The organism is Micromonospora sp. NPDC047620 (assembly GCF_043205005.1).
Lineage (GTDB): Bacteria > Actinomycetota > Actinomycetes > Mycobacteriales > Micromonosporaceae > Micromonospora.
Genome location: NZ_JBIDDG010000009.1, coordinates 169418 through 227088, shown reverse-complemented (window position 1 = coordinate 227088; position 57671 = coordinate 169418). Strand labels below are relative to the sequence as shown.

General features: G+C 72.8%; 48 protein-coding genes and 1 pseudogene (1 of these 49 cut by a window edge). 27 read left to right on the top strand and 22 right to left on the bottom strand.

Going from position 1 to position 57671, the window contains the following annotated elements; all coding sequences use genetic code 11:
- The 3 genes from ACGF5C_RS13655 to ACGF5C_RS13645 form a co-directional block, all read left to right on the top strand.
- Nucleotides 1-319 carry the 3' portion of a hypothetical protein gene (locus ACGF5C_RS13655; RefSeq protein WP_393300940.1) on the top strand. It extends 461 nt beyond the left edge of the window, so the window shows 319 of its 780 coding nt (coding positions 462-780); its start codon lies off the left edge, out of view; the stop codon is at nt 317-319.
- A gap of 635 nt (nt 320-954) precedes the next feature.
- The gene (locus ACGF5C_RS13650) at nt 955-1383 is read left to right on the top strand and encodes a hypothetical protein (protein WP_393301084.1); all 429 of its coding nucleotides are present in this window, start codon (nt 955-957) and stop codon (nt 1381-1383) included.
- 151 nt (nt 1384-1534) lie between these two features.
- On the top strand, nt 1535-2776 hold the full coding sequence (locus ACGF5C_RS13645) for an ATP-binding protein (RefSeq protein ID WP_393300937.1): 1242 nt from the start codon (nt 1535-1537) through the stop codon (nt 2774-2776).
- Nucleotides 2777-2796: 20 nt separating this feature from the next.
- Here ACGF5C_RS13645 and ACGF5C_RS13640 read toward each other — a convergent pair whose 3' ends face one another.
- Nucleotides 2797-3342: a GNAT family N-acetyltransferase gene (locus ACGF5C_RS13640; protein WP_393300934.1), complete on the bottom strand. Its 546-nt coding sequence runs from the start codon at nt 3340-3342 to the stop codon at nt 2797-2799.
- Nucleotides 3343-3558: 216 nt separating this feature from the next.
- Between ACGF5C_RS13640 and ACGF5C_RS13635 the strand changes: the two genes are divergently transcribed.
- A complete protein-coding gene (locus ACGF5C_RS13635; protein WP_393300931.1) occupies nt 3559-4104 on the top strand; it encodes a DoxX family protein in 546 nt (181 codons plus the stop codon).
- Between the two features lie 215 nt (nt 4105-4319).
- Entirely contained in the window at nt 4320-5762 is a 1443-nt protein-coding gene (locus ACGF5C_RS13630) for a glycosyltransferase 87 family protein (protein WP_393300929.1), read from the top strand.
- An 18-nt stretch (nt 5763-5780) separates the two neighbouring features.
- On the opposite strand, the gene ACGF5C_RS13625 is transcribed toward ACGF5C_RS13630, so the two are convergent.
- From ACGF5C_RS13625 to moaC, 4 genes are all read right to left on the bottom strand, one after another.
- On the bottom strand, nt 5781-6278 hold the full coding sequence (locus ACGF5C_RS13625; RefSeq protein ID WP_393300926.1) for a molybdenum cofactor biosynthesis protein MoaE: 498 nt from the start codon (nt 6276-6278) through the stop codon (nt 5781-5783).
- On the bottom strand, nt 6275-7534 hold the full coding sequence (locus tag ACGF5C_RS13620) for a molybdopterin molybdotransferase MoeA (protein ID WP_393300923.1): 1260 nt from the start codon (nt 7532-7534) through the stop codon (nt 6275-6277). Before ACGF5C_RS13620 ends, ACGF5C_RS13625 begins: the two co-directional genes overlap by 4 nt.
- 99 nt (nt 7535-7633) lie before the next feature.
- Nucleotides 7634-8104, bottom strand: a complete 471-nt coding sequence (locus ACGF5C_RS13615; protein ID WP_393259485.1) for a molybdenum cofactor biosynthesis protein B — start codon at nt 8102-8104, stop codon at nt 7634-7636.
- On the bottom strand, nt 8101-8592 hold the full coding sequence (gene moaC, locus ACGF5C_RS13610) for a cyclic pyranopterin monophosphate synthase MoaC (protein WP_393300920.1): 492 nt from the start codon (nt 8590-8592) through the stop codon (nt 8101-8103). Before moaC ends, ACGF5C_RS13615 begins: the two co-directional genes overlap by 4 nt.
- 896 nt (nt 8593-9488) lie before the next feature.
- On the opposite strand from moaC, the gene ACGF5C_RS13605 reads away from it, so the two are divergent.
- The 5 genes from ACGF5C_RS13605 to ACGF5C_RS13585 all read left to right on the top strand — a co-directional run bounded on the left by ACGF5C_RS13605 (nt 9489) and on the right by ACGF5C_RS13585 (nt 15267).
- Nucleotides 9489-12008: a putative bifunctional diguanylate cyclase/phosphodiesterase gene (locus ACGF5C_RS13605; RefSeq protein ID WP_393300917.1), complete on the top strand. Its 2520-nt coding sequence runs from the start codon at nt 9489-9491 to the stop codon at nt 12006-12008.
- Between the two features lie 70 nt (nt 12009-12078).
- On the top strand, nt 12079-13380 hold the full coding sequence (locus ACGF5C_RS13600; RefSeq protein WP_393300914.1) for a glycosyltransferase family 87 protein: 1302 nt from the start codon (nt 12079-12081) through the stop codon (nt 13378-13380).
- A gap of 9 nt (nt 13381-13389) precedes the next feature.
- Nucleotides 13390-14025 (top strand): phosphoribosyltransferase, encoded by a 636-nt coding sequence (locus ACGF5C_RS13595; protein WP_393300911.1) that lies wholly within the window; start codon nt 13390-13392, stop codon nt 14023-14025.
- A gap of 22 nt (nt 14026-14047) precedes the next feature.
- Complete coding sequence (locus tag ACGF5C_RS13590; RefSeq protein ID WP_393300908.1) at nt 14048-14476, top strand: zf-TFIIB domain-containing protein; 429 nt, start codon at nt 14048-14050, stop codon at nt 14474-14476.
- A 107-nt stretch (nt 14477-14583) separates the two neighbouring features.
- Nucleotides 14584-15267 carry a maleylpyruvate isomerase N-terminal domain-containing protein gene (locus tag ACGF5C_RS13585; RefSeq protein WP_393300905.1) on the top strand — a complete coding sequence of 228 codons (684 nt, stop codon included), beginning with the start codon at nt 14584-14586 and terminating at the stop codon, nt 15265-15267.
- 15 nt (nt 15268-15282) lie between these two features.
- Here the strand turns inward: ACGF5C_RS13585 and ACGF5C_RS13580 are convergent, their stop codons facing one another.
- Nucleotides 15283-19083, bottom strand: a complete 3801-nt coding sequence (locus ACGF5C_RS13580; protein WP_393301081.1) for a replicative DNA helicase — start codon at nt 19081-19083, stop codon at nt 15283-15285.
- Nucleotides 19084-19610: 527 nt separating this feature from the next.
- On the opposite strand from ACGF5C_RS13580, the gene ACGF5C_RS13575 reads away from it, so the two are divergent.
- Nucleotides 19611-20996, top strand: coding sequence for a hypothetical protein (locus ACGF5C_RS13575; RefSeq protein WP_393300902.1), 1386 nt, complete (start codon nt 19611-19613; stop codon nt 20994-20996).
- A gap of 90 nt (nt 20997-21086) precedes the next feature.
- On the opposite strand, the gene rplI is transcribed toward ACGF5C_RS13575, so the two are convergent.
- The 4 genes from rplI to rpsF all read right to left on the bottom strand — a co-directional run bounded on the left by rplI (nt 21087) and on the right by rpsF (nt 22736).
- A complete protein-coding gene (rplI, locus tag ACGF5C_RS13570; protein ID WP_393300899.1) occupies nt 21087-21533 on the bottom strand; it encodes a 50S ribosomal protein L9 in 447 nt (148 codons plus the stop codon).
- 14 nt (nt 21534-21547) lie between these two features.
- On the bottom strand, nt 21548-21787 hold the full coding sequence (gene rpsR, locus ACGF5C_RS13565; RefSeq protein WP_007073789.1) for a 30S ribosomal protein S18: 240 nt from the start codon (nt 21785-21787) through the stop codon (nt 21548-21550).
- A gap of 41 nt (nt 21788-21828) precedes the next feature.
- On the bottom strand, nt 21829-22365 hold the full coding sequence (locus tag ACGF5C_RS13560) for a single-stranded DNA-binding protein (protein ID WP_172896610.1): 537 nt from the start codon (nt 22363-22365) through the stop codon (nt 21829-21831).
- 80 nt (nt 22366-22445) lie between these two features.
- The gene (gene rpsF, locus ACGF5C_RS13555; protein ID WP_076468436.1) at nt 22446-22736 is read right to left on the bottom strand and encodes a 30S ribosomal protein S6; all 291 of its coding nucleotides are present in this window, start codon (nt 22734-22736) and stop codon (nt 22446-22448) included.
- A 634-nt stretch (nt 22737-23370) separates the two neighbouring features.
- On the opposite strand from rpsF, the gene ACGF5C_RS13550 reads away from it, so the two are divergent.
- Both ACGF5C_RS13550 and ACGF5C_RS13545 read left to right on the top strand, forming a co-directional pair.
- Nucleotides 23371-24162, top strand: coding sequence for a deoxyribonuclease IV (locus tag ACGF5C_RS13550; protein WP_393300896.1), 792 nt, complete (start codon nt 23371-23373; stop codon nt 24160-24162).
- Nucleotides 24159-26564 carry a hypothetical protein gene (locus ACGF5C_RS13545; protein WP_393300893.1) on the top strand — a complete coding sequence of 802 codons (2406 nt, stop codon included), beginning with the start codon at nt 24159-24161 and terminating at the stop codon, nt 26562-26564. Before ACGF5C_RS13550 ends, ACGF5C_RS13545 begins: the two co-directional genes overlap by 4 nt.
- 52 nt (nt 26565-26616) lie before the next feature.
- Here the strand turns inward: ACGF5C_RS13545 and ACGF5C_RS13540 are convergent, their stop codons facing one another.
- From ACGF5C_RS13540 to ACGF5C_RS13530, 3 genes are all read right to left on the bottom strand, one after another.
- Complete coding sequence (locus ACGF5C_RS13540) at nt 26617-28122, bottom strand: glycosyltransferase family 87 protein (protein ID WP_393300891.1); 1506 nt, start codon at nt 28120-28122, stop codon at nt 26617-26619.
- 118 nt (nt 28123-28240) lie between these two features.
- The gene (locus ACGF5C_RS13535; RefSeq protein ID WP_393300888.1) at nt 28241-31072 is read right to left on the bottom strand and encodes a transglycosylase domain-containing protein; all 2832 of its coding nucleotides are present in this window, start codon (nt 31070-31072) and stop codon (nt 28241-28243) included.
- Nucleotides 31073-31271: 199 nt separating this feature from the next.
- Nucleotides 31272-31739: a DUF5318 domain-containing protein gene (locus ACGF5C_RS13530; protein ID WP_357450292.1), complete on the bottom strand. Its 468-nt coding sequence runs from the start codon at nt 31737-31739 to the stop codon at nt 31272-31274.
- Between the two features lie 175 nt (nt 31740-31914).
- Here ACGF5C_RS13530 and ACGF5C_RS13525 point away from each other — a divergent pair, with 175 nt between their 5' ends.
- The 3 genes from ACGF5C_RS13525 to ACGF5C_RS13515 all read left to right on the top strand — a co-directional run bounded on the left by ACGF5C_RS13525 (nt 31915) and on the right by ACGF5C_RS13515 (nt 34488).
- A complete protein-coding gene (locus tag ACGF5C_RS13525; RefSeq protein ID WP_350677787.1) occupies nt 31915-32553 on the top strand; it encodes a PadR family transcriptional regulator in 639 nt (212 codons plus the stop codon).
- A 23-nt stretch (nt 32554-32576) separates the two neighbouring features.
- Nucleotides 32577-33656 carry an inositol-3-phosphate synthase gene (locus ACGF5C_RS13520; RefSeq protein WP_350677805.1) on the top strand — a complete coding sequence of 360 codons (1080 nt, stop codon included), beginning with the start codon at nt 32577-32579 and terminating at the stop codon, nt 33654-33656.
- A gap of 214 nt (nt 33657-33870) precedes the next feature.
- Nucleotides 33871-34488 (top strand): hypothetical protein, encoded by a 618-nt coding sequence (locus tag ACGF5C_RS13515; RefSeq protein ID WP_393300884.1) that lies wholly within the window; start codon nt 33871-33873, stop codon nt 34486-34488.
- A 99-nt stretch (nt 34489-34587) separates the two neighbouring features.
- Here the strand turns inward: ACGF5C_RS13515 and ACGF5C_RS13510 are convergent, their stop codons facing one another.
- Complete coding sequence (locus ACGF5C_RS13510) at nt 34588-35067, bottom strand: methylated-DNA--[protein]-cysteine S-methyltransferase (protein ID WP_393300881.1); 480 nt, start codon at nt 35065-35067, stop codon at nt 34588-34590.
- A gap of 91 nt (nt 35068-35158) precedes the next feature.
- On the bottom strand, nt 35159-35563 hold the full coding sequence (locus ACGF5C_RS13505) for a hypothetical protein (RefSeq protein ID WP_393300878.1): 405 nt from the start codon (nt 35561-35563) through the stop codon (nt 35159-35161).
- A gap of 66 nt (nt 35564-35629) precedes the next feature.
- On the opposite strand from ACGF5C_RS13505, the gene ACGF5C_RS13500 reads away from it, so the two are divergent.
- Together ACGF5C_RS13500 and ACGF5C_RS13495 are read left to right on the top strand one after the other, a co-directional pair.
- Nucleotides 35630-36193, top strand: coding sequence for a hypothetical protein (locus ACGF5C_RS13500; RefSeq protein WP_393300875.1), 564 nt, complete (start codon nt 35630-35632; stop codon nt 36191-36193).
- A 29-nt stretch (nt 36194-36222) separates the two neighbouring features.
- Nucleotides 36223-37740 carry a flotillin family protein gene (locus tag ACGF5C_RS13495; RefSeq protein WP_393300872.1) on the top strand — a complete coding sequence of 506 codons (1518 nt, stop codon included), beginning with the start codon at nt 36223-36225 and terminating at the stop codon, nt 37738-37740.
- Nucleotides 37741-37821: 81 nt separating this feature from the next.
- On the opposite strand, the gene ACGF5C_RS13490 is transcribed toward ACGF5C_RS13495, so the two are convergent.
- On the bottom strand, nt 37822-39282 hold the full coding sequence (locus tag ACGF5C_RS13490; protein ID WP_393300869.1) for a CCA tRNA nucleotidyltransferase: 1461 nt from the start codon (nt 39280-39282) through the stop codon (nt 37822-37824).
- 135 nt (nt 39283-39417) lie between these two features.
- Here ACGF5C_RS13490 and murJ point away from each other — a divergent pair, with 135 nt between their 5' ends.
- The 7 genes from murJ to ACGF5C_RS13455 all read left to right on the top strand — a co-directional run bounded on the left by murJ (nt 39418) and on the right by ACGF5C_RS13455 (nt 47966).
- On the top strand, nt 39418-41166 hold the full coding sequence (gene murJ, locus ACGF5C_RS13485; protein ID WP_393300866.1) for a murein biosynthesis integral membrane protein MurJ: 1749 nt from the start codon (nt 39418-39420) through the stop codon (nt 41164-41166).
- Between the two features lie 457 nt (nt 41167-41623).
- Nucleotides 41624-43222, top strand: coding sequence for a protein kinase family protein (locus ACGF5C_RS13480; protein ID WP_393300863.1), 1599 nt, complete (start codon nt 41624-41626; stop codon nt 43220-43222).
- Nucleotides 43223-43301: 79 nt separating this feature from the next.
- Nucleotides 43302-44087 carry an RNA polymerase sigma factor SigM gene (sigM, locus tag ACGF5C_RS13475; protein ID WP_393300861.1) on the top strand — a complete coding sequence of 262 codons (786 nt, stop codon included), beginning with the start codon at nt 43302-43304 and terminating at the stop codon, nt 44085-44087.
- The gene (locus ACGF5C_RS13470) at nt 44084-45163 is read left to right on the top strand and encodes a hypothetical protein (protein ID WP_393300859.1); all 1080 of its coding nucleotides are present in this window, start codon (nt 44084-44086) and stop codon (nt 45161-45163) included. Before sigM ends, ACGF5C_RS13470 begins: the two co-directional genes overlap by 4 nt.
- Nucleotides 45164-45344: 181 nt before the next feature.
- Complete coding sequence (gene trxB, locus ACGF5C_RS13465; RefSeq protein WP_393260640.1) at nt 45345-46298, top strand: thioredoxin-disulfide reductase; 954 nt, start codon at nt 45345-45347, stop codon at nt 46296-46298.
- Nucleotides 46299-46327: 29 nt separating this feature from the next.
- Nucleotides 46328-46651, top strand: a complete 324-nt coding sequence (gene trxA, locus ACGF5C_RS13460) for a thioredoxin (protein WP_151452747.1) — start codon at nt 46328-46330, stop codon at nt 46649-46651.
- Between the two features lie 151 nt (nt 46652-46802).
- A complete protein-coding gene (locus ACGF5C_RS13455) occupies nt 46803-47966 on the top strand; it encodes an N-acetylmuramoyl-L-alanine amidase (RefSeq protein ID WP_393300856.1) in 1164 nt (387 codons plus the stop codon).
- Between the two features lie 71 nt (nt 47967-48037).
- Here ACGF5C_RS13455 and ACGF5C_RS13450 read toward each other — a convergent pair whose 3' ends face one another.
- Nucleotides 48038-48703 carry a GNAT family N-acetyltransferase gene (locus tag ACGF5C_RS13450; protein WP_357450258.1) on the bottom strand — a complete coding sequence of 222 codons (666 nt, stop codon included), beginning with the start codon at nt 48701-48703 and terminating at the stop codon, nt 48038-48040.
- A 292-nt stretch (nt 48704-48995) separates the two neighbouring features.
- On the opposite strand from ACGF5C_RS13450, the gene ACGF5C_RS13445 reads away from it, so the two are divergent.
- Both ACGF5C_RS13445 and ACGF5C_RS13440 read left to right on the top strand, forming a co-directional pair.
- Nucleotides 48996-50309 carry a PLP-dependent aminotransferase family protein gene (locus ACGF5C_RS13445; protein WP_393300853.1) on the top strand — a complete coding sequence of 438 codons (1314 nt, stop codon included), beginning with the start codon at nt 48996-48998 and terminating at the stop codon, nt 50307-50309.
- A gap of 7 nt (nt 50310-50316) precedes the next feature.
- Nucleotides 50317-51315, top strand: a complete 999-nt coding sequence (locus tag ACGF5C_RS13440) for a D-alanine--D-alanine ligase (RefSeq protein ID WP_393300850.1) — start codon at nt 50317-50319, stop codon at nt 51313-51315.
- Between the two features lie 70 nt (nt 51316-51385).
- Here ACGF5C_RS13440 and ACGF5C_RS13435 read toward each other — a convergent pair.
- The 5 genes and pseudogenes from ACGF5C_RS13435 to ACGF5C_RS13415 all read right to left on the bottom strand — a co-directional run.
- Nucleotides 51386-52117, bottom strand: a pseudogene (locus ACGF5C_RS13435) (hypothetical protein); the annotation flags it as partial.
- A 1437-nt stretch (nt 52118-53554) separates the two neighbouring features.
- Nucleotides 53555-54577: a ParB/RepB/Spo0J family partition protein gene (locus tag ACGF5C_RS13430; RefSeq protein ID WP_393300847.1), complete on the bottom strand. Its 1023-nt coding sequence runs from the start codon at nt 54575-54577 to the stop codon at nt 53555-53557.
- Nucleotides 54578-54604: 27 nt separating this feature from the next.
- Entirely contained in the window at nt 54605-55924 is a 1320-nt protein-coding gene (locus ACGF5C_RS13425) for an AAA family ATPase (protein ID WP_393300844.1), read from the bottom strand.
- A gap of 283 nt (nt 55925-56207) precedes the next feature.
- Nucleotides 56208-57071, bottom strand: coding sequence for a 16S rRNA (guanine(527)-N(7))-methyltransferase RsmG (gene rsmG / locus ACGF5C_RS13420; RefSeq protein ID WP_393300841.1), 864 nt, complete (start codon nt 57069-57071; stop codon nt 56208-56210).
- 4 nt (nt 57072-57075) lie between these two features.
- Nucleotides 57076-57666: a protein jag gene (locus tag ACGF5C_RS13415; protein WP_393300838.1), complete on the bottom strand. Its 591-nt coding sequence runs from the start codon at nt 57664-57666 to the stop codon at nt 57076-57078.
- Nucleotides 57667-57671: the final 5 nt, after the last annotated feature.

Here is a 57671-nt window from a genome sequence, read left to right as displayed (position 1 = left end):
CGCCGGGTCCGGAGTGCCGGAGGAACCGGCGAGCGCCCCGGCGCCCACTGCCCCGGCACCCGAGTCCTCCGCCGACCCCCGCTTCGTCGAGGCGGGGCAGTGCGTACGCAACGACGGTCCGACCGGCGGCAAGCCCAAGCTGCTGATCAGTGACTGCGGCCCGCAGACGTACGAGGTGCTACGTCGGATCGACGGCGCGACCAGCGGCGAGAAGGACGCCGCGGCCAAGTGCGCCAAGGTCGACGGCTACACCAACTGGTATTTCTTCGACAGCGAGCTGGACACCCTCGACTTCGTGCTGTGCCTGAAGCAGCGCTGAACCACCGCACCCCTGGGGAAGAGATGACAACCTACGGATCACCCGGCCAGCCGGACGACCCCTACCAGCGCCCGGCCGACAATCCCGGGGGCCTGCCGCCCATCGACCCGACGCTGCCCCAGTGGGGGCAGCCGCCGTCGGCCGCCGCGGAGCCGCCGCCCGCCCCGCAGTGGGGCCAACCGCAGCCCGGCGGCGAACCGCCCGCCGCCCCGCAGTGGGGCCAGCCGCAGCCCGGCGGCGAACCGCCCGCCGCCCCGCAGTGGGGCCAGCCGCAGCCCGGCGGCGAACCGCCCGCCGCCCCGCAGTGGGGCCAGCCCGGCTCGGCCGCCGAGCCCCCGACCACGCCGATGTGGAGCCAGCCTCCGGCCCCCGGACCGGCCTACCCCCCGCAGCCCCCGACCTCCGGGTCGGGCTACCCGCCGCCGCCCACCTCTGGGGCCGGGTATCCGCCCCCGCCGGGGGGTCAGCCGTCGGCAGAGCAGGGTGGCTATCCGCCGGCCGGGCCGTTCCCGCCGGCCGGCCCGACGCCCGCGCCGGCGCCGGGCGCCCAGTGGGGCGCCCCGCCGCCGACCCCCGGCAGCTACGGGACGCCGCCGCCCGCTCCGCCGGCGAAGAAGGGCGGCGGAAAAATCGCCCTGATCATCGGCCTGGTGGTGGTGCTCCTGCTCTGCCCGTGCCTCGGGATCGCCGGCTGGGCGTTCTGGCAGGCCGGCGAGGACGACGATCCGTCGATCTCGGCCCCGGCGACGACCGCTCCCGCGGATCCGACGGGCGAGCCGACGGACGAGCCCAGCGCGGCGCCGAGTTCGGCGGAGCCGAGCCCGAGCGAGGACGACGACGACGATTTCGCCAAGGGCGACTGCGTGGTCAACGACGGCACGTCCACCGACGCCGAGCTGCGGAAGGTGCCCTGCGGCCCCAACACGTACGAGGTGCTGCTGCGGATCCCGGGCACGAGCGACGGTGACAAGTGCAAGACCCGGGCGCCGAAGTCGACGGCGAACTACGTGCACGACAACTCGGTGGACTTCCTCGACTACGTGCTCTGCCTGAAGAAGCGCTGATTACCAAAACTAGGGCTGTCTAGCATGGACGCTAGACAGCCCTAGTTTTGTCTCGACGCCGGATCCGGCGTCCGCCTCGGCTCCGACACGCCGGTAGCCCCATCTACGGATGTCTAGCCCCGCAGCTAGACGGCCCGATACTGTGCGATGCGTGGATCCGGTCCGCAACCCGTACGCACCGGGCGCCGGCCAGCGTCCGCCCGAGCTGGCCGGACGGGGGCGCGAGCTGGACGTCTTCGACGTCGTGCTGGAGCGCATCGCCCGCGGGCGGCCGGAACGCAGCCTGATGCTCACCGGCCTGCGCGGGGTCGGCAAGACGGTGCTGCTCAACACCCTCCGGTCCCAGGCGATCAACCACCTCTGGGGCAGCGGCAAGATCGAGGCGCGGCCGGACCAGTCACTGCGCCGCCCCGTCGCCGCCGCGCTGCACATGGCCGTCCGCGAACTCGCGCCCCGGCACCGCGCGCCGGACCGGATCGACGCCTTCCTCGGCGTGCTGAAGGCGTTCGCCCAACGGTCCGCGCCGACCGGTCGCGGCGGCGCCGCCCCGAAGCTGCGCGACCGGTGGCAGCCCGGCATCGACGTGCCCGCCGCCAGCGGCCGGGCCGACTCCGGCGACATCGAGATCGACCTCGTCGAGCTGCTCACCGACGCCGCCGCGGTGGCCGCCGACGTCGGCACCGGCATCGCCGTCTTCATCGACGAGATGCAGGACCTCGGCGCGGAGGACGTCTCCGCGCTCTGCGCCGCCTGCCACGAGCTGTCCCAGCTGGGCGCGCCGCTGATCGTGGTCGGCGCCGGGCTGCCGCACCTGCCGGCCGTGCTCAGCGCCGCCAAGTCGTACTCCGAACGGCTCTTCCGCTACCAGCGCATCGACCGGCTCGACCGGATCGCCGCCGACCAGGCGCTCTGCGCGCCCGCCGAACGCGAGGAGGTCGAGTACGAGCAGAAGGCGCTCGACCTGCTCTACGAGAAGTCCGGCGGCTACCCGTACTTCGTCCAGGCGTACGGGAAGGCAACCTGGGACCACGCGCCGCGCTCGCCGATCACCGCCGCCGACGTGCGGGTCGCCGCGCCGGAGGCCGAGGCCGAGCTGGCGGTCGGCTTCTTCGGCTCCCGGTTCGAGCGGGCCACCCCGGCCGAGCGCGAGTACATGCGGGCGATGGCCACCCTGTCCCTGGTGGCGGGCGAGGTCGACGGCGGCGGGCGGGACGACATGGACGCCGCCGTGCCGACGGCGGAGATCGCCCGCGCCCTCGGACGCAAGCCGGCCAGCCTGTCCCCGGCCCGGGACGCGCTGATCAAGAAGGGCCTCATCTACTCCGGCGAGCGCGGCACGGTGGCCTTCACCGTCCCCCACTTCGGCCGCTACCTGCGCACCCAGCCGGCCTGACGGGCGGGGTGGGCGCGGGGTCAGACCTTCGACCAGGGCGGGGGGAAGAGGACCTCGCCGCGCGGCGGCGGCCCTTCGCCGCCGGTGGTCGGCGGGAGCACCAGCGCCTGCCAGGGGTCGCCGAGGCCGGACCAGGGGCTGGTCAGCCCCATCCGGTCGGCCCTGCCGAAGCCGAACCGGTGGTAGTAGGACGGGTCGCCGAGCACCACCACCAGCCGCTCGCCCAGCTCGGTGGCCGCGTCGAGGCCGGCCTGGACCACCGCCGTGCCGAGCCCGATCCGCCGCCGGTGCGGCGCGACCGCCACCGGGCCGAGGGCCAGTGCCGGGGCGGTGGCGTCGTCGGACCTCACCCGGACCCGGGTGAGCAGGGCGTACCCCACGACCTCGCCGCCGTACTCGGCGACCATCGCCAGCTCCGGCAGCCAGGCGGCGCTGCCGCGCAGCTCGTCGACCAGCCCCACCTCGGGCGGCGCGGCCACGTCGGGCCGGGCGAAGGCGGCGGCCAGCACGCGACGGACCGCGCCGGTGTCGGCCGGGTCCTCGGGTCGCAGCCGCAGCGTCGTCACGCGGGGGACGTTACCCCTCGTCGGCGGTCCATCAGCGACGGTCGCTCGAATCGGCGTGGCGCGACCTCGCCGGGTCGGCGTGGCGCGACCTCGCCGGGTCGGCGTGGCGCGACCTCGCCGGGTCGGCGTGGCGACCAGCCCGGGGAGGTCCACGTGGGCCGATCCGGATCGGCGGTTGCGGGGGTAACCGGGCCGGTGACGGGGTATGACTGACCCATGAAACCCGTACGCTCCCTCGCCCGCGCCATGTTGAGCGGCATCTTCGTGGTCAGCGGGTTGCACAACCTCCAGAACCCGGGGCGGCTGGTCCCGGCCGCGAAGCCCCTGACCGACCGGGTGACCCCGCTGCTGGAGAAGGCCGGCCCGCGCATCCCCACCGACACGGAGACGCTGATCCGGGTCAACGCGGTGGTGCAGGTCGGTGCCGGGCTGATGCTCGCCACCGGCAGGTTCGCCCGGCCGGCCGCGCTGGTCCTCGCCGGCACGCTGGTCCCGGTGACCCTCGCCGGGCATCCCTTCTGGAACAACGACGACCCGGGAGCGCGGAGCAACAACCAGATCCACTTCCTGAAGAACATCGGCCTCTTCGGCGGGCTGCTGCTCGCCGCCGCCGACACCGGCGGCAAGCCCGGCCTGCGGTGGCGGACCGGCCACCGGATCGGCCACTCCCGACGTTCGGTGCAGCGAGCCGTCCGTACCGCCCGCAGAGAGGCCCGGATCGCCGTACGATCGGCAGCGACGGCCCGACGACTCCCCGGCTGACCTGCGTCGATACCTCCCCTCCGCCGGCCCACCACCCGCCAACGCCACGAATCACCTGAACCATCCGGTAGGCGTTAACGCGGTGGAAATGTCAAAAACATGTGTGGGATCGGACACGGTCACATAACGCGGGAGGCATTAACGTGAGGCGCCGTTCTAGGCTCCGTACCGGACCTGGACGGGTAGGACGACCTTGGTACGGGGGTGGCCACGCCATGCCGGCGACCGTCGGAAGACGGGTGGGCCGCCTCGCCCCAGTCCGTCGCGTAACGCGTGGGATCGATCGTAGGACAGTCGTACGGACCGGCTTCGTGGCCGCCGTCGCCTATGCCGCATGGCTCGCCATCGGCGCTTTCGGGCGGCCGTACAACTTCTTCGACATGAAGATCTACCACGGCGCGGTGGTGTGGTGGGCGAGCGGTCACGAGCTCTACGAGTTCATCGCACCCGGCACCACCCTGGGTTTCACCTACCCGCCGTTCGGCGGCCTGGTCATGCTGCCGATGGCGCACCTGCCGGTCGAGCTGGCCGGGATGGTCAACGCGCTCGCCAGCATCGCCGCCCTGGCGGTCGTGCTCGCCGGTCTGCTCCGCCCCATCGTCGACCGGCTCGGCTGGCCGCTCCCGTTCACCGTGGCGATCGCGACGCCGCTGGCGGTCGCCATCGAGCCGGCCCGGGAGACCCTCGGCTACGGCCAGGTGAACCTGCTCCTCTTCGCACTGATCATGGCCGACCTGATCGGCCTGCGCTGGCGCTCCCGCCGGGGCACCCACGTCGCCGAGACCGACGGCCCACTGCTGCGCTTCGTCTACAGCGGCGCGTGGGCCGGCGTCGGCATCGGTCTGGCCACCGCGGTCAAGCTGACCCCGGCTCTGTTCATCGCCTACCTGATGATCACCCGACAGTGGCGGGCGGCGGCCACCGCGGTCGGCACGGTGATCGCCGTGACCCTCGGCTCCTTCGCCGTCGTCGACACCGAGTCCCGGGCCTACTTCGGCGGCGTGCTCTGGCAGACCGAGCGGGTCGGCGCCGCCGACATGACGCCCAACCAGTCGCTGGCCGGGCTGCTGGCCCGGCTCTACGACTCGATCGAGACGCCCGGCCTGCTCTGGCTGTCGTTCGCGGTGCTGATGCTGGCGCTCGGCCTGTCCCGCGCCGCCAACGCGCGCGCCGACGGCGACGAGCTGACCGCGTTCACGCTGGTCGGCCTCACCGCCAACGTGATCAGCCCGATCTCCTGGACGCACCACCTGGTCTGGGTGATCCCCGCGATCATCGTGCTGGCCGACGCCGCCGTACGCCGCCGGGACGCCAGCCGCGGGCTGGCCCAGCGGGCCGGCCAGGGCGCGTACGGCGGGCTGCCGGGGGTCAACGGGCTGCGCCCGCCGATCTGGTACCCGACGCTGACCGGGCTCCGGCACGGCGTCGCGGCGATCGGGCTCTACCTGCTCTTCCTGGTCTCCCCGATCTGGCCGTACGAGCACCAGCTCCCCGAGGTGTCGCACTACCAGGACGGCCTCTTCGGCGCCCTGATGGAGAACTCGCTGGCGCTGGCCCTGATCGTGCTCGTCGCCGCGCTGCCGTGGCGCCCCGGCGCCGAACCGGCCTTCTACGGCGACCGGATGGGCCGCCAGGCCACGCTCGGCGCCCGCCGCTGAGGGGGATCGGACCGCCCGTCAGGGGCAGTTCACCCACTCCTCGGTGCCGTCGGCGAACACCTGCCGCTTCCAGATCGGCAGCCGCGCCTTGACCTCGTCGACCAGCCGGGCGCAGGCCGCGAACGCGGCGGCCCGGTGGGCGGTGCTGACCGCCGCGACCAGGGCCACGTCGCCGATGGCGAGCGGGCCGATCCGGTGCGACACCGCGACCGCGTACACGTCCGGTTCGGCGGCGATCTCGGCCGCCACCTCGCGCAGCACCCGCTCGGCGCTCGGGTGGCCCTCGTACTCCAGGCTGGTCACCGCGCGGCCGTGGTCGTGGTCGCGGACCACGCCCTGGAACGACACCACCGCGCCGGCCCGGCGGTCCGCGACCGCCGCCTCGTGCGCGGCCAGGTCGAGCGGCCGGTTCGTGACCTCGCCGAACGTCGTGGGCGGGTGCTCGGTGGCCGAACTGGGCGTCGTGGGCCGGTGGTCCGCGACTCGGCCTGACGCGTCGGTGGTCGGCGCGGTCACCACGCACGCTCCCCGGGCAGCAGCGGCAGTGGCACGACCGGCACCCGGTCACCGGGCTCGCCCGAGGCGCCGGGGCGGATGACGGCGAACCCGTCCGCGCCGGCCAGCCCGCGCAGCATCGCCGAGCCGACGTGCCGGACCGGGTGGGCGGTGCCGGCGGCCCGGTCCAGCCGGACCAGTGCCAGGTGGGTGTACCGCCCCCGGCCGGGCACCGGCTCGGCGAGCGTGGCGTGCGGCAGCACCGGCATCGGGCGGCCCGACAGGCCAGCCAGGAGCGGGGCGACCAGCGAGACCAGGGCGATGATGGCGGACTGCGGGTTGCCGGGTAGCCCGGCGACGAACCGGACCCGCCCGTCGGCGTCGGTCAGCCGGGCCAGCAGCATCGGGAAGCCGGGCCGCACCGCGACCGTGTTGACCACGTAGTCGGCGCCGAGGGCCTCCAGCGTGGGGTGCAGGTGGTCGACCGGGCCGTGCATCGTGCCGCCGGTGGTGCAGACCAGGTCGGCGGTGGCCAGCGCGGCGCGCAGGGCCGCCACGTGCGCGGGCAGGGTGTCCGCCACCGGTCCCACCACGTCCGACGGACGCACCACGCAGCCGTACCGGCGCAGCCACGCCGGCACCGCCGGCCCGAGCGCGTCCCGGACCCGGCCGGCGGCGGGCGGACCGGCGGTCAGCAACTCGTCGCCGAAGACCAGCAGCGCGGCGCGCGGCTGCCGCCGCACCAGCAGGCTGTCGTGCCCGCAGGAGGCGGCCAGCCCGACCAGCGCCGGGTCCACCGGTGTGCCGGCGGGGACCAGTTCCTCCCCGGCGTACGCCTCCTCGCCGGGCTCGCGCCACTCCGGCGCGGGCCGCGGCGTGCCGTCGACCAGGCCCCCCGGCGTACGGCGGGACTCCTCCACCCGCAGCACGGCGGTGGCGCCCGCCGGCACCATCGCGCCAGTGGCGATCTCGACGGTCGTCGCGTCGTCGGTCAGCGGCGCCGGGGTGCTGCCGGCCAGCACCCGCCCGACCGGGCGCCACGGGCCCGCCCCGCGCACCGCCCAGCCGTCGACGCTGGAGGTCGGGAAGGCCGGCAGGTCCGTACGCGCGGTCAACGGCTCGGCGAGGGTGTGCCCGTCGAGCTCGGCGAGCGGCCGGCTCACGGCGGGTAGCGCGGCGGCCAGGCCGACCGCGTACACCCGGGATCGGGCCTCCTCCCAGCCGGCCGGCGGGGGCGCGGCGACTGGATCGGCGGCCGGTGCGGTTTCCGTGCTCACCCGGCCGAGCCTAGCCGGTGCGGGGTGCCGGTCGCCCCGCCACCTGCACCACCTCCGGTGCGTGGTCGAGCGGGCGGCCGGGATCGACGTGGCGGGGTGTCAGTGGTCGCCGCCGCGGAGCTGGTCGACGGCGTGGGCGAGGATCGGCCCGAGCACGGCCAGACCGTCCCGGGCCCCGCCGGTGGAGCCGGGCAGGTTGACCACCAGCATCCGGCCGGCCACGCCGGCGAGCCCGCGGGAGAGCGCGGCGGCGGGCACCTTGTCGCGGCTGTGCGCCCGGATCGCCTCGGCGATGCCGGGGACCTCGTAGTCGAGCAGCGCCCGGGTCACGTCGGGGGTGCGGTCGGTCGGGTTGATCCCGGTGCCGCCGCTGGTCAGCACGACGTCGACCCCGTCGGCGAGGGCGGCCCGCAGCGCCTCGCCCACCGGCTCGCCGTCGGGCACCACCACCGGATCGTCCACCTCGCAACCCAGCTCGCGCAGCCCGGCCACGAGCAGCGGCCCGCTGGTGTCGGCGTACACCCCCGCGGCGGCCCGGTTGGACGCCACGACCACCCGCGCCCGGATCACTGCCGGTCCTCCGGGCGGACCCACTCGCCGGTCTTGCCGCCCTCCTTGCGCAGCACCCGGACGGCGTCGACGCTCGCCGCCGGGTCGACCGCCTTGACCATGTCGACCAGCGCCAGCCCGGCGACGGCCACCGCGGTCAGGGCCTCCATCTCCACCCCGGTGCGGTCCGCCGTCCGCGCCGTGGCGGTGATCTCGACGGTGTCGCGGGTCAGCGTCAGGTCGACCGTGACGCCGTGCAGGGCGATGGGGTGGCAGAGCGGGATCAGGTCCGGGGTCCGCTTCGCACCCATGATGCCGGCGAGCCGGCCGACCGCCAGCGCGTCGCCCTTGGGCAGCCCGTCGCGGCGCAGCAGCTCGACCACCTCCGCAGTGGTGCGGAGCCGGCCGGCGGCGACGGCCAGGCGGCCGGTGACGGCCTTGGCGGAGACGTCGACCATGCGGGCCGCGCCCGCCGGATCGACGTGGGTGAGCTGCGCGGGATCGGTCACGGCCGCGAGCCTATCCGTCGTACGGCGCGATCGTCGGCCACGGCCCTCTGTCGGTGTCCATCCCCGGCCCTGCACCGCCGCGTGGGGACCTGCCGTCCCTGGCCGACCGGCTGCCGGCCGGAGCAGGAACTCATCCGTCTTCGGGCCTACGACCAGCCTCGGCAATAATTATCGGTAAGGCGACTCTCACTGTCAGGCGATCAGTTCGTGGCCGATCGGAACCTCGCCCTTCGGTTCGTTGTACGGGGCGCCGCGCCGGACGTCTCCAATGATTGGGCAGGGTTTCACGAACATATGAACGAAGGCTCGCGGTTGCTGAGGGTGACGCCTGATCAGCCCTCAGATGAATGGTGCAGCGCTTGCCCTGCCGGTGCGGGTTCGGTGGTTCCGGCAGGTCGGTGCAGCGGCTTTGGTCGACAGCCGGCAGTGGCGACCATGACGATCCGCAACCGGATACGGCCCGAACGGGCTGCCCCGGGCCGACGCATGGACAATCGCGCCGCCACTGGGCGCACCGCGCCCGTCGCGCCACAATCATGATCGGCGTTCGAGCCCCCCTTCACGGCCGACGCGCAGAGGCGGACACTGGGCCATTATCTTGCGTTAACCAGAAGCGGATAGAAGTACAGCACTCCGTTCCGACGCGGGCGCGGAAAGTCACGAAAAGTAGCGCGATTCTCATCCATTGCTCATAGTTACATATATCCCTCCAAAATCGCCTTAACCGCACTTACGCTGTTCCCGTCGCAGACAACAGCCGCAGATGAGGTCGGGCAGTTAAGCAGGAGGGATAAAGCCATGTCGGCACACGAGTGGCAGTAAGAAGGATTGTGTTCGGCGAGTGACCGTAGGTAGCCTCGACATCTGCTCATCGGGGGTGGCAAGTCGGGGATGCGGTGACACGACCGAACACAGGCAAGACAGAGGCCGAGCGGCGGCTGACGCTGCACGTCGGCCTCGTCTGCGTTGTGGCCGCGGTCGCGGCGGTCGTTTCCCTGCACGCGCTGACGGAACTCGACCTGTCGGGCGAAGACCTGGCGCTCAGCCTCAGCTTGGTCTTCATGGCCGCACTCGGCGTGACGATCAAGTGGCGCATCCGGATCCGCGCGACGGTTCACGCGATCTCCTGGAGCGAGACGGCGATCATCCTGAGCCTGGCGGTCGCACCGACGTCGCTGGTCGTCCTGACCACCGGGCTCGGGGTGACGATCGCCCTGCTGCTCATCAAGCTCCCACCGCTGAAGGCCGCCTTCGGAGTAGCCAAGAGCATGTTGCTGGCGGCGGGCGCGGGGGCGACACTCCACGCGCTCGGATGGCCGCCACCGCCCACCGAGTTCCCACACGTCGTCGGGCTGATCGGGCTCGCCTACGCAGTCGCCGTGGTCCTCGACGAGCTACTGACTCTCCCGGTCATCGCGCTCGCCACCGGCACCAGGCTCGGGCACCTCTTCCGGGAGGACCTCGGGATGCGCCTGACGAGCGCGGTGGCACGCTTCGTCCTCATCGTGACCACGCTGCTCATCCTGCGCGCCGACCCCCGACTCCTGCTTGCCGTGCCGCCCCTGGTGCTCAGCCTTCACCTGCTCTACTCCAACCGGGTCAAGGCCCGCACGGAGCAGCAGGCGTGGCAGCGGCTCGCCCGCACCACCGACGCGCTCAACGTGGTCGACCTGGACAAGGTCCTCACCACGGCGGTCACCCAGGCCGCCGAGCTGTTCTCCGCCGACGAGGTGGAGGTCGAGCTGCGCGACGGCGGCCGCACCGTGCGCGGCGGAGCGGGCGCCATCACGTACGACGGGCCGGCCGGCGGGCCGACCTCCACCGACGGCACCGTGGTCGCGGCCGCGCTCGAGGGGCACGACCGGACGGCCGACGTGGGCGTGCTGCGGCTGCGCTTCCGCGGCCCCGTGCAGCTCTCCGAGCGGGAGCAGTACACGCTGCGCACCTTCGCCTCGGCGCTCTGCACCGCGGTCCGCAACGCCCAGGCGTACGCCGAGCTGGCCCGGGTCGCCGACGAACACGCGTACGCCGCCACGCACGACGCGCTGACCGGGCTGGCCAACCGCCGCCACCTGCTCGACCAGGGCACCGAGCACCTCAACACCCGGCACGCCGACGGGGTTGCCGCCCTGGTGCTGATCGACCTCAACCACTTCAAGGAAGTCAACGACACCCTCGGGCACGCCGCCGGGGACCAGGTCCTCGTGCAGGTCGCCGAGCGGCTGCGCGCCGCCGCCCAGGAGGGCGACCTGGTGGCCCGGCTGGGCGGCGACGAGTTCGCCGTACTCCTGCGGGGCCTGCCGGCCCCGGCGGTGGCCGCGCACCGCGCGGAGACCCTGCTCGCCGCGCTGCACGAGCCGTTCGACCTGGACGGCATGCGGATCAGCGTCGAGGCGAGCGGCGGGATCGCCGCCGCGCCCGCCACCGGCGGCATGCCGGAGCTGCTGCGCCGCGCGGACGTGGCGATGTACCAGGCGAAGCGGGCCGGGCAGCGCACCTCGACGTACGCCCCGACCCGGGACACCGCCGACCTCGGCCGGCTGACCCTCGGCGGGGAGTTGCCCCGCGCCGTCGCCGACCACGAGTTCACCGTCAACTTCCAGCCCATCGTCGACCTGGGCTCCGGCCGGGTCACCGGCGCGGAGGCGCTGGCCCGCTGGCGGCACCCCGTCCACGGGGTGATCGACCCGCTGCGCTTCCTGGAGGCGGTGGAACGGTCCGGGCTGCTGCCGGCCTTCGCCGAGGCGATCCTCGACGAGGCGCTGCTCGCGGCGAGCGCCTGGCGGGAGGCCGGCTTCGACGTGCCGGTCGCGGTCAACGTGTCGCCGCGCAGCCTGCTCGACGCCCGCTTCCCCGGCTCGGTGCTGGCCCGGCTGCGGGCCCACGACCTGCCCCCCGACCGGCTGGTGCTGGAGTTGACGGAGACGCTCACGCTCAGCCAACTCGACGTGGTCGACCGGGTGCTCAGCCGGCTGCGGGACGAGGGGGTGCGGCTGGCGCTGGACGACTTCGGCACCGGTTACTCCTCCCTCTCCCTGCTCTCCCGGATCCCGGTGCACGAGCTGAAGATCGACCGCAGCTTCGTGACCGCCATGGAGGGCTCCGCCGAGGCCGCCGCCGTCATCCGCTCCACCCTCGACCTGGGCCGCAGCCTCGGCCTCGACGTGGTGGCGGAGGGGGTGGAGAGCGAGCCGCAGCGCCGGGCGCTCTGGGAGCTGGGCTGCACCGCCGGGCAGGGCCACCTCTTCGCCCGGCCGATGCCCGCGGGCACGCTCCTCGCCGCGTTCCGGCGCGGCTCCGGGGGCAGCCCGGGCGCTCTCGCGCCGCCGCTGCACGACGCCGGCGCGGTCATCCGTCTCGCCCCCGGCCGCCGGCAGGGCGGGCGCGGCCGCGCCGACCGCCACCTGCCGGCCTGACTCGGAACGGCCGTCAGCCCGGCGTCGACGCGTGGCGGTGGCGCGGGCCCGGTCTGCCAGACTGGCGCGCGTGACCGCCGCCCCGACCACCCGCCGCGGCTGGCGGGCCCTCGACTCCGCCGCCGGTGGCCTCGCCCTCGACCTCGGCCTGTACGCCGTGTCGGCGGCGTTCGCCGCGACCACCGCCGCCACGTCCACACTGGTCCCGCACCGGGCCTGGGGCGGCGTCGCCGCCGCCGGGTACCTCCTCGCCGCCCTCGCGGCGACCGCCCAACTCCTGCTGCGCCGGCGCGACCCGCGGTCGCCGCTGGCCGGCCTGCCGGCCCGCTGGGCGGTCACCGGTTTCGCCTGGTTCACCACCGCCCTGCTGCCGCTGGCCTGGCAGAGCGTCGAACGGGCCGGCGGGCGCGGCGACCGGGCGCAGGAGGAGGTGCTGGTCGTCGAGGAATCCGGCAGGCGGCTGGTCGACACCGGCACGCCGTACCTCGGGCACGACGCGATCGCCGCCCTGCCGCCCGGCGAGCAGTTGCTCGGCTACACCCCCTACCAGCCGGGGATGGCCCTGTTCGGGCTGCCCAGGGCGGCCGTCGACGCCTGGTGGACCGACGCCCGCGTCTGGTTCGCGGTCGGCACCGCGCTGGCGCTGGCCCTCGCGGTCCGCGCCCTGACGCGCGTCGACCGCCCCGCCGGCCACCACGCGGCCGGCGCCGCCGTGCTCCGGGGCGTACAGGCCGCCACCGTGCTGCCGGTCTGCGCGCTCACCCTCGCCACCGGCGGCGACGACCTGCCCGTCCTCGCGCTCTGCCTGCTCGCGCTGGCCCTCGCCGCCGCCGGACGACCCGGCCGGGCCGGCATCGCCGTCGGCCTGGCCGGGGCGCTGAAGCTCTTCGCCTGGCCGGTCGCCCTCGTGCTGATCATCTGGGGGATGACCCGGCGGGCCGGCCTGCGGGTCGCGGCGGGAGCGGTCGGCCTGCCCGTCGCCGCGCTGCTCCCCGCCCTGCTCGTCGACCGCGACGCGCTGGTCGAGAACGTGCTCCGCTTCCCGCTCGGCCACGGCCTGGTGACCAGCCCGGCACAGTCGCCGTTCCCCGGCCACCTGATCGCGACCGCGCTGCCCGCCGGCCGCACGGTCGCCGCCGCCCTGCTGCTCGCGGCCGGGCTGGCGATCGCCGTCCGGCTCGCCCGCCGCCCGCCCCACACCGCCGTCGCCGTCGCGCTGACCTGCGGGTACGGGCTGCTGGCCGCGATCCTGCTGATGCCGTCAACCCGCTTCGGCTACCTGCTCTATCCGCTCGCCCTCCTGGTCTGGGCCGCCGCGCTGCGGCACCCCGGTTCGCCGAACTGGCGGGCGAAGGGCGGCGACACGGCGTAGACCTGAGGCATGACCACCACCTACCGCGACCGAGAAGAGGCGGGCCGGATGCTCGCCGACCGGCTCACCGCCCTGATCGGCGAACCGGACGTCATCGTGCTCGGGCTGGTGCGCGGCGGCGTGCCGGTGGCCCGGGTGGTCGCCGAGCGTCTCGGCGCGCCGCTGGACGTGCTGGTTGTCCGGAAGCTCGGCATGCCGTGGGCGCCCGAGGTCGCCTTCGGCGCGCTCGGCCCCGGCGGCGTGCAGGTGCTCAACGACGTCGTGGCCAGCCGGCTCGGCGCCGACGACATCGCCGAGGTGCGCCGGCGCGAGCAGGCCGAGCTGGAGCGGCGGGAACAGCTGTACCGCGCCGGCCGCCCGCCGCTCGACCTGTCCGGGCGCACCGCCGTCATCGTCGACGACGGCCTGGCCACCGGGGCCACCGCCCGCGCCGCCGTCCAGGTCGCCCGCCATCTCGGCGCCCGCCGCGTCGTGGTCGCCGTCCCGGTCGGCTCGCAGGAGGCGTACGAGATGCTGGCCGCCGAGGCCGACCAGGTCGTCTGCGCGCAGCACCCGCCGGAGTTCATGGCGGTGAGCGCCTACTACGAGGACTTCCACGAGGTCGCCGATTCGGAAGTCACGGAAGCGCTGACAGCAACCGCGTGACCGGACCGGGTACGGTCGGAGAATGAGCCTGACCTGTCCCAAGTGCCACGGAGAAATGCGCCAGTACGAGCGCAGCGGCGTCGTCATCGACCAGTGCGGCGAGTGCCGGGGGATCTTCCTCGACCGAGGCGAGCTGGAGAAGCTGTTCGAGGCGGAGGCCAACTGGAACCGCCAGCAGGGCACCCCGACCCCGCCGCAGCCCGCCCACCAGCAGGGCGGCTACCCCGGCCAGCCCGGCCAGCAGCAGGGCGGTTACGCGCCTCCGCCGCCCCCGCCGCCCGCCCCCGCCCCGCACCAGCCGGGCTACGGCGCCGTCCCGCCGCCCCCGCCCCCGCCGGCCCACGGCTACCCGCCGGCCCCCGCGTACGGGCACGGCCACCAGCACCACGGCTACCACGGGCACTACAAGCGCAAGAAGCACAAGAGCTTCCTGGACGAGATGTTCGGCTGAGCCGCTCGTCGACCGGGCCGGTGCCTCGACCGGCCCGGTCACCCGTGGCCACGCCCGCACCGCCACTCGCCGTGCCAGCCAGCGACCGGCGTGCGACGCTGCATCCCATGACGCACCAGGGGCAGCACCTCGCGCTGGCGCAGGCGTACGACGGGATCATCCGGGTCGTCGCCGACCTCGACGACGTCGACCTGCAACGGCCCACCCGGTGCCGGGGCTGGCTCGTCGCCGACCTGCTCTTCCACGTGGTCTGCGACGCCCAGCGGGCACTGGTCGCGCTCGCCAGCCCCGCCGAGGGCCCGCCCGACGTCGACGACGTGAGCTACTGGCGCGCGTTCCCGGCCGGCGGCCAGGATGACGACGGCGCCCGGCACGCCTGGTGGGCCCGCCGCTCCGCCGCCGCCTTCGACCGACCGAGCGGGATCGTCCGGCTCTGGACCGACACCGCCCCCGCCGCCGTACGCGCCGCGGGCCGCGCCGACCCGGACGGCTGCGTGACCGCCCAGGGGCACGTGCTGCGGGTGCCGGACCTGCTCGCCACGCTGACCACCGAGGCCGTCGTGCACCACCTGGACCTGGTCCTCGACCTGCCCGACGCGCCCCTGCCCGGGGTGCTCGCCACCCGGGTCGCGGTGGCCACGATGGACGGCCTGCTCAGCGACGACGCCGTCCGCCCGGCAGCGTGGAGCGACGCGGAATACCTGCTGAAGGCGACCGGCCGGGTGCCGCTGACCGACCACGACCGGCTCGAACTCGGCGAGGTCGCCGGCTGGTTTCCCCTGCTGGGCTGACCGGCGCGACCGTCCTCAGACGATGGCCATGTCCACGAAGCGCGACAGGTGGAGCTGCGCGGCCACGGTCACCGTGTCGGTCGGACCATTTCTGTGCTTGGCAACAATGAAATCCGCCTCCCCGGCCCGCGGCGACTCCTTGTCGTAGTAGTCGTCGCGGTGCAACAGGATGACCACGTCGGCATCCTGCTCGATCGAGTTGTGGGTGGCGATGCCGTTGGCGATGAAGTTGTGGGTACCGAGGACGGTGGCGTCGAAGACGTCGCGCTCGCCGAGTGACTCGATCGACACGATCTCGTCCCAGAAGATGTCGTTCGTGGCGTGCAGGTCGAGATCGGCGGCGTCGAGGACCGATGCGATCTTCGCAAGCCTGGATCGACTCGGTGCGTGCTTCCACAGGGTGCTGCCACAGAACTGGGTGTCGATCGCCGCAGCGAACTCGCGGTGGGTCATGCCGTTCTCCGCCAGGATCTCCCGAACCCGGCCCCACAATTCGCGTGGAACCGTGTCGACGTTGGTGTTGCTTTCGATCGCTGTGAGAGATGCCAGCAGGTCGGCGCAGTTGCTCGCCCTGTCGCCGTGCACGCCGATCTCCCGGAGGAACCGCAACTGGTCATCCCGCCCGGAGACGTCGAGGGTGTACTGCGGCCGGTAACGACTGACAGACACGGCCCTGAGACGGGCCGTGATGCCGTACCTGAGCAGCAGGCGGGAGATGTCCTCGAGCATCCGGCGGCTTGTCGACGAGAAGTAGATGCGGCCGCCGCGACCGGACTTGTTCACGCTCACCGAGCCGTCCGTGGCCCAGAGGTGCCGGAGGAAGAGGGTGATCTGCTCCTTCGGCATGCCGAAGGCCGCCGCCGGGATGAACTTCTCGTGCGACCGCAGACCGAACAGCCCCAGACCGTCCAACCACTCGGCGACCGGGTTACGCCGACCGCGAGCGAGACGGTAGGGAGAGGGAAGCCGCAGGGTGGTGACCCTGGCCGCCTCGTACTCGTCACGGATGGCCGTGATGCCGAAATGCTTGGCGGCCTCCGCCACGGCCTGCAGATTGCCCTCGTCGCGGCTCGCGTACCGAATGGGCTGACGGCGCACGAACGAGCCGTCGCCCAGTAGGTGCGCCAGCATGACGACCTCCGCCTCCGCCCATGGTCGGATCGTGAGTGGAGGCGGCACGTGCCGGGGGGTGGCGAGACGCGTTCCCGGTGCCAACTCCCCGAGCGGCACCCATCCGGCGAAGGTGAGGAAAGGATGGTTCGACGTCGCGTCGATCTCCTTACCCGACGCCAGCTTCATGCGGAACACTTCCCGGTTGCCGCTCGGGAAGACGTGCGTCATCGTCCGCGGGGTGTAGCGCAGGGATTCGTCCAGCGCCCAGACCGGGATGTCCTTGGCTCCGCCGGCGAGCAGCTCACCAAGGGTGACTTCGGAGTTGTTGTCGGCTCGGATCAATCGGGTTTCCGCAGTCAGGCAGCCAGATTCACGCAAATCGGACAGTTGTGGTCGCTTGTCGGTGCGCTGCTCCGGGCCACGGTTCAGCTGACTCACCGCGATCACCGGGCACTCGACCTCCTTGGCGAGCAGCTTCAGGCCACGGGAGAGGTCCGCGACCTCCTGCTGCCGGCTCTCGGTGCGCTTCGGGGAGGTCATCAGTTGGAGGTAGTCGACCACGATCAGCTTGAGGTCGTGCCGCTGCTTGAGCCGACGCGCCTTGGCCCGGATCTCCATGAGGTTCATGCTCGGCGTGTCGTCGACGAAGAGCGGCGCCTCGCTGATCTCGCCCATGCAGCGGGCGAGCTTGGTCCAGTCGTCGTCGGAGAGCTGGCCGCTGCGCAGGACGTGCAGCGGCACGCGCGCCTCGGCCGACAGCAGCCGCATGACGATCTCGACCTTGCTCATTTCCAGGGAGAAGATGGCTGACGCCTGGTTGGCCCTGATCGCGGCGTTGCGCGCGAAGTCCATGCTCGCCGTGCTGTTGTGTGTCGGGATCATCGCCCGACCCGCGAGGTAGAGGTGGTCGGAATTGTCCACCGTGACGCACCGGACGGGCACGCTCGGAACCGGCCGGACGTCGACGATGAAGCGGCTGTCCGTCCGGGAGTTGCTCTCGCTTCGGCGCCGCAACCGGTGCGCCTCCCGCTTGCGCGGCAGGCGGAAGACCTCGTCCCTGGCCGTGAAGTTCAGGTTGAAGGCGACCAAGCCCCCCGCTGCGCGTCCCCTGGTCTTGCGCGCGACCGAGCAGCGGTACCCGAGGCTGACGACCAGCTCGTGCACGTCTTCGGCGAGACGGGGCGAGGTCGTGGTGAACTGCACGTTCCCGCTGGCGGTCACGGTGCCGTGGGTGTCGAGCAGCCCGGCCAGCAGCGATCGCCGCTGCGCCTCCGAGGCCCGCAGGTAGGCCGTGGGGATGTGCTTGTCGCCCAGCACCCCCGCCTCGCGCAGAGGACCGCGGAAGGTTCCGTACCGCCGGTGACGGTAGCCGTCGGACTCGATCCCGGCCAGGATCTCCGGGTCGACGGTGGTGATCCTTCCCGACGCCGGGTGGCCGTCGCCGAGCCAGACCCCGAGCGTGTACGGCGCGAGCGGAAGATCCCGTTCCGGGAGGCGGAGCGCGGCGGCGTTCTCGACCGCGTGATTCAGCCGCCGGTCAGCCGTGTTCGTACACAGTGTCGCCCGGATCTGCTCCGTCGTCACCACGCCCGCCGACTCCGCAGCCGTCAGGCTGTCCGACCACTGCTCGACACGAGCCGACAAGCGGCGGTAGCGGCGGGCCGGATAGGCCCTGGCCGGGCGCACACGCGGGCGCCTGCGAACGGCGACGGGCGAGTCGTCGGCGATGTCGTGGGCCACCCGGTGAGCGGTGTGCGTGAACTCCGGACCGGGCACGCCGGCCAGTTCCGCGATCGTGACGTCGTCGCCGAGGGCTGCGGCTGCCTGCCGCAGGAGTTCGACGGACTCGGGAGACCAGTGGTCGCGCCGGCGGGCAGGGGCGGCGCGGCGACTTGCCCGCGTGGTGGTCTTCCACAGATGTTCGCCGTCGGCGACGATCACCGAACCGTCGGAGAACTCGACCTCGTAGCACGGCCGGTCGTGCCGCACCTCGAACGCGGCGGTGACCTTCGTGGGCAGACCGTCGGCGCCCAGCAGCTCGTCGCCGACCTCGACCTCCCCCATGGTGGTCCAGCCCGTCGGCGTGGGAAGCGGGGTGTCCAACGCGAGCGCCTTGCCCAGACCGGGCCTTCCGGCCACGATGATGAGCTGCCCCGCGTGCAGGCCGTTGAGCAGCCGGTCCAGGTCGGTGAAGCCGGTGGGGACGCCGGTCATCACGCCGCCCTGGGCGCCCACCGCCTCGATCTCGTCGAGCGTCGGCTGGAGCATGTCGGCGAGCACCGCGAAGTCCTCGCTGACGCGGCGCTCGGTGACGTCGTAGACCGCCTGCTGGGCGAGGTCGACGATGTCGTCGACGTCCCGGCTGCCGCCCTGGCCGGTGCCGTAGCCCAGCTGCACGATCTTGGTGCCGGCCTCCACCAGCCGCCGCAGGACCGCCCGCTCGCTGACGATCCGCGCGTAGTAGGCGGCGTTCGCGGCGGTCGGCACGCTGGCGATCAGCGTGTGCAGGTAGGGGGCGCCACCGATCCGGACGAGGTCGCCGGAGTCGGCCAGCGCCGCCGCCACGGTGATCGAGTCGGCCGGCTCGCCCCGACCGTAGATCTCCAGGATGGTGTCGAAGATGGTGGCGTGCACCGGCCGGTAGAAGTCGTTGGTCTTGAGGATCTCGACGACGTCGGCGATGGCGTCCTTGGAGAGCAGCATGCCGCCGAGGACGCACTGCTCGGCAGCGACGTCCTGGGGTGGGGTCTTGTCGAACTGACCGTCGCGCTGGGGCGGCGGGGACGCCTGGCCGCCGCCGGAGCGCTGGTCCGCCCGCATGTCGTCGGTGACCGACACGGGTCCCCCCTCCACTGCGTCGGATCCAAGGCCAGCTCTACCGCCGGGGTACGACAACCTCGACCTGCCGGTCGATCGGGGGTCATCGCACGGCCGGTCGGGGGCCCACCTTACGGAACCCGAGGTCAGCCCCTCAACCATGGCGGTGGACGAGCCTCGGGACAACCTGTGGATGCCGGTGGACGACCATGTGCGCAGGGTGTGCACAGGCTGTGGACAACGGCTGGGGAATTCCCGCAGGCAAGCCTCTGAACTGGGAAAACTCCGTCCCCACCCTGTGGATGAAAGTTTTCGGTCGAACTGCCCGGTCGAACGTCCCGTACCATCTCCAGCGAACGGCTACACCTGGACAGCGGATTGTGCCATCGGTCGGGAAGGGTCACGCTCCGGCCGTGAGTTACCAGGACTGGGGACGCGGAGACGATGGTCCGCGCGAGCGACCCCCGGCCGTTGCCTGGGACGGTCCCCCAGACCCGTCGCCGGCCGACCCCTACGACGGAGACACCGCCCGGCCCCGCGCCCGGAGCCGACGTCGCGGCGTCGCAGCCGGCCAGCAGGAGTTCGTCGATCCCTACCTGCCGCGCTGGGCGCTCGAGTCCGGCGTTCGCCGCGCGGACGGCGGCGGTCGGCACGCCGCCCCAGACGACGAGGACGACCTCGACCGACCGCAGGAGCGGGGCTACTCGGGGCGCCGCCGGGCCGAGGACGACCCGGCCTCCGGGGCGACGCCGCAGGGGCGGCCGAAGCGCTTGCCGCCCAGCCGCCCACCGGTCGTCCGGGCGGGCCCGGGGGAGCCGGCCGACGCGTCCGGGCCGGCGCCGACGTGGGAGGACGGACGCCCCGACCGCCGGGGCCGACGGGTGGCCGAGGACCGGCCGGCGGTGGAACCCTGGGACCGGGAGGCACGCGGGTCGACGCCCTCCTACCCACCGCCGGTGGACCCGTGGGACGCGTCGGGCGTGCGCGCGTGGCGCCCGGCCGGCGAGGTGGACCGCTGGGAGCACTCCGCCGCCGCCGTTCGGTGGGACCGGAGCGACGACACCGGCCAGTGGCACCAACCGGACAGCACCGGGCAGTGGGAGCGATACTCCGACGGCGGTGGGTGGGACCGGACGGTGCCGCCGCGCCCCGGCGGCGGCACCGCGGAGGGGTGGCCCTGGCCCGGGCAGGACGACCGGGACGAGGGGTCCTGGTCGGGCACCCGCCTGGCGGGCGACGATCCGCGGTGGATGGACCCGCCGGCGTCGGCTCCCCCGTCGCCGGTGGCCTCCTACATCGCCCCCCGACCGCGCATGGCGCCGCGACGGCGGGCGTCCGAGCCGGTCGCCCCGTCGCGGGCGTCGACCTCGTCAGCCGTACGCGGTCGGGTCGAGGCAGCCGGGGCGGGGGCCTGGAGCCGCCACGTCGAGGACGACCTGCTCGATGCCGATCCGGGTGGGCCGTGGCGGCCGCTGCTCTACACCGCCGCCTGCTACCTGGTGCCGGCGGTGCTGATCTTCGTCTGGCTGTTGACGCTCGATGGGCAGGCGCCGGCGGGTTGCGTCACCGACATCAGCGGCGGAGGCTGCGACTCGCCGCGGTCGCGGGCGCTGGGCTCCCTGTCATCAGGCCTGCCGCGATTCGGGTTGGCGCTGGCCAGCAGCCTGGTCGTGGCGCTGCTGCTGCGCCGGGTCGACACCACCTGGCGTTCGGCCACGGTGGCGCTGGCTGCGGCGGTGGTCGGCGGCGGCCTCTCGACGGTCATGATCAGCGCGGTCACCGGGCAGCCGATCGGCTGACGCGCCACTACCCGGCCGGGCCGGCTCGTCGAACGCGAACAGGGCCCGCACCGGTCGGTGCGGGCCCTGTCGTGGTGCTGTGGTGAGGCGTCAGCCCTGGACGACGTTGAGGTCGAACTTGGCGGTCACCTCGGGGTGCAGCTTGATCCGCACCGGGTAGGAGCCGGTCGACTTGATGTGACCGGGCAGCTCCAGCCGACGACGGTCGAGGACCGGGCCGCCGGCGACCTTGACGGCCTCGACGATCTCGGCCGGGGTGACCGACCCGAAGAGCCGACCACCGTCACCGGCACGGGCCTTCAGGTTGACCTTGAGGCCCTCGAGCTGGTCCTTGACCTCGTTGGCGTGGCCGAGGTCGCGGATCTCCCGGGCCGAGCGGGCCCGCTTGATGACCGTGACCTGCTTCTCCGCACCCTTGGTCCAGGCGATCGCGAAGCCCTGCGGCAGCAGGTAGTTACGGCCGTAGCCGTTCTTGACCTCGACGATGTCGCCCGGGGCACCGAGGCCGGACACCTCCTGAGTCAGGATGATCTTCATATCGGTGCCTCCTCTCAGCGGGCCGTGGCCGTGTACGGCAGGAGCGCCATCTCGCGGGCGTTCTTGACCGCACGGGCGATCTGCCGCTGCTGCTGCGAGGTCACGCCGGTCACCCGCCGAGCGCGGATCTTGCCGCGGTCGGAGATGAACTTGCGCAGCAGCGCGGTGTCCTTGTAATCGATGTAGGTGATCCCGTCCTTGTCGAGCGGGTTCACCTTCTTCTTCGGCTTGCGAAGTGCAGCGGCCTTGGCCATTGCTCGTGCTCCTGGTTTGCGATCGCGGGCGCTCGGCGCCATTAGAACGGGGGCTCCTCGTCGAAGTTTCCGCCACCCGAACCACCGCGCGAGGGTGCCGGCGCGGCCGAGGCCCAGGGGTCGTCGAAGTTGCCTCCGCCGCCGCCCTGGCCACCTCCACCACCGCCGCCGAAGCCGCCGCCACCGCCGCCGGAGCGGGACATCTTCTGCACCTTCGCCGTGGCGTAGCGCAGCGACGGGCCGATCTCGTCGACCTCGAGCTCGATGACGGTGCGCTTCTCGCCCTCGCGCGTCTCGTACGACCGCTGACGCAGCCGGCCCGAGACGATCACGCGGGCGCCCCGCTGGAGCGACTCGGCGACGTGCTCCGCCGCCTGCCGCCACACGGTGCACGCCAGGAAGAGCGGCTCGCCGTCCTTCCACTCGCCGGAGGCCTTGTCCATGAACCGGGGCGTCGAAGCGACCCGGAACTTGGCGACCGCCGCACCGGAGGGGGTGAACCGCAACTCGGGGTCATCGGTCAGGTTGCCGATGACCGTGATGGTGGTGTCTCCTGCCATGACCATCTCCTCGCGCACTCATCTGTTCTGCCGTACAGGCTCTCAGAGCCCTCTGACAGCACCGATGAGGCTGGTCCGGGTGAACCGGGTTTGAATGCTTAGCGCATCTCCGGCCGGATGACCTTGGTGCGCAGCACGGACTCGTTGAGCCGCAGCTGACGGTCCAGCTCGGCCACCGCCGCAGGCGTCGCCTGCAGGTCGATGACGGCGTAGATGCCCTCGGCCTTCTTGTTGATCTCGTACGCGAGGCGCCGGCGGCCCCACACGTCGGTCTTCTCCACCGAGCCACCCGCGGTCCGGATCACGTTCAGGTACGTGTCGAGCGACGGGGCGACGGTGCGCTCCTCGAGGCTGGGGTCGAGGATCACCATGATCTCGTAATGACGCAAGACGTGCTCACCTCCTGTGGGCTAAGCGGCCACGGTCCTTCCGTGGCAGGAGGTCGTGCGTCGTGGCCCACGCCGGTCCCGGGGGGACCCGGCCGGACGCGGACAACCGGACCAGGATACCCGGTCCGGACGATCATGCCTGGGGTGGTCGGCCCACCGCCCCGGACAGAGGCGACGGGGGCCCGCCTCGACGTCACTGTCGATGCGAGCCCCCGTGCACGAGGCCGCGGGGCGTCCCGTCCGCATTCCTTGGGTGGGACCTGGGGAGGAACGACCACACCGATGAGGTTGGACCGGGGACGCCCCGCGGAGCTTTATCGTGTTGTTACCTGACGTTACAACGGCTCTTAACCCTTGTCGGCGTAAATGGCGGATTTCTCCGAAATTTTTCGGCCGGCCCGGGTACCGGTTCCGGGGCCGGCCCCCGTCGCGCCGGGCCGCGCGACGGGGTGCCCCCGCTTCCCGGGCGGCTCGGCCACCCGGCGAGGCGGCCGCAGGTCGGCCCGCCCGGAAACGCCAACCGTGGATCCCACTCGCATCAACGACCGCCGACGCCGGGAGGTGACGCGGGCACGCTTGCCACTCCCCACCGCCGTCGCCCCGGCTGTCGGCGCGGCGACGTAGGCTCCCCTGCATGCGTATCGGAGCCCACGTCGATTCGACCGACCCGCTGGCGGAGGCGACGGCCCGAGAGGCCGGGGCCGTGCAGTTCTTCCTCTCCGACCCGCAGGGGTGGAAAGCCCCGAAGCCCCGGGAGGACGCGGAGCGGCTGCGGGCGGCGGACGTCGACCTCTACGTCCACGCGCCGTACGTCATCAACGTCGCGACCCTGAACAACCGGATCCGGATTCCCAGCCGGAAGCTGCTGCTCGGGCACGCCCAGGCGGCCGCCGCCGTCGGCGCGAAGGGGCTGATCGTGCACGGCGGGCACGTCAACGCCGGGGACGACCTCGCCGTCGGTTTCGACAACTGGCGCAAGACCTTCGCGTACGCGGCGGACTCCGGCGGCTTCGAGCTGCCGGTCCTGATCGAGAACACCGCCGGTGGCGACAACGCGTGCGCCCGGCGGCTCGACGCGCTGGCCCGGCTCTGGGACGCCGTGGGCGACTACGAGGTGGGCTTCTGCCTGGACACCTGCCACGCGCACGCCGGCGGCGAGGAACTGCTCGGTCTGGTCGACCGGGTCAAGGCGATCACCGGACGGATCGACCTGGTGCACGCCAACAACTCCAAGGGAGCGTTCAACTCCGGGCAGGACCGGCACGACAACCTCGACGGCGGGACAATCGACCCCGAACTGCTGGTGGCGGTGATCCGCGCGGCCGACGCGCCGGTGATCGTCGAGACCCCCGGCGGCGTCGAGGGCCAGGGCGCCGATATCGCCTTCCTGCGTGACCGGCTCGGGGCGGAGAGCCCCGCCGCATGACGACCGACCAGTCCGCCAGCGGCGGCACCCACCCCGCCGCCGACCCGTCGGCGGCTTCCGGCAGCGACGCGCCGGCCAGCCCACCCCCGGGCCCGACCACCTCCACCGACGCGGCGCACGCGAACCCGGCCGGCCCGGCCAGCGGTACGGGTGGCGGCACCACGCCGATGGCCGGTGCTCCCGCCGGGACCGGCTCCACCGACAAGGACCCGGCCACCAGGGACGCCCGCGGCACGAGCGGCAGAGACAACGACCGGCCGGGCACGGGCAGCGGCACCGGCGACGCCAAGGCCGGCGAGGCCACGAACAGCGGAGACGCCAGCACCAGGCTCGGCGACGCCGGAGCCAAGCCCGGTGCCGCCGAAACCAGCGACGACGTCACGACCGACAGCGACGTCAAGGCCGCCGCCGGTCACGCCAGCACCACCGGCGACGGCAGGGCCAAGGACGCCGACGGCAAGGACCGCAAGGCCGGTCCCGCCGAGGCCGGTCCCGCCGAGGCCGGTCCCGCCGAGGCCGGTCCCGCCGAGGACGGTGACGGCAAGGACGGCAAGGACGGCACCGACAAGGCCGGCGATGGCACGGAGAGCGGCAAGGCCGAGGAAAGCAGCAAGGAGGCGGGGAAGCCGGACCGGTGGGCCGCCTTCGCGTCCGCCCCGGAGCCCCGGCCAAGCTGGGTACGGCGTGCCGCCCGGGCGGTCGGTCGCGTGCTGATCCACGAGTGGACGCTCGCGACGCTCGGCTCGCTGGCGCTGGCCGTCCTGATGACCTGGCCGACCCTGCGCTACCCGTTGCACACCCTCCCGCAGGACTACTGGGACCCGAGCCTGCAGGCGTGGCAGATGGCCTGGTCCGGGCACATCCTGCTGACCAACCCGGCGCAGCTGTGGCAGTCGAACACCTTCTTTCCGGAGGACTGGAGCTTCGCCTTCTCCGACACGCTGCTCGGCTACGCCCCGGCGGGCATGATCGGCACCGGCCCCGAGGCCGCCGTGCTGCGCTACAACATCATGTTCGTGCTGGCCCACGCGCTCGCCACGCTCGGGGCGTACGCGCTGGCCCGCCAGCTCGGCGCGGGCCGGATCGGCGGGGCGGTGGCCGGGGTCAGCTACGCCTACGCGCCCTGGCTGCTCGCGCAGGCCGGGCACCTGCACGTGATCTCCAACGGCGGCATCCCGCTGGCGCTGGCCATGCTGGCGCGAGGGCACGGCTACTCGCTCCGCCACGGCTACCGCCCGGAGCGCCGGCACGACGGCTGGGTCTACACCGGCTGGCTGGTGGCCGCCTGGCAGCTCAGCCTGGGCTTCGGCATCGGGCTGCCGTTCGCGTACTTCCTCGGCGGCACGGTGGTCGTCGCCGCCGTGACCTGGTACGTCCGGCGAACCTGGTTCTGGGCCGTGAAGCGCCCGTTCGGGCGCCGGCTGCTGGCCGCGGATCTGGTCGGCGGGCTGCTCTTCGCCGGTGTCGGCGCGCTGCTGGCGGTTCCGTACTTCACGGTGAAGGAGCAGCACCCGCAGGCGGAGCGGACGGTCGCCGACATCGGCATCTTCTCCCCGCCGGCGAGCGGCTTCTTCACCGCGCCTGCCGAGTCGCGTGTCTGGGGCGAGTTGCACGAGGGCGCGCGGGCGGCGCTGCCCTGGCACCCGGAGATGACCCTGCTGCCCGGGTTCGTGCTCTACGCCCTCGCCGCCGGCGGGCTCTTCTTCTCCGTCTGGAAGCTGCGCCACCGGCTGCTGCTGCTCGCCGGGGTGGTGGTGACCATGGTGCTCGCCATGGGCACCCGGTTCTTCGACGGCACGTACACCTACGTTCCGCTCTTCGAGCACCTGCCCGGGTGGAGCGGCCTGCGCACCCCCGGCCGGCTGATGCTCTGGACCACGCTGCTGCTCGGGCTGCTCGCGGCGGGCGCGGTCAGCGCGTTCGCCACGCGGGTGCGGGAGATCTGCGCCGAGCGGATCCCGTCCTGGCCGGGCCCGTGGCTGCGCCTGGCCACCCTGCTGCCGCTGGTGCTGGTGATCGCCGAGGGCCTGAACGTCACGCCGCACCCGGTCGTGCCGCAGCAGCCCGCCGCGATGCGGACCGTGGCCGGCCCGCTGCTGGTGCTGCCGAGCAGCCAGAACCTCGACCAGCCGGTGATGCTCTGGTCCACGACCAGGTTCCAGGACGTGGTCAACGGGGGCAGCGGCTTCACCCCGCACCAGCTCGACGAGGTGCGCCGGGTAACGCTCTCCTTCCCCGACCAGACCAGCGTCGACTACCTGCGCGTCCTCGGCGTCCGCAACGTGCTGCTGATGCGCGACCAGATCGCCGGCACGCCGTGGGAGGTCACGGTCGACGCGCCGGTCGACGGCCTGGGCATCACCCGCGAGGAGATCGGCCAGGTGGTGGTCTACCGCCTCTGACCCGCGTGCCGCCGGCCGCCCGGGTGTCACCTCGGGCGGCCGGCGGGACGGGTCACGCCGGGAGGGGTGCCGGCTCGGCGGGGGCGCTGGGCCGGCCTCGCCAGCGGTCGAGCCAGGGTGCGTCCGGCGCGCCGTCGAGGAGACCGCCGTCCGGGTCGTCGGCGTACGTGGCCCGCACCGGGTCGAGTTCCGGCCGCAGAATCTCCCGCACGACCAGCACGCAGAGCACCACCACGGTGGTCAGGCGCAGCGTGGCCGCCAGCACGAAGACGCCCTCCGGGAAGACCGGCTTGCCGGTCGACGCGCCGAGCAGTTCCCCGTAGAAGGCCGCGAAGTAGCAGACCTCGGCCACCTGCCAGGCCAGGAAGGCGCCCCACTTGGGGCGGGCCAGCACCACCAGCGGCAGCAGCCAGAGCACGAACTGCTGCGACCACACCTTGCTGAAGATCAGGAACGCGGCGACCACCAGGAACGCGAGCTGCGCGAGCCGGGGGCGGCGCGGCGCCAGCAGCCCCAGCGCGGCCACCCCGAGGCAGGCCAGCCCGAAGAGGGCGTACGACAGGGCGTTCAGCGCCGGGATGTTGACGTTCAGCCACTCGAAGGGCCCGAGATCGGCGGGGTTGGCGCTGCCGACCTTCCCGTCCAGGTAGCGCCCGATGTACCAGAGGGTGCCCCAGTCGATCGGCCGGGTCGAGTTCAGCTCGAAGAAGCGGTCCCAGTTCTCCCGGTAGGGGACGGCGACCGGCAGGTTCACGGCGACCAGGGACACCAGGGCCGCGCCGATGGCGGTGAGGGCGGCGCGGAGCCGCCCGGCGCGCAGCGCCAGCAACAGGATCGGCCAGAAGATGAACAGCGGCCACATCTTGGCCGCCCCGGCGAGGCCGAGCAGGACGCCGGCGAGCAGGGGCCGGCTGCGGGCCCAGGCGAACAGGCCGAACGCGGCCAGCCCGATGGCGAGCAGGTCCCAGTTGACCGTGGCGGTGAGCATCAGCGCGGGGGCGAGCGCGAAGAGCGCGGCGTCCCAGGGTCGTCGGCGGCGCAGGGCGAGAATCACCGCCACCGTGGCGACCGCCAGCGCGCCGAGCACCAGCGCGTTCAGGTTGTAGAACCACTGGCCCTGGTTGATCCCCGGGTCGTTCTCGCCGAGGGCGTGCACGGGCAGGCCGAGCGCGCCCATGAAGTAGCCGGTGAGCACCGGGTACTCGACGGGGTGGTCCCGGTAGGGGACCGCGCCCTCGTTGAGCCGCTCGGCGTAGTAGAGCGCCAGCACGTCGGTGTAGCAGAACCGGGTGTACTGCACGTTGTTCTGCCAGGCGCCGTCCTGGCAGGGCGACTTCTGCACCCAGTGCAGCGCCAGGGTCAGGCAGACCAGGGCCAGGACGATCCTCGCCGCCGTCCAGAACCGACTCTCCCGCCCGGCGGGTCGGTCGAGCGCGACCGCGTGGTCGCCCAGCGGGCCGCCGATGACGCCGGAGACGCCCCGGACGAAGCCGTCGGACCGGGACGGGTGGTCGGCGGCACCGGCGTCGTCGATGCCTCGCGTCGGCTGCGTGCTCATGAGGGTGCATCCTGCCGTACAACCGGCCTCCGCGTCCCCTTCAGCACCCGACACGTCGGTACGCGGAAACGCCGCCGGCGGCCGGACAGGTCGTCCGGCCGCCGGCGGCGTTCGTGGCTCAGTCGTCGTCGGGCCGTGGTGTGCTGCTCGGCATCAGCCCGCCACCACCGCCATCCGGCCGCGGATCCGTCGGGGTGGTGGGCCCGGTCGGGCCACCCGGGTTGTTACCACCGCCGTTGTTGCCACCGCCGTTGTTGCCGTCCGGCGGGCAGAACGGGTTCAACGGGTCGGGGCAGCGCGGGTCCGTCGGGGGCGGGGGCGGCGGGGGCGCCTCGCCGTTGCCGGCCTTGTCGTTACCGATGCCGGTGATGCTCGGCAGATCCGACCTGTCCTTGCCCTTCAACGCATCGTCCATGTACCGCTTCCAGAGCTTGGCCGGGAAGCTGCTACCGCCGATATCGGCCTTGTTCTTGTCCACGATCGCCGGCTTTCTGGGGTCCCGGCTGCCAATCCACACCGCGGTGGCGAGGTTGTCGTCATAGCCGACCATCCAGGCGTGGGCGTTACGCGGGGTCCCGTTGTACTCCCAGGTACCGGTCTTGCCGGCCGCGTCCCGCCCCTCGTCCAGGTTGGCGTTGTTCTTCTCCGGGATCTCCTTCAGCACGGCGGTCACCTCGTTGGCGACCTCCGGCTTGATGCGCGGCTGCGGCTTGAGCTTCTCGCCGGTGCCCGGCACCTTCACCCACTTGCCGGTCTCCTTGTCCTGCTTTTCCACCGCGAGGACGAAATGCGCCTTGTTGTACTTACCGTCATTGGCCAGCGTGGCGAGCCCGTTGGCATGGTCGAGCACGGTGATCGGGTACTGGCCATAGCCGACGACTCGGTCGAACTTGCTCGGCGCGAGGTTCTCCGGCTTCTCCTTGACCAAGTCGTACGGCTGGGGTGGATCGACCGTCCACATCGTGCTCACGCCGGCCTTTTGTGCCATGCCGACCACCTTGTCGGCACCGATCTTCTCGGTGAGGTGGAAGAACGGCACGTTGTACGACCGAATGGTCGACTCCTCCAGCGTGCAGGACTTGTTGCAGGTCTCCGTAACGTCGCGGCCGGCGTTCTGCACCTCGTCCTTGAAGCCTTCCGGCTTGAACGGGGTGGCGTCCCAGCGCGACTTGACCGAGATGCCGGCGTCGATGGCGGCCGCCAAGGTGTAGACCTTGAACGACGAGCCTGGCGGATGACCACCGACGATGTCGCCGTTGGCGTTGGTGTTCTTGCCCGCGTAGTCGAAGTCGGCGCCGCTGTCACCACCGTAGTAGGCGAGCACCCGGCCGGACTTAGGATCGATGGAGACCGCTGCCGCCATGAGATTCTTCGGCTGCCCGTAGAGCACCGACCCCTTCCGGTCCGGTTGGGCGGCTTCCTCCAGCGCCTGCTGCATCTTCGCGTTGATGGTGGTCGTGATCCGGTAGCCGCCGTCACGCAACTCGTCGACGCAGCTCGGCTTGCCCGGCGCGCCCGAGTCTGAGCAGATCCCCCACTGCTCCATCTCCTGGCGGACGTAGTTGACGACGTTGCCTCGGGGGCTCTTCACGCCGAACCCGTTGCCGTCCTTCTTCGGCGCCAGCACCTTCGGGTACGCGGTCGGTCGATCCGCGGCGTTCAACCAGCCCTCCTCGACCATGCCCCCGAGCACGTAGTTCCACCGCTTCTGGGCATCGGTGGGGTTGACCGCCGGGTCGTAGCCTTTGTGGGTCTCGCTGGCCACCGGCTGCTTGATCAGCGAGGCAAGCACCGCGCCCTCGGCGACCGAGAGCTTGTTCGCCGACTTGCCGAAGTAGGTCTGGGCGGCCGCCTCGATGCCGTACGCACCGCGCCCGAAGTAGATCACGTTGAGGTAGTGCTGCATGATCTCTGGCTTGGTGTACTTCTCGTTCAGCTTGGAGGCGAACATCGCCTCCTTGACCTTTCGGGCGTAGGTGTCGTCCTTCAGGTTCTCGATCGCGTTGCGGGCGTACTGCTGGGTGATCGTCGACGCGCCCTGCTTGTCGCCGCCGGTGAGGTTGTTCCAGGCTGCCCGTGCGATGCCCTTGTAGTCCACACCCGAGTGCTTGTAGAAGTTCCGGTCCTCGGCCGCCGCCACTGCGTGCTGGACGTGCTCGGGGATGTCCTTGATCGTGACGAAGGTGCGGTTCTCATTGCCCAGCCGGGCCACCTGGGTCTTCTTGTCGCTGGCATAGATCGTGGTGGAGAGCGGCAACGGGACCTCGTTGGGAAGAACCACGTTGGTCGAGTAGTAGGTGAAGCCGACCACGCCGAGGCCGGCGAGCATGATGAAGACCGCGAACGCGGCGATCAGCATGTTCATCCGCTTGCGCTTCTTCGCCCGCGCCGCCTTGGCCGGGTCGCCCGAGCCGCGACCGCCGCGGCCGGGGCCGGTCGGCCCCCCGGGGCCACCCGGGCCACCCGAGCCCGGCGAGACGCTCGCCCGCGCCGACGCCCGGCCGGCGACGCCGCCGACGGCCGCCGATCCGACGCTGGCCCGCCCGGCCGAGGCGGCACCGACGGCCGCGGCGCCCACCGTGGCGCGGCCGGCCGATCCGCCGGCCGCCGGGGAGACCGGCACCGATGCGCGGCCCGCGCCCGCCCGGCCCGCGCCCGGCGCCGGGGAGACCGGGACGGAGGCCCGGCCGGCGCCGGCACGACCGGCGGAGGCGGACCCCACCGAAGCCGATCCGGCGGCCGGACCGCCGCGCGGCGGCACGGACGCCGAGCCGCCGACCGAGGCCCGCCCACCGGCGGCACCCCGGGGCGCGACCGAGGCGCGGCCGGGTGCCGTACCCTCCTGTGCAGCCGACCAACCGCCCCCGCGGGCGTCACCGCCGGAGTCGCCGTGCCGGCCCGGAATCTGGGCCCGCCCGCGCGGGGAACTGGGATCGCCGTACGAGTTCATTCCTCACACCCTGCCGTCGCGGTGTGGCGCGACCGCGCCGCCACCGGTTTGCCGTGAGATGGGACACCCGCCAGGTGCGGCACAGGTGTGCCGCGGTGGACCGGTGTCAGTTGTGAATCAATCGGGCCAATCAGACCAACGAGCCGTCGGTCTGCCCGGGCGCGCGCGTGCTGGCCGGGGTCGGCCGATCGAGCCAGGATCACCGTTGCGCCTCTCGCCTCCGTCGACCGACCGCGCCGGTGCCCGAGGCAGCCGTGCCGCCCACCGCGTCCTGCTCCGGCCCGCCCTCCGGGTCCCCGGCCAGCCCGTCCCGGCCGAGCAGGTACTGCTCGACGAGATGGTTCCAGTCACAGCCGAGGCACACCTCCACCACGAAGACCTGGAACTCACGCAGCGTCATCGCCAGCACGGGCAACTCGGCCAGCGTCCGGGCCTGGCCGGCGGACTGCTTGAGTTCGTCGCCGTAAATGTAGTGGACGCGCGTCAGGTTCTCGCTCCGGCAGATCGGGCACCGCTCGTCCGTCGGCTCGCCGTGGTAGCGAGCGGCGTTTTTCAGGTACGGCGACGCGTCGCAGACGTCGTACGTGCCGACCCGACCGGCGAGAAGCTCACGCAGCACCGCTCGCTTCCGGAGCGAGTAGTCCACCACCTGGCGCTGCGTACGCATGCGGAAGAGGGTACGCGGTCTCGCCGGACGGGGCGACCACGGTGACGATGCGTGACCACAGGAACCCGGAAACGGGGGTTTGCCCTGATCACGGTGATCCGCTAGCGTGCGATGTATCGGTCCGATACATCGCGGCGGTTACCGCTCCGCGTAGAGGGTACAGAGAGGATGGCCCGTGCTCGAGCTCGCCATCCTCGGCCTCCTGCAGGAGTCTCCGATGCACGGCTACGAGCTGCGCAAGGAGCTGACCGCCAAGCTCGGCGCGATCCGGGCGGCGATCAGCTACGGCTCGCTCTACCCGACCCTGCGCCGGTTGCAGGCGGCGGGATGGATCACCGAGGCCGCCGAGACACCCGCCACCGCCGAGGAGGTTCCCGCGCTGACCAGCCGACGAGGTCGGGTGGTCTACAAAATCACCGCGGAGGGCAAGGAACGCTTCGCCCAACTGATCGCACAGGCCGGGCCCGAGACGTACGACGACACGGGCTTCGGCGTGCACTTCGCGTTCTTCGCCCGGACCGACCAGGCGACCCGACTCCGCATCCTGGAGGGCCGCCGGCGAAAGATCGAGGAGCGTCGCGAGGGGCTTCGCGACGTGCTCGGCCGCGCGGCCGAACGCCTCGACGCGTACACGCTGGAACTGCAGCGCCATGGCTTGGACGCCTGTGAGCGCGAGGTCCGCTGGCTGGAGGAGCTCATCGCCAACGAGCGCTCCGGCCGTGCCCCGACGGTCCCGGAAACCGGGACGGCCGGCGGCCGACGAGAAGACAACAGCCCGCCTCCGCCTGGAGAGTCCAGGAAAGAGCGGCCGTGATGAAGAAGAAGGAGGCAGACGCTATGGGCTCCGTCCGCGTCGCCATCGTCGGTGTGGGTAACTGCGCCTCGTCCCTCGTGCAGGGCGTGGAGTACTACCGGAACGCCGACCCGAACGACCGCGTCCCGGGTCTCATGCACGTCACCTTCGGCGACTACCACGTCTCGGACGTGCAGTTCGTCGCGGCGTTCGACGTGGACGCCAAGAAGGTGGGCATGGACCTCGCCGAGGCGATCGTCGCCAGCGAGAACAACACCATCAAGCTCTGCGACGTGCCGCCGACCGGCGTGACCGTGCAGCGCGGCCCGACCTTCGACGGTCTGGGCCAGTACTACCGCGAGATCGTCGAGGAGTCCGACGCCGAGCCGGTCGACGTGGCGCAGGCGCTGCGCGACGCGCAGGTCGATGTCGTCGTCTCCTACCTGCCGGTCGGCTCCGAGCAGGCCGACAAGTTCTACGCGCAGGCCGCGATCGACGCCGGCTGCGCGTTCGTGAACGCCCTGCCGGTCTTCATCGCCTCCGACCCCGAGTGGGCGAAGAAGTTCGAGGACGCGGGCCTGCCGATCGTCGGTGACGACATCAAGAGCCAGGTCGGCGCCACCATCGTGCACCGCGCGCTGGCGAAGCTCTTCGAGGACCGCGGTGTCGAGCTGCTGCGCACGTACCAGCTCAACTTCGGCGGCAACATGGACTTCATGAACATGCTGGAGCGCAACCGGCTGGTCTCGAAGAAGATCTCGAAGACCCAGTCGGTCACGTCCCAGATCCCGCACGAGATGAGCAAGAGCGACGTGCACATCGGCCCGTCGGACCACGTGCCGTGGCTCGACGACCGCAAGTGGGCGTACATCCGCCTGGAGGGTCGCTCCTTCGGCGACACCCCGCTCAACGCCGAGCTCAAGCTCGAGGTGTGGGACTCGCCGAACTCGGCCGGCGTCATCATCGACGCCGTCCGCGCCGCGAAGATCGCGCTGGACCGGAAGATCGGCGGCCCGATCCTGTCGGCCTCGTCGTACTTCATGAAGTCCCCGCCGGTGCAGTACGCCGACCACGACGCGCACGCCGCCGTCGAGGCGTTCATCGCCGGTGAGGTCGAGCGCTGACGCGCTGACCACCACGCACCACCGAGGGCCGGGTCCGCACGGACCCGGCCCTCGCCGCGTCCGGCTCTTCCACCGCCGTACGCGCGACGACCACCGGCGTCGCACGGGGTCGAGCGATCGGCGACGCGCGGTTAGGCTGACCGCCGTGACGTCCGTCCCGCGCCCCGGCCGCCGGCGAGCGGCACGATGGGCGATCGGCGCGGTCGCTTGTACCGTGCTTCTTCCGGTCCTCGCCGGCTGCGCGGCTCCGGGCACCGGTCCAGGCACCGGTCCCGCCTCCGCACCGAACGACAGCATCGCACCGGCCCTGCCGACCACCTCTGCGACGATCACCGAGGCCCGCTGCGTCGGCGCGAAAGCCCCCGTCGCGCGCCCAGGAGAGTTCACCCGGACCGCCGGCGGTGCCCCGACCGCCACGCCGAGCCGACCTGCCGGCGGCCAGCCGCTGACCGACGAGCAGCGGCGCGAGGAGGAGTTCCGCCGTCAGCAGGCGGCCAACGACGCCTTCCGGCAGCGCGGCACGCTCGATGCGGAGGCGGCCAGCGGTGCCCGAGCCTGCGCGGCGGAAGTCATGCGGAGCCTCAATCTCCTGACCGCCGGTGGGCGGGACGACCCCGGAGAGGAATCCGTCCGGCGGGCCGTCGCCGCGACCGGGCTGACCGACGTCACCGTCCGGCCGCCGGGCCGGCTCGACCTCGGCCCCGGTGACGGCCTGATCTTCGCGGGATGGACCGGCCGGGCGTGCGTCTTCGGCAGCGTCCGGGCGGGCGACGTCGCCGTGGAGATCGGCACCCGCATCGCCGACGGCGGCTGCCTGCCCGCCCCGGGCTGACGTCGCCGGGTGCCGGCGGGCGGCTTGGCTCCAGATCAGGACCAGGCGCGTCGCACAGCGACCCGCCTCAGGAGCAGCCCGCCGTGCGGCGGCCCCGCGTCAGGACCAGGCGCGTTGCAGGGCGACCCCGGCCTCCAGTTCGAGCAGCTTCACCTTGCGGTCCAGGCCGCCGCCGAAGCCGACCAGCTTGCCGCCCGCCCCGACGATCCGGTGGCACGGCACGAGCACCGGTATCGGGTTGCGGTTGCAGGCCACCCCGACCGCGCGGGCGGCGCCCTGGTCGCCGAGCCGCCGGGCCACCTCGCCGTAGGTGAGCGTCTCCCCGTACGGGATGCGGGTCATCTCCCGCCAGACGCCACGCTCGAAGTCGGTACCGCCCGGCACCGCCAGCGGCACCGCGAACTCGGTCAGCTCGCCCGCGAAGTACGCCCGCAGCTCCGCCACGGCCTGCCGGGCCGTCTCGTCGCCCGGCTCCTCGTCAGCCGTGCCGACCCGGCCGAAGTGGGCCCGGCACACGTGTGTCCCGTCGGTGGCGACGGAGAACTCGCCGATCGGGGAGTCGAGCACGGTCCAGCGCATCTCCCCATTGTCCCGGTCGCGCCCGGCCTGGCTGGTGCGCCCCGGCGACGCCGTCGGGTGGCCGCCGGCATCCCGCCCCGGGACGGCCCGCTCACAGCAAGGTGAAGCCGAGCAGCAGGGCACCGGCGCTGAGGCTGGCGCCGCCCGCGACCGTCAGCCAGATCAGCTTGTTGGGCCTGGTGTCCTGCGGCCGGGCCACCGAGAGGAAGAAGCCGAGCGGCATCAGGATCGGCGCCGCCACGAGCAGGGCGCGGATGAGCGTGCGGGTGCCGTCGGACGCGTCGGCCTGGTCGACGTAGGGCAGCACGGCCAGCGCGAAGAGGACCAGCACCCCGGCGTGCGCGTGGCCGGCGGTCCACAGGCCCCGGCGCACCGGGTTGTCGAGGTAGCCGGCCTTGCGCCGGGTCAGGTGCATGAGCAGGGTCAGTCCGCCGTACGCCACCGTGACGACGGTGATCAGCAGGATGCCGGCGGTGGTCAGGGTCGCCGAGGACATGGGCACCTCCGTCTTGTCATTGTCAAGATTGGCTGCCCGCCGGAATCTTGTCAATAGCTAGATTCCGTGTCGGGCGAGTTCGGCGGCACGTTGCGCCAGATCGGTACGGTGCGGGTCGTGGCCACGGGGACACTGATCTTCCTCATCATCGGCGGAGCGGGCGTCGCGGTGCTGGCGCTCGCCCTGCTCGGCACCGAGCTGCTGCACTTCGGCAACCCGGACTTCGACGGTCCCGTGTCGGTCGAGGCGGTCGCCGGTTTCACCGGGGCGCTCGGCTTCGGCGCCGCTATCGCCAATGAGCTGCTCGGCGGGCGTACCCCCGGGATGATCGCGGTGGCGCTGGCCGGCGGCCTCGTCGCGGCCGCGCCCACCGCGTGGGCGGCGTCCCGGCTGAGCCGGGCGGCCCGCAACATGCGCACCGATCCCACCCCCACCCGCCACCACCTGGTCGGCGCGATCGGCCTGGTGGTCACCCCGGTGCCCGCAGACGGCTACGGCGAGGTCCGGGTCCGGGTGGCCGGCCAGCCGGTCAAGCTCAATGCCCGGGCCGACCGACCGATCCCGGTCGGTGCCCAGATCTTCGTGGTCGAGGCGCTCAGCGAGACCAGCGTGCACGTCGAAACCTACTGAACCCCCTCATAGCAGATCAGGACGGTCACATGCCCCTTCTCATCGCCATCGGCGGCGCGGTCCTCCTCGTCATCGTGCTCGTGCTCTTCGTCCTCTCCCGGATCAAGGTCGCCGGGCCGAACGAGGCCTTCATCGTCACCGGCCGCAAGGGCCGCACCACGCAGACCGCCGACGGCGGCCGGTCCACCGACATGTCCGGGCAGAAGGTCGTGCTCGGCGCGTCCGTCTTCGTCCTGCCGGTGGTGCAGAAGCTCCAGTCGCTCGACCTGTCCAGCCGGCGGATCGACGTCGGGATCAAGGGCGCGGTCAGCAAGCAGGGCATCCGCACCGAGCTGCACGGCGTCGCGATCGTCAAGGTCGGCGGCACCGAGGACGCCATCCGCGCCGCCGCCCAGCGATTCCTGCACCAGCAGGACGAGATCGAGGACTTCACGCGGGAGGTGCTCGCCGGCGCGCTGCGCTCCATCGTCGGCCGGCTCACCGTCGAGGAGGTCATCCGGGACCGGGCGGCGTTCGCCAGCGCGGTCGCCGAGGAGGCCGAGCACTCGATGACCAACCAGGGCCTGGTGCTGGACACCTTCCAGCTCCAGGACATCCTGGCCGAGGGTTCCTACCTGCAGGACCTGGGCCGGCCGGAGGCGGCCCGGGTGCTCAAGGACGCGGCGATCGCCGAGGCGCGCGCCCGCCAGCAGGCCGAGCAGGAGCGGCTGCTCGCCGAGGAGGCCATCGCCGAGGCCAACCGGAACCTGTCGCTCAAGCAGGCCGCCATCCAGGCCGAGATCGACGCGGCCAAGGCCAAGTCCGCGGCGGCCGGGCCGCTCGCCCAGGCCGAGCGGGACCAGGCGATCCTCTCCGAGCAGCAGAAGGTCGCCGAGCGCAACGCCGAGCTCAAGCAGCGCCAGCTCGACACCGAGGTGCGCAAGCCGGCGGACGCGGCCCGGTACAAGGTGGAGCAGGAGGCCGAGGCGGCCCGCAACGCGGCCGTGCTGAACGCCGACGCGCAGCGGCAGGCCGTCATCGCCGCCGCGCAGGCCGCCGCCGAGCAGGCCCGGCTCACCGGTGAGGGCGAGCGGGCCCGCCGGGCCGCGCTGGCCGAGGCCAACGCGATCGAGGGCGCCAAGGAGGGCGAGGCCGAGCAGCGCCGCCGCTCCGCCATCGCCGAGGCGGTCGAGCGGGAGGGCCAGGCCGAGGCCGCAGCCATCCTGGCCAAGGGCCAGGCCGAGGCCGACGCCATGGCACGCAAGGCCGAGGCGTTCGCGGCGTACGGCGAGGCCGCCGTGCTGGACCTGCTGGTCAAGGTGCTGCCGCAGGTGGTCGAGGCGGCCAGCGCCCCGATCGGCGCGATCGACAAAATGACCGTCATCTCCACCGACGGCGCCTCGTCGCTGACGAAGTCGGTGGCGGGCAATGTGGCCCAGGGGCTCCAGCTCGGCAGCGACCTGACCGGGATCGACCTGGCCGGCCTGCTGGCGAAGCTCGGCTCGGCGTCGTCCGTTCCCGGCAACGGCAAGCCGTCGGTCGACGCCACGGCGGTCGAGACCCGCTGACGCCACCGGGCAGCGGTGGGGCCGCTGCCGCGACAGGGCGCCGTCCCCAGCCCGGGGGCGGCGCCCTGGTCGGGTAGCCGACTACTCGACGATGCCCTCGTCGCGGGCCCAGCGCAGCAGCTCCGCCTCGGCCTCGTCGCGGTCCAGCGGGCCGCGCTCCAGGCGCTGCTCCTTGAGGTGTTTCCAGGCCCGCCCGACGACCGGCCCCGGCGGCACGCCCAGCAGCTCCATGATCGCGTTGCCGTCCAGGTCGGGCCGGACCCTCGCCAGGTCCTCCTCGGCGGCGATCCGGGCGATCCGCTCCTCCAGCGCGTCGTAGTCCGCGGCGAGCTGGGCAGCCTTGCGCCGGTTGCGGGTGGTGCAGTCCGACCGGGTCAGCTTGTGCAGGCGCGGCAGCAGGTCGCCGGCGTCGGCGACGTAGCGACGCACCGCCGAGTCGGTCCACTCGCCCCGGCCGTAGCCGTAGAACCGCAGGTGCAGCGCGACCAGCGCGGTGACCTTGGAGGTGATCTCCTTGGGGTAGCGCAGCGCCTTCATCCGGGCCTTCGTCAGCCGGGCCCCGACCACCTCGTGGTGGTGGAAGCTGACCCGGCCGTCCGGGCCCACCGCCTTGGTGGCCGGCTTGCCGACGTCGTGCATCAGCGCGGCCATCCGCAGGATGAAGTCCGGCCCCTCGGTCTCGTACGAGACGGCGTTGCTCACCACCGTGAGGGTGTGCTCGTAGACGTCCTTGTGCTGGGCGTGCTCGTCGATCGTGAGCTTCAGCCCGGTCAGCTCGGGCAGGAAGCGCTCGGCGAGCCCCGTGTCGACCAGCAGCCGCAGCCCGGTGATCGGGTCGGCGCCGCAGAGCAGCTTGGTGAACTCGTCGCGGATCCGCTCAGCGGTGATCCGGTCCAGGTCGGCGGCCATCAGGGTCATCGCCGCGTGGACATCGGGGTGCACCGCGAAGCGCAGTTGGGCGGCGAACCGGGCGGCGCGCAGCATCCGCAGCGGGTCGTCGCCGAACGACTCGCCGGGCGTGCCCGGGGTGCGGATCACCTTCGCCGCGAGGTCGTCCAGCCCGCCGTGCGGGTCGGTGAAGCGGTGCTCGGGCAGGCTGACCGCCATCGCGTTGATGGTGAAGTCGCGCCGCCGCAGGTCCTCGGCAAGGTCGGTGCCGTACTCCACGATCGGGTTGCGGCTGACCTGGTCGTACGCCTCGGCGCGGAAGGTGGTGACCTCCAGCCGCAGGCCATCGCGCTGGCAGCCGATGGTGCCGAACTCCCGGCCGGTCTCCCAGATCGACTCGGCCCAGCCGCGCACGATGCGCAGGGTCTCGTCGGGGTGGGCGTCGGTGCAGAAGTCGAGGTCGTCGCCGAGGCGGCCGAGCAGGGCGTCGCGTACCGAACCGCCCACCAGGTGCAACTCGTGGCCGGCCCGCGCGAACCGGCGGCCCAGCTCGTCGGCGACCGGGGAGACCCGGAGCAGTTCGGCGACGGCGTTGCGCTGCGCGGCGGTGAGTTCGCGGCGGTCGGCGGCGTGGGGAGCGGAGGCTTCGGACATGGGAGCGCCAGACTATCGGTCCCGGCGGGGATGCGGTCCGCCGGGCGCGGGTATCGGGCGACTGTTGACTATCGTCTGTGACGTACGGGCCCGTGCCCGGCTCGGACGCACCCCCTCTGCCTTGGAGGCGACAAGATGAGCGGCGGTCTCTACCGCAGCGCGAACGCCGCCCAGGGCGGCGCCGCGCCCGGCCGGCCGTCGGACGGCGCCACGTTCATCTCCGCCGAGCCGCTCAACCAGCCGGCATTGGAGTCGACCGCGCCCCCGCAGGAGCAGGTGGCCGAGGCCAGCGCCGCGACCAACAGCGCGGTAATGGCGATCGGCAGCCTCGTCAGCCGGGGTACGGGCTTCCTGCGCACGCTGGTGCTGACCGCCGCGCTGGGCGGCGCGCTGGTCGGTGACGCGTACACCACCGCGCAGATCCTGCCCGGGATGGTCTACGAGTTCCTGCTCGGCGGCATCCTCACCAGCGTCCTGATCCCGGTGCTGGTGCGCCGGCGCAAGGCCGACGCGGACGGCGGCCAGGCGTACGCCCAGCGGCTGCTCACGCTCGCGGTGGTCACCCTGGCCGTGGCCGCACTGCTCGCGGTGGCCGCCGCGGAACTGCTGACCATGCTGTACACCAGCGACAACCGCGGCGACGACTATCAGGACCTGGTCACCAATCTGTCGTACCTGATGCTGCCGATGATCTTCTTCACCGGCCTCAGCGCGTTGATCAGTGCGGTGCTCAACACCCGGGGGCACTTCGCCGCGCCGATGTGGGCGCCGATCCTGAACAACCTCGTGGTGATCGGCACCGCCGGGCTCTACATCGCGATCTTCGGTACGAAGACCATCCGGCCGGATCAGATGACCACCGAGCAGATCGTGTTGATCAGCGGCGGCACGCTGCTCGGCGTGGCCATCCAGGCCGCCGGCCTGCTGCCGGCGCTGCGCAAGGTCGGCTTCCGGTGGAAGCTGCGCTTCGACTTCCGCGCCCTGGGGCTGGCCGAGCTGGGCCGCCTGGGCGGGTGGATGTTCTGCTACGTCGCGGTCAGCCAGGTCGGCCTGATCGTGCTGTTCAACCTGCTGAACCGCGCGGGCGACGGCGACGCCGGCGCGCTGATCTACAACAACGTCTTCCTGCTGTTGATGATGGCGCACGGCATCATCGCCGTCTCGATCATCACGGCGCTGATGCCCCGGATGAGCGCGGCTGCCGCCGACGGCCGCTACGCCGACCTCGCCGCCGACCTGTCCCGGGGCACCCGGACCGTCTCGGCGGTGCTGGCCCCGATCGCCGTCTGCTACGCCGTGCTCGCCACGCCGCTGTCGGTCATGCTGTTCCGCTACGGCGCGTTCAGCGACGACAACGCGGCCGACACCTCGGTGGTGTTGCTGGTGGCCGCGCTCGCGCTGGTGCCGTTCGCGGTCAGCCAACTGTTCACCTTCGCCTTCTACGCGCTCCCCGACACCCGGACCCCGGCGCTGATCAACATCCCGGTGGTGGCGCTTCGGATCGGCGTCCAGATCGTCCTCTTCGCCGCCTTCGCCGCCCACTTCGCGGCCGCCGGAATGATGATCGGCAACGCCGTCTCCTACCTGGCCGCCGCGATTGCCTCCGCCTGGCTGCTCCGTCCCCGGGTCGGCCGGATCGGGCTCGGCGGGATCATGCGCACTCTCGGCCGGGTCGCGGTCGCCGCGCTCGGCGCAGCGCTGGCCGGTCTACTGGTGGTCGCCCTGCTGCCCGGCGACGACACGCCGACCCGTCTGGAGGCGATCATCCAGCTCGTGGTCGGCGGCGCGGTGATCGGCGGGACCTACCTCGGGCTGGCGATGGCGCTGCGGATCGGTGAGATCACCGAGGTCGTCGGCATGGTCCGCCGCCGACTGGGCCGCTGACGCGCCGCGCTCGGGTGCGGGCCAACGACCCTCGGATGGTCTGCACGCTCTGTGAACGAGGATCACCAGCCTGGGGATGCGCCTGTGGATAACTCCGCGAGTCACCGCTCAGCCGCCAGAAGGGCCTGTGGATAACCAGCCGTACGGCTGAGCATGGCGGCACGGTCGGAGGGAACCCGAGGGCGTCGGCGTCGCCGCCACACAGGTCAGCCCCTCCGGCGAACACTTGCGGTCAACGTCTAGATTGGTTAGTACATGTGCCAGCAACGTGGCTGACAACGGTCGCAACCGGACAAGTTGATCGCCGGCCGGCAGCCCGACCCGGGAACGGCGCGAAGATGACATGTCGGGGAGACCGCCAACCCGGGTAAGGTCGCTCTCGACGGGTACGGCAGGCGCCGACGCTCCGCGTCGACGCCGGTCGGCCGGTTCCTTCGAAGGCAGAGCGGGAAGCCACATGCCCAGCAGCGCGGGTCCATCGATCGACACGATCACCGAGGGAGGACGGGTGACCCAGGTCGGCGAGGGTCAGGAGGCGGAGGAGAGCGCTCCGCACGTCATGACCTTCGGTGCTCCCACGGCCGGTGAAATCCTCGCCGAGCGTTACGAGCTGGTCGAGCACATCAACAACGACAGCGCGGGTCGGCTGGTCTGGCGGGGCGTCGACGTCATCCTGCGCCGTCCCGTCGCGGTCGTGCTGCGCTACCCGGGTGGCGACTCCGCCACCGAGATGCTCCAGGGCGCCGTCGCGGCGAGCCGGGTCATCCACCCCAACCTGGTCGGCGTCTACGACGCGATCGACGAGGCCGAGCGGGCGTACGTGGTGCGCGAGTGGGTCGACGGGCGGTCCCTGCGCGAGCTGGTCGCCGACGGCCCGCTGGACCCGGCCCGGGCCACCACCATCGGCAACGCCGTCGCCAGCGCCCTCGCCGCCGTGCACGCCACCGACATGGTGCACGGCAACGTCCACCCCGGCACGGTGATGATCAGTGACGACGGCCGGGTGGTGCTGGCCGACGCGCGTACCGACGGCGACGACAGCCAGCAGAGCGACGTCCGCGCGATCGGCGGGGTGCTCTACTTCGCCCTGACCGGGCACTGGCCGCACGCCGAGGCCCCGCTGCGCGGCGCCACCGCCGGCCACGGCCGGGCCGCCATCCCCGACGCCGTCCGCGACGCCGCCGGCGCGATCGCCGCGCCCCGGCAGGTCCGGGCGGGCGTGCCGGCGTACCTCGACGACCTCACCATGGACCTGCTCGACGCCGAGATCGCGCCGCCGTCGTCGGACGTGCTCGCCGCCGAGCTGGCCCGCCTGGACGTGCCGGCCGACGAGCAGTTCCTGGACAACACCGGCCCGCTGCGCTTCGCCGCCGACACCGCCGACGAGCCGTCCCCGCTGGCCGCGGCCGGCGGTCGCAAGGTCGCCATCGGCATCGCCGGCCTGCTGGCGGTCGCCCTGGTGGGCCTGCTGATCGGCATCAGCGCGCTGCGCGGGGGCGACGAGAGCCCACAGACCCCGGTGGCCGCGCCCTCGTCGAGCGCGCCCGGCGGCGACGCCGCCCCGGCCGCCACCACGGTCCGGGAGCTGAAGATCAGCGGTGCCCGGATCATCGATCCGGAGGGCGACCGGCGGGAGCTTCGGAACGCCGACCGGGTGTACGACGGCGACGAGGACAAGGGCTGGGAGACCCAGACCTACCGCGGGCGCGCCAATTTCGGCAACCTCAAGAAGGGCATGGGCGTCTGGGTCGACCTGGGCGAGGAGCACACCGTCAAGTCGGTGCAGGTGCTGCTCTCCGCCCGGGGCGCCTCCGCCCGGCTTCTCACGGGGACCTCCACCCCCCCCTCGTCGGCCTCCGGCGACGCCCAGCTCGTCGCGGAGTACAAGACGCCGATCGGGCAGCCGTTCGAGGAGCACGACGGCACCAAGATGACCTTCAACGGCTTCGACGCCGACAAGAAGTACCGCTACCTGCTGCTCTGGATCACCGAGCTGCCCGAGAGCGACGGCGGCTACAAGCTCGGCGTCCAGGAGATCACGGTCCAGGGGTCGTGAGCCGGCCGCCGCGCCCAGGGCACCGCACCCGCCGGACGTGGTGATAAGCGTGCGCGGGGAGCGGACGAGCGGTGGACCGGTGGGCGGAGGGAGCGGCCCACCGGTCGCGTCGTCGGCGCCGCCGGCCGGGCCGACGGACCTGGAACTCCTGCACGCCCACGTGGCGGGCGACCGGGACGCCTTCGCCGAGCTGTTCCACCGGCACCGCGACCGCCTCTGGGCGGTGGCGCTGCGGACGCTCGGCGACCGCGAGGAGGCCGCCGACGCCCTCCAGGACGCGCTGCTGTCCGCCCACCGCGCCGCCGGCCGGTTCCGGGGCGACTCGGCGGTCACCACCTGGCTGCACCGGATCGTCGTGAACGCCTGCCTGGACCGGATCCGGCGCCGGCAGTCGCATCCCACGGTCCCGCTGCCCGACGGGGCCCGGGTGGGCGACTCCGACTCCGCCACGGGCGGCGTCGAGCCGGCGGCTCCCGTCCACGACCACGACACGGCGCTGGTGGTCCGTCAGGCGCTCGCCGGGCTGCCGGCCGAGCAGCGGGCGGCGCTGATCCTGGTGGACGTGCAGGGCTACCCGGTGGCCGAGGTGGCCAGGATCCTCGGCGTCGCCGAGGGCACGGTCAAGAGCCGGTGCGCCCGGGGCCGGGCCCGCCTCGCGACGCAGCTCGGGCACCTGCGCCCCCGGCCCGCCCCGCAGCCGTCCGAGCCGCCGGGCCCCGCCCCGCAGCGGCAGGAGTCGCCGCAGCCCGCCCCGGCGGCGGGCCCCAACGTGCCGGCCGTCACCGGAGGGAACCCGCGACCGCCCGAGGGCGTCCGATCGGGGTCGGGACGGTCCCGGCGGGATGCCCACCAGGAGGACGCGTGACGGCCGGGGGGTTCGGAGAGGTCGACCACGACCTGCTCGCCGACTACGTCGGCGGGGCGCTGGACGGCACCCCGGACGAGGCGCGCGTCGCCCGGCTGGTCGACGAGGACGCGGCCTGGGCGGAGGCGTACGCGCTGTTGGCTCCGGCCCTGGCAAGCGTCCGGGCCGACCTGGCCGCCGCCTGGGCCGGCCCCGCCCCCGAGATGCCCACGGACGTCACCGACCGGCTCGTCGCAGCCCTGGCCAACGCCCCCGCGCCCGACACCGGCCCGCTCGATCCGACGCCGGCCCGCTCCGACCTGGTGCGTCCCGAGCCGCACGACTCCGAGTCGGCCCGCTCCGAGGTTGTTCGCTCCCGCTCCGGGGGTGGCGACGCGGTGCCGGCCGACGAGCCCGGGACGAGCAGGTCTGGCGGGGTCGTGCCGGCACAGCCGCTCGGCGGGTCCGCGCGGCGCCCTGCCGGCGTACCCCGCTCGGAGCCCGGCCGGGGCGCGGCCACGGGGCCGGGCCGACGGCGCCGCCGCTGGTCCCGGCTGGCCGGCCCGGTCGCGCTCGCCGCGGCGTCGATCGCGGCGGTCGGGCTGGGCGTCAGCCAGTTCGCCGGGGAGCAGGGGGACGGAGCCGCGGACACGGCGTTGTCCCGGCCGGCCAAACCGGAGGTCGCCGGCCCCGCCGGCACGCCGTTCCGGGCGGGCGAGCCCACGCTGCGCAGTGGGCGGGACTACACGCCCGAGTCCCTGGCCGACGTCTCGCCGACGATGGGGGCGCAGCGGTTCAGCGCCGATCCCCGGCCCAACGTCGAGGTGGAGGGTGGGCGGCTGCCCGGCGACGCGGTCGGCCTCGGCCGGCTCGCCGACCCGGCCGCGTTGAGCGACTGCATCCACGAGATCGGGGCCGAGCACGGCGGCGGGCCGCTGGTGGTCGACGTGGTCGACTACGCCCGGTTCCAGGGCCAGCCGGCGCTGGTCGTCCGGTTCACCGACAACAGCGGCGCGCACTGGGCCTGGGTGAGCGGACCGGAATGCGGCGTGCCCGGATCCGGCTCGGACAGCCGCTACCGCACACGGGTAGGGTGAATTCGCGGCCACCGGACGTTTGACCGTCCACGTGACCTGACCCACCGGATGACCGGCTCGGGAATCCCCGGTTCGTACGATGACGTTCTGCACATCAGGCTGCCGGCACCGCGAGGGGCGTCGGCATCGGATCGGCATCGGTGCGCGCGCCGATGGCGAACAACACTATCGGGAGACGGCAGTGGACGAGGTCCGCAACCTGATCATCATCGGCTCCGGGCCGGCCGGTTACACGGCGGCGGTCTACGCGGCGCGCGCCAACCTCAAGCCGCTCATCATCGAGGGCGTGCAATCCGGTGGCGCGCTGATGACGACGACCGAGGTGGAGAACTTCCCCGGTTTCGCCGACGGCATCCTCGGCCCCGAGCTGATGGACAACATGCGCAAGCAGGCCGAGCGGTTCGGCGCGGAGTTCCTCACCGACGACGTGACGCGGGTGGAGCTGAAGGACACCGGCAGCGTCGGCTCCGACGCGGTCAGCACCGTCTGGGTCGGTCAGACCGCCTACCGGGCGAGGGCCGTCATCCTCAGCACCGGCTCGGCGTGGCGCCCGCTGGGCGTCCCGGGCGAGCAGGAGTACCTGGGCCACGGTGTCTCGTCCTGCGCCACCTGCGACGGCTTCTTCTTCCGCAACCAGCACATCGTGGTCGTTGGCGGCGGTGACTCGGCGATGGAGGAGGCCAGCTTCCTCACCCGGTTCGCCGAGTCGGTCACCATCATCCACCGCCGGGACTCCTTCCGGGCCAGCAAGATCATGGCCGAGCGGGCGCTGGGCAACGAGAAGATCAAGGTCGAGTGGAACACCGTGGTCGAGGAGATCCTCGGCGACGACGGCAAGGTCTCGGGCGTACGGGTGCGCAACACGCACACCGGCGAGTCCAAGGTCCTCGACGTCACCGGCGTCTTCGTGGCCATCGGCCACGACCCGCGCAGCGAGCTCTTCCGGGGTCAGGTGGAGCTGGACGACGAGGGCTACGTGAAGGTCCAGTCGCCGAGCACCCGGACCAGCGTGCCCGGTGTCTTCGCCGCCGGCGACCTGGTGGACCACACCTACCGGCAGGCCATCACCGCCGCCGGTACGGGCTGCGCCGCCGCGCTGGACGCCGAGCGCTTCATCGCCACGCTGCAGGGCTGAACAACCGAAAACTCCGGAGGAGGGTCATAGTGGGAGCAACGAAGTCGGTCACCGACGCGAGTTTCGCCGCCGACGTGCTGAAGTCCGACAAGCCGGTTCTGGTGGACTTCTGGGCCGAGTGGTGCGGGCCGTGCCGCAAGGTGTCGCCGCTGCTGGAGGAGATCGCCGGCGAGATGGGCGACCAGGTCACCATCGTCAAGCTCAACATCGACGAGAACCCGGAGACCGCCCGCACGTACCGGGTGATGTCCGTCCCGACCCTCACCGTGTTCAAGAACGGCGAGCCGGTGCAGTCGATCGCCGGCGCCAAGCCGAAGGGTGAGCTGGTCAGGCTCATCGAATCGGCGCTCTGAGCTGCACGTACGCACGTCGACCCCGTACCCGGTCCGCCCGGGGGACGGGGTCGACGTCTTTTCCCGGCGCGCCCACCTGACGTCCCCGGAACGCATAACCTCAACCCCGGGGCCGCCCGGCCAGCCAGCGTCCGTGCAGAGGGGGTCGTGCGTGCGTCCGATCCGACCCGGTGACCGTGGACCCGCGGTCACCGAGATCCGTACGGTGCTGACCGGCCTCGACCTGCTCGCGCCGATGGCACCGGAGGCCGACGAGTTCGACGCCCACACCGAACGGGCTGTGCGGGCCTTCCAGCAGTCCCGGGGGCTCAGCGTGGACGGCCGGGTCGGCGCGGAAACCTGGCGGGCCCTGGACGCCGCCCGCTGGCGGCTCGGCGCCCGCACCCTCTACCACGCGGTCCCCGAGCCGCTCACCGGCGAGGACGTCCGGTCGCTCCAGGAACGACTGCTGGAGATGGGGTACGACGTGGGGCGCGCGGACGCGATCTACGGCGTACGGACCTCGCGGGCGGTCGCCCAGTTCCAGCGCGAGGTCGGGCTGACGCCCGACGGCTCGTGCGGGCCGCACACCATGAACGCGCTGCGCCGGCTCGGGCGCAAGGTCGTCGGCGGTCGGCCGCAGTGGCTGCGCGAGTCCGACGCCATCCGGCAGTCCGGCCCGACGCTGGTGGGGCGGACCGTGGTCGTCGACCCCGGTCACGGGGGCACCGACCCGGGCGTGGTGGTGCCGGACGGGCGGCTGCGGTGGACCGAGGCGGACCTGGTGCACGACCTGGCCAGCCGGCTGGAGGGCCGGCTCGCCGCCTCCGGCGTCCGGGTGCAGCTCACCCGCGGGCCGGCCCCGGAGGACTGCCTGCCGGACGTCGACCGGGCCGAGCTGGCCAACTCGCTCGGGGCCGACGTGTTCATCTCGCTGCACCTCGACGGGCACGCCAACCCGGCGGCCGAGGGCGTCGCGACCTACCACTACGGCACCGACAACGGGGTCACCTCGGCTACCGGGGAACGGCTCGCCGGGCTCGTGCAGCGGGAGATCGTCGCCCGTACCGGGCTGCGCGACTGCCGTACGCACGCGAAGGCGTGGGACCTGCTCCGGCTGACCCGGATGCCGGCCGTACGCGTCGAGGTCGGCTACCTCACCTCGCCCGGCGACCGGGCCCGGCTGGTCGACCCCCGGTTCCGGGACCTGGTGGCCGAGGCCGTCGTGGCCGCGGTGCAGCGGATGTACTTCCCCGTGGAGCGGGACGTGCCCACCGGCTCGATCGACGTGAGCGAGCTGCGGGCGGTCGTGGCCGCCGGCACGGTGGTGGACTGAACGGCGGCCGGCTCGGGCGTGGGCCGGGCAGCGGCCCGTGCTGTCGTGAACCGAGCGAGCGGTCGGCGCGGTCAGCCGGCGGTGGAGCGGGTGGCCGGGGCCGGGCGGACCGGGCGGAGCAGGGTCTCGGGGCTCATCGAGCCGAGCAGCTTCTCCAGCGCGTACTCGACGTCGGACTTCCAGCTCAGGGCCGTGCGCAGCTCCAGCCGGAGGCGGGGGAAGCGCGGGTGCGGACGGACCGTCTTGAAGCCCACGGAGAGGAAGAAGTCGGCCGGGGCGACGCAGGTGCCGGCCGGGTCCGCCGCGTCACCGAACTTCGCGTCGCCGAACGCCTCGATCGCCTTGATGCCGCGCTTGGTGAGATCCCGGGCGACCCCCTGGACCAGCATCCGGCCCAGCCCGCCACCGGCGAAGGCGGGCACCACGTTGGCCGTCATCAGCAGCGCCGCGTCGGCCGAGACCGGGGAGGTGGGGAACGCCATCGAGCGCGGCACGTAGGCCGGCGGGGCGTACAGGACGTAGCCGGCCGGCATGCCGTCGACGTAGACGAGCTTGCCGCAGGAGCCCCACTCCAGCAGCGTCTGCGAGACCCAGGCCTCCTTCTCCAGCCCCGGGTCGCCCGCGGCGCAGGCCCGGTCCGCCGAAACCGGGTCAAGCTCCCAGTAGACGCACTGCCGGCACGGACGGGGCACGTCCTCCAGGGTGTCGAGGGTCAAGCTGACCAGACGTCGCGACATTGGCGCATCCCCACATTAGGCTCGGAGGTGAGACCGGCACGGAACGACAACGCCGCCTTCCTGCCCCCGACGAGCGATCGTACGCCGGTTCCGGACGCCACGGGAGGGGACACCGCAATGACCATCTCCGGGAGGGCCACCGGTGGTCCGCCATGTGGACGCTGGTCACGTCGTGGCGGCCTTCCTGGCAGGGGCGACTAGGATCGACAGCCGGCGTCCCGCGTCGCCATGGTCGCCGGTGTCCCGGGTACGCCGGGGCGGGATCCACCCGAGCAGCCATCGAGGTGATGTCATGACCGGCACGACGCTCGACGACTACACCGACCGGTACGCCCGCCGTGTGCGCGGCATGACCGCCTCGGAGATCCGCGCGCTCTTCGCGGTGGCCAGCCGGCCGGAGGTGGTCTCGCTCGCCGGCGGCGCCCCCTACATCGCGGCGCTGCCGCTCGACGCCGTCGGTGAGATGCTCGGCCGGCTCGGCACCGAGCACGGCGTCACCACCCTCCAGTACGGCATCGGCCAGGGCACCCTGGAGCTGCGCGAGCGGATCTGCGAGGTGATGGCGCTCTCCGGCATCGACGCAGCCTGCGGCGCCTCCCCGGAGGACGTGGTCGTCACCGTCGGCGGGCAGCAGGCGCTCGACCTGGTGGCCCGGCTCTTCCTCGACCCGGGTGACGTGGTGCTCGCCGAGGGCCCGACCTACGTCGGGGCGCTCGGGGTGTTCCAGGCCGCCCAGGCACAGGTGGTTCACGTGCCGATGGACGACGACGGGCTGATCCCGGAGGCGCTGGAGGCGGCCATCGCCGAGCAGGCGCGCGCCGGCCGGCGGGTGAAGTTCCTCTACACCATCCCCACCTACCAGAACCCGACCGGCGTGACGCTCACCGAGGAGCGGCGAGAGCGGGTGCTCGACATCTGCGAGCGCGCGGGCCTCCTGGTGGTCGAGGACGACCCGTACGGTCAGCTGGGCTTCGAGGGTGACGCGCCCGCGCCGCTGCGCGCGCGGCGCCGCGACGGGGTCTTCTACCTCAGCACCTTCTCCAAGACCTTCGCCCCGGGACTGCGGGTGGGCTGGATCCTGGCGCCGCACGCCGTCCGCGACAAGCTGGTGATCGCCAGCGAGGCGCAGATCCTCTGCCCCAGCGGCTACGCACAGGCCGCCGTCTCCACCTACCTCGGCACCATGCCCTGGCGGGAGCAGCTCAAGGTCTACCGCGAGGTCTACCGGGAACGGCGCGACGCGATGCTCGCCGCGCTGAAGGACCTGATGCCGGCGGGCACCACCTGGACGACGCCGGGCGGCGGCCTCTTCGTCTGGGCGACCCTCCCCGACGGCCTCGACTCGAAGGCGATGATGCCGCGGGCCATCGCCGCACGTGTGGCGTACGTGCCGGGCACCGGCTTCTACGCCGACGGCACGGGTAGCGGCAACATGCGGCTCAACTTCTCCTTCCCGCCCCCGGAGCGGATCCGCGAGGGCGTGCGCCGGCTGGCGGGCGTGATGGAGCAGGACATCGCGATGCGGCGGGTGTTCGGCGCGGTCGGCCGCCCCGGATCGCGGCGGGGGCAGGCCGGCTCGGACACGCCGGGTCCCGACTTGGCATGATTCCGGCATGGCTCCCACCGCTGCCGACCGTTTCGTCGTGACCGACTCCGCCGTCACCGCCGACCTGCGGGTGCTGGTGCTCGCCGGCGGGCTCTCCTACGAACGTGACGTCTCGCTCCGGTCCGGCCGCCGGGTGCTCGACGCGCTGCGCGCCGTCGGGATGGACGCCGAGCTGCGGGACGCCGACGTGACCCTGCTGCCGGCCCTGACCGTCGACCCGCCGGACGCCGTCGTCATCGCCCTGCACGGTGCCACCGGCGAGGACGGCTCGCTACGCGGCGTGCTCGACCTCTGCGGTGTCCCGTACGTGGGGTGCGACGCCCGCGCGTCCCGGCTCGCCTGGGACAAGCCGTCGGCGAAGGCGGTGCTCCGCGAGGCGGGCATCCCCACCCCGGACTGGGTCGCCCTCCCGCACGACCGCTTCTCGGAGCTGGGCGCGGTGGCGGTGCTGGACCGTATCGTCGACCGGCTGGGGCTGCCGCTCATGGTGAAGCCCGCCCAGGGCGGTTCGGGGCTGGGCGCCGCCGTGGTCCGGGACGCCGCGTCCCTCCCGGCCGCGATGGTCGGCTGTTTCGCGTACGACCAGACGGCGCTGGTCGAGCAGTACGTGCCCGGCATGGACGTGGCGGTCTCCGTCGTCGACCTGGGCGACGGGCCGCGGGCCCTGCCGGCGGTGGAGATCGTGCCTCGCAACGGGGTGTACGACTACGCCGCCCGCTACACCGCCGGCCGGACGACGTGGCACACGCCGGCGCGACTGGCGCCGGAGGTGGCCGGTGCGGTCGCCGATGTCGCGCTGGCCGCCCACACCGCGCTCGGCCTGCGCGACCTCAGCCGCGTCGACCTGATCGTTGACTCGGCGGGGCAGCCGCACGTGCTGGAGGTCAACGTCTCTCCGGGGATGACCGAGACCTCGCTGCTGCCGCTCGCCGTGCAGGCCGCCGGTCTGGACTTCGGCAAGATGATCGGGACGCTGGTGGCGCGCGCCGCGACGCGCCGGTCCTGACCGTCCGTTCCTTCCGCCGGCACGGGCGGCCACCCCGCGACCTCGGGTGGCCGCCCGTGCCGCGTCAGTCGTCGGACTGCCTGCCCTCCGCGGCGGCGGCCTCGGCCTCCCGGTTGTCGGCCGCCGGGACGTACGCCTCCTCGGCGGACGCCATCACGGACACCGCCTCGCCCGTGATGGCGTCGTCCCGGGGCGAGGGCTGCCCGGTGAAGCTGGACGGGGCCTGCCACTGGATGCGCGACGGCTCGGCCAGGGGCCGCCCCCCGAACTCCGCGAGCCAGGCCGCGACCAGGGCGAGATTCTCTCGCCATTGCGCCTCGGAGATGGGCGGCAGGATCGAATCCCACAGGGAGAGGAAGGTCCCGCGGAGCTGGAGTTGACCGTAGGGCCGGGCGAGGAACCATATGTGCAGGTGCGCCGAGCCGTCGCCCCAGCGGTTGACGTGCACCCTCGCGACCCCGTCCAGGGACCGGACCGCCCGTTCCAGGCGTACGGTCATCACCCCCAGTTCGGCGGCGAGCAGGTTCGGCAGGTCGCCGAGGTCCAGATGCGAGCGGGATTCCAGGATCAGCACCATCGGCAGCCCCGTGGGGCGGTCCATGGCGCGTACCCGCCAGCGCTCGCCCACCCAGATGTAGGCGTCGTCGGGGGCGTTGCAGGCCGTGCATTCCCGATGCCCCTCGCCCTTGCGGGGCGGTTCGACCGGGACCGGATCATCGAGTTGCTTGACGCGAAGGTCGCCCTCGAAGGGGAAGGACGGCCACTGGGCGAAGTCCGGGACTGAGGGAGGGGTGTCGTGCACGACGCTGACACTAACCGCTTCCGGCACCGGTGTCCCTACCCGAAAGAGCCGACGGCGGTTCTGTGCCGGCCGCCGCGAGGTGGCCGCCCAAGAGGCTTGTCCACAGATATCCACAGGGCGCTGAGACCCGGAACACACCCCGTCATCCACAGGCCAGCAACGGGTTTCACGCGGGGTTTCACGTGAAACGAGGCGCGGCTGTGGATAACTGGTGTGGATAACTTCCGGCCCCGATCCGCGCCGTCCGGGCGCCGCGGGAAGGCAGCCGTTTCGCGTGAAACCACCGGCCGCCTCGGGGCGCGTCACGCGGGCCTTCGAGCACTCGGTCGTACAGTCTCTCCGCGCCGTCAACACCATCCGCCCTCCGGTCGACGCCGTTCCGGTCGACGTCCCGCCCGACGCTGTCCCGCTTGGCTTCACCGGCTCGTCGGCGGGGCCAGAGCGCCGGGCGGAAGCGGGAAGCCGGGCGGCAGTGTCGGAGCCACAGGCCGGACGGGGGCCACGCTCCGGTAGCCGGTAGCCGGGATCCGGGGCGGGCCGGGTGGGGTGGGGCGGGCCGGGGTGGGGTGGGGCGCCCCGGGCCGGGGTCCGAGTGAGGGAGCTGGACTCCTCCAATCGCCGCCGGAGCGGGGTCCGGGAGACAGGCGTCGGGCTCCAGAGGCCGGGCCAGGCGCCGGAGGCGGGGCCGTCGTACGAGGCCGATGCCGGGGGTTGGAGGTCAGGGGCCGCACAGACCGATGCCGGCCACCAAAGGCAGGGGCCATACGCCGAAGGCAAGGCTGGACAGACCGGCGCCAGGTGCCGGAATCTGGCAGCCGGGCGCGGGAACCAAGGCGGCAGACGGGCGTGGCCCGGCCTCGCCGGCCAACCTCCTCTGGAAAGGAGGCGCGGGCGCGGCGGCCTGTTCGCTGCACCGTTTCACGTGAAACCGCACAGCCCGAATGCGGCACCTCGGCGCCAGCGCAACTCCCGCCTCCAGGTTCAAGGTTCGTGGAGCCGTTGCCCGCAGGTTCACGAACCACACCCACCAACACCGCACGTGCCGGTGACCGAAGGCACGCCGCCCGCCCGGCCACCCGCGTCCACGGCCGCAAACCGCCTGGCGGGCTCGCCGGTTTCACGTGAAACCGGTGAGCCACCGCTACCACCACACCCACGCCCCTGATCCCGGCAGCAGGCGACTTCGGGGGCGAACGGAAAACGCCTCCTGCTGCCCCACAGCGCCAGAAGTGCGAGTGGGCAGGAGTCGGGTAGGGCTGGCCCACCTCAGGCCCGTGGCGCTCGAATGAGAGGGCACCCCGGCACGTTCGGCGGCAGTTGGTTGCGCCGGACTGCCGGAGGCGCCGGCAGGTAGGCGTACCGCCGAGGGTGGACGCCACCGTCGGACATGGAACGGCCGCGTGGCCCGGTGGGGTCACGCGGCCGGCAGTCGGAGGGTCAGCCCTCCGACTCCTCCTCCTCGCCGACGCCGATAAGGCCGACGATCCGCTCCAGGTCGTCGACCGTCGCGAACTCGATGGTGATCTTGCCCTTGCTCCGGCCGATGTCCACCTTGACTCGGGTGTCGAACCGATCGGAGAGCCGGTCGGCCAGATCCGTCAGCGCGGGCGCGTGCGGCTTGGGCCGGCGCTTGGCCGTCTCCTTCTTGCCGGCGCTGCCATCGCTCACCGCCAGCATCACGATCTCCTCGGTCGCGCGGACCGAGAGCCCTTCGGCGACGATCCGGGCCGCCAACTGCTCCTGCGCCTCCGGCTCGTCGAGGCTCAGCAGCGCCCGGGCGTGGCCGGCGGAGAGCACGCCGGCGGCGACCCGCTTCTGCACCGGCGCCGGGAGGTTGAGCAGCCGGATGGTGTTCGAGATCTGCGGGCGGCTCCGGCCGATCCGCCGGGCGAGTTCCTCGTGGGTGGCGCCGAACTCGTCCAGCAACTGCTGGTACGCGGCGGCCTCCTCCAGCGGGTTCAGGTTGGCGCGGTGGATGTTCTCCAGCAGCGCATCCCGGAGCATGGCGTCGTCCCGGGTGTCCCGGACGATGGCGGGGATACTCTCCCGCCCGACCGCCTGCGCGGCCCGCCAGCGCCGCTCGCCCATGACGAGTTCGTACTTCTCGTCGTCGAGCTGCCGTACGACGATCGGCTGGAGGAAGCCGACCTCCTGGATCGAGGTCTTCAGTTCCTCCAGAGCCTCCTCGTCGAAGATGTGTCGGGGCTGCTTCGGGTTCGGCACGATCGCGTCGACCGGGATCTCGGCGAACCGGGCGCCCGGGACCGGGCTGAGCGCGGGCTCGGGCTGCGCCGCGACGGGCGGGCTGACCGGCGTTGGCGCCGGCTCGGCGGGCGTGCCGACGACGGCGGTCGTGGGCGCCGCCGGCTCAGCCGGGGCGGCGTCGGCGGTCGGCGCCGGTCCGGTCGGGATGAGGGCCCCCAGGCCCCGACCGAGACCGCCCCGAGGACGGTTCTTCATGCCACGCCTCCCAGCGACTGTTCCGCACTACGCATTCCGGCTCACCGGCTCCTTGACGCCACGCTCGGCGATCTCCTGGGCGGCCTCGAAGTAGCTCGTTGCCCCCCGCGATCCCGGATCGTAGGTCATCACGGACTGGCCGTAGCTCGGTGCCTCGGAGACCCGGACGTTGCGCGGGATGACCGCCTGGAGCACCTTGTCACCGAAGTGGTTCCGGACGTCCTGCTCGACCGCGTCGGCCAGCCGCGTACGCCGGTCGTACATGGTGAGCAGGATCGTGGAGACCTCGAGCTTCGGATTGAGGTGCTGCCGAACCAGGTTGATGTTGTTGATCAGCTGGTTCAGCCCCTCCAGCGCGTAGTACTCGCACTGGATCGGGATGAGCACCTCCTGCGCGGCGACGAGCGCGTTGACCGTGAGCAGGCCCAGCGACGGCGGGCAGTCGATGAAGACGTAGTCGAAGTGGCCCGGGTAGGCGGCGATGGCCCGGGCCAGCCGGGACTCGCGGGCAACCACCGACACCAGCTCGATCTCCGCACCGGCCAGGTCGATCGTGGCCGGTACGCACCAGAGGTTGGGGATGCCCTCGACCCCCTGGGCGACCTCCTCCAGCGGCACGCTGTTGATGAGGCAGTCGTAAACGTCCGGCACCCCGGTGTGGTGCGGGACGTTGAGCCCGGTGGAGGCGTTGCCCTGCGGGTCCAGGTCGACCACCAGCACCCGGTTACCGTGCAGGGCGAGCGCCACCGCCAGGTTGACCGTGGTCGTGGTCTTTCCCACGCCGCCCTTCTGGTTCGCGACGCACATGACCCGGGTCCGTTCCGGCCGAGGCATCGTCACCTCGCCACTCGGATTCAGGATCTGCACGGCGCGCATCGCCTCCATAGCCAACGGTGGGTCATCCTCTTCGCGCGTCGGGGTTTCACGTGAAACGTACGCGGCCTCGGTCGCGCCGGGCCCGTAGGCGGCGGCCGGGGACGCGGGCGCGTCCGTGACGGGTACGGGTTCGGGGGCGGCGTCCGGCACCGCGTCCGGGGTCGGCTGCTGCGGCACGGCCGCCTCGAACCGCGCCGAGGCCGAGGGGTTGCGGCGGATGGGAATCACCCGACCGCCGGCGGAGTTGCCCGGGCGCGGCAGCCCGTCGGAGGCCGGGCGGGCTGCCGGCAGTCCCGGCCCGGCCGGGTCGGCGGTGTCCCGTTGGACGATCGGATCGCAGTCCGGCGGCCGGGTCGACGAACCGTGAGGCGGCCCGTCGAGCGACCAGCTCGGGTAGTCGGTTTCACGTGAAACCGGATCGCCCGCTGATCCGGTCACGCGTGGATCGTCGTACCTGCCGTCGTCATGCACCTGTCATCCCTGCCCGCTTCGGATGGTCGGTCCGCACCCCGTCAACCGGCCGCACGTGGTGCTCGCACCGCGGAGCGCACGGCCGGCGGGAGCGGTCGGGACCCGGTGAACGTCCGTTGCCGCCCGCTCCACACTATCGACGCGCGGCCAGCCTACGGCTCACGGGCGCAGCCGGTCCACGTCGGGTTCTCATCCCTTCCGTCCACCCGTACCGGTTCAACGAAGCAACCGCCGCCCGGGACGCCGGTGAGGCACCCGCTCGGGCGTCGCCTCCGATGTGGAGTCAGCGTCGACGGGACCGACCGCCGCGCGACCTCTTCGGCGCCTTGGGCCGTGCCGGTCCCACCACCCGCTCCCGCACGATCTCCACCACGGTCGTCGACGGGTCGATGATTCCTTCGCCGCAGCGGTGCATCTCGGGCTCCCCGCCACCGAGCCGCGCCACCGTCTCCGCGTGCTCGGCGATCTCGTCGGCCGCCGACGCGCCCTTGAGGGCGATGAGCCGACCGCCGGGAACGGCCAGCGGCAGGCACCACGTCGACAGCCGGTCCAGCGGGGCGACGGCGCGTGCGGTGACCACGTCCCCGCTCAGCGGGCCCACCCCGGTCGAACCGGTCGCCGCCTCGTCGGCCCGGCCCCGGAACACCCGGACCGTCTTCGCCAATCCGAGTTGCTGCACCGCCTCGATGAGGAAGGAGGTGCGCCGGGCGAGAGGCTCGATCAGGGTCACCGTCAGGTCCGGCCGCGCGATAGCGAGCACCAGACCGGGCAGTCCCGCCCCGGAGCCGACGTCGAGCACCGTCGAGCCCTCCGGGATCCGCTCGGCCACCGCCGCGCAGTTGAGCAGGTGCCGGTCCCAGATCCGGGGGGCCTCGCGCGGCCCGATCAGGCCGCGGACCACGCCGTCGGTGACCAGCAGCTCGGCGTACGCGGCGGCCAGGTCGATCCGGTCGCCGAAGAGAGTGCGTGCCGCACCGGCCAGTTCGGGCGGCAGCACCGCGTCGGCCGGCGACGGGGCACGGCGGCCGTCGGCCGTCGACGCGGCGGCATCGGAAGGCACGGGCGAGTCCGGCCGGACAGGCGACGGCCCGGGCGGCATGCCACCCGGGCCGGCCGCGGCACCGGCCGCGGTGTCGTCGTGAGCCACCCGGTCAGTCCGCCGGCCGGACGATGATGCGCCGGTTCGGCTCGACACCTTCGGACTCGCTCTCCACGCCGCTCATCGCGTTGACCACGTCGTGCACGCACTTGCGCTCGAACGCGGACATCGGCTCCAGGCGCACGGGCTCGCCGTACTCCTTGACCTTCTCGACGGCGTTCTTGGCGACGGCGGCGAGCTCCTTGCGGCGGTTCGCCCGGTAGCCGCCGACGTCGAGCAGCAGCCGGCTCGGCGTGCCGGTCTGCCGGAAGACGGCGAGCCGGGCGAGTTCCTGGAGCGCCTCCAGGGTGGCACCGCGCTGGCCGACCAGGTTCTGCAGCCGGCCGCCGACCACCTCGACGACCGGACGGCCGCCGGAGACCAGCTCGTCGATGTCGCCGTCGTAGTCGAGAATGTCGAGCAGGCCCTCGACGTAGTCGGCCGCGATCTCGCTCTGCCGGAACAGTTCGCTCTCGCCGGCGGGCTTCTTCTCCTTGGTGGCCGGCTCCTCGTCGGTCTCCTCGGTTTCGCCGTTCACCGCGGTCGGCTCGGTCCCCTCGGAGTCCAGGGACTGCTCAGCGCGGGGGGTGCTGGTGTCGGTCACGGTCT

What these genes read in the sequence shown, in the direction of transcription:
- ACGF5C_RS13635 (WP_393300931.1), top strand. Translation starts at nt 3,559, where the DNA reads ATGAAACCCGTACGCTCCCTCGCCCGCGCCATGTTGAGCGGCATCTTC.
- ACGF5C_RS13630 (WP_393300929.1), top strand. Translation starts at nt 4,320, where the DNA reads ATGCCGGCGACCGTCGGAAGACGGGTGGGCCGCCTCGCCCCAGTCCGT.
- ACGF5C_RS13595 (WP_393300911.1), top strand. Translation starts at nt 13,390, where the DNA reads ATGACCACCACCTACCGCGACCGAGAAGAGGCGGGCCGGATGCTCGCC.
- ACGF5C_RS13590 (WP_393300908.1), top strand. Translation starts at nt 14,048, where the DNA reads ATGAGCCTGACCTGTCCCAAGTGCCACGGAGAAATGCGCCAGTACGAG.
- ACGF5C_RS13585 (WP_393300905.1), top strand. Translation starts at nt 14,584, where the DNA reads ATGACGCACCAGGGGCAGCACCTCGCGCTGGCGCAGGCGTACGACGGG.
- ACGF5C_RS13580 (WP_393301081.1), bottom strand. Translation starts at nt 19,083, where the DNA reads ATGCTGCTCTCCAAGGACGCCATCGCCGACGTCGTCGAGATCCTCAAG.
- rplI (WP_393300899.1), bottom strand. Translation starts at nt 21,533, where the DNA reads ATGAAGATCATCCTGACTCAGGAGGTGTCCGGCCTCGGTGCCCCGGGC.
- rpsR (WP_007073789.1), bottom strand. Translation starts at nt 21,787, where the DNA reads ATGGCCAAGGCCGCTGCACTTCGCAAGCCGAAGAAGAAGGTGAACCCG.
- ACGF5C_RS13550 (WP_393300896.1), top strand. Translation starts at nt 23,371, where the DNA reads ATGCGTATCGGAGCCCACGTCGATTCGACCGACCCGCTGGCGGAGGCG.
- ACGF5C_RS13545 (WP_393300893.1), top strand. Translation starts at nt 24,159, where the DNA reads ATGACGACCGACCAGTCCGCCAGCGGCGGCACCCACCCCGCCGCCGAC.
- ACGF5C_RS13540 (WP_393300891.1), bottom strand. Translation starts at nt 28,122, where the DNA reads ATGAGCACGCAGCCGACGCGAGGCATCGACGACGCCGGTGCCGCCGAC.
- ACGF5C_RS13535 (WP_393300888.1), bottom strand. Translation starts at nt 31,072, where the DNA reads ATGAACTCGTACGGCGATCCCAGTTCCCCGCGCGGGCGGGCCCAGATT.
- ACGF5C_RS13530 (WP_357450292.1), bottom strand. Translation starts at nt 31,739, where the DNA reads ATGCGTACGCAGCGCCAGGTGGTGGACTACTCGCTCCGGAAGCGAGCG.
- ACGF5C_RS13520 (WP_350677805.1), top strand. Translation starts at nt 32,577, where the DNA reads ATGGGCTCCGTCCGCGTCGCCATCGTCGGTGTGGGTAACTGCGCCTCG.
- ACGF5C_RS13510 (WP_393300881.1), bottom strand. Translation starts at nt 35,067, where the DNA reads ATGCGCTGGACCGTGCTCGACTCCCCGATCGGCGAGTTCTCCGTCGCC.
- ACGF5C_RS13505 (WP_393300878.1), bottom strand. Translation starts at nt 35,563, where the DNA reads ATGTCCTCGGCGACCCTGACCACCGCCGGCATCCTGCTGATCACCGTC.
- ACGF5C_RS13495 (WP_393300872.1), top strand. Translation starts at nt 36,223, where the DNA reads ATGCCCCTTCTCATCGCCATCGGCGGCGCGGTCCTCCTCGTCATCGTG.
- ACGF5C_RS13490 (WP_393300869.1), bottom strand. Translation starts at nt 39,282, where the DNA reads ATGTCCGAAGCCTCCGCTCCCCACGCCGCCGACCGCCGCGAACTCACC.
- murJ (WP_393300866.1), top strand. Translation starts at nt 39,418, where the DNA reads ATGAGCGGCGGTCTCTACCGCAGCGCGAACGCCGCCCAGGGCGGCGCC.
- ACGF5C_RS13480 (WP_393300863.1), top strand. Translation starts at nt 41,624, where the DNA reads ATGCCCAGCAGCGCGGGTCCATCGATCGACACGATCACCGAGGGAGGA.
- ACGF5C_RS13450 (WP_357450258.1), bottom strand. Translation starts at nt 48,703, where the DNA reads ATGTCGCGACGTCTGGTCAGCTTGACCCTCGACACCCTGGAGGACGTG.
- ACGF5C_RS13445 (WP_393300853.1), top strand. Translation starts at nt 48,996, where the DNA reads ATGACCGGCACGACGCTCGACGACTACACCGACCGGTACGCCCGCCGT.
- ACGF5C_RS13440 (WP_393300850.1), top strand. Translation starts at nt 50,317, where the DNA reads ATGGCTCCCACCGCTGCCGACCGTTTCGTCGTGACCGACTCCGCCGTC.
- ACGF5C_RS13430 (WP_393300847.1), bottom strand. Translation starts at nt 54,577, where the DNA reads ATGAAGAACCGTCCTCGGGGCGGTCTCGGTCGGGGCCTGGGGGCCCTC.